Source organism: Sphingomonas panni, from assembly GCF_022664435.1.
Taxonomy (GTDB): domain Bacteria; phylum Pseudomonadota; class Alphaproteobacteria; order Sphingomonadales; family Sphingomonadaceae; genus Sphingomonas; species Sphingomonas panni.
Map to the genome: position 1 here is coordinate 287689 of NZ_JAKREU010000005.1, position 46786 is coordinate 334474.

Annotated in this window: 30 protein-coding genes, 2 tRNA genes and 1 pseudogene (1 of these 33 cut by a window edge); 18 read left to right on the forward strand and 15 right to left on the reverse strand. The window is 65.9% G+C overall.

All coding sequences use genetic code 11. From position 1 onward, the window contains the following. The 4 genes from mrdA to MF609_RS12085 all read left to right on the forward strand — a co-directional run. Positions 1–1552 carry the 3' portion of a penicillin-binding protein 2 gene (gene mrdA / locus MF609_RS12070; RefSeq protein WP_242416561.1) on the forward strand. 485 nt of this gene lie to the left of the window's left edge, so only the last 1552 of its 2037 coding nucleotides appear in the window; its start codon lies beyond the left edge, outside the window; it ends in the stop codon at positions 1550–1552. Further along, positions 1549–2685 carry a rod shape-determining protein RodA gene (gene rodA / locus MF609_RS12075; protein WP_242416562.1) on the forward strand — a complete coding sequence of 379 codons (1137 nt, stop codon included), beginning with the start codon at positions 1549–1551 and terminating at the stop codon, positions 2683–2685. The genes mrdA and rodA overlap by 4 nt, the downstream gene beginning before the upstream one ends. Positions 2686–2797: 112 nt before the next feature. After that, positions 2798–2873: transfer RNA gene (locus MF609_RS12080), tRNA-Lys, on the forward strand. Positions 2874–2887: 14 nt separating this feature from the next. Further along, positions 2888–2963, forward strand: a tRNA-Lys gene (locus MF609_RS12085). Between the two features lie 433 nt (positions 2964–3396). Here the strand turns inward: MF609_RS12085 and MF609_RS12090 are convergent. Further along, positions 3397–4434, reverse strand: a complete 1038-nt coding sequence (locus MF609_RS12090; RefSeq protein ID WP_242416563.1) for a sigma-54-dependent Fis family transcriptional regulator — start codon at positions 4432–4434, stop codon at positions 3397–3399. Between the two features lie 185 nt (positions 4435–4619). On the opposite strand from MF609_RS12090, the gene adh reads away from it, so the two are divergent. The 8 genes and pseudogenes from adh (at position 4620) to MF609_RS12130 (ending at position 13114) form a co-directional block, all read left to right on the forward strand. After that, positions 4620–6131 carry an aldehyde dehydrogenase gene (gene adh / locus MF609_RS12095; protein WP_242416564.1) on the forward strand — a complete coding sequence of 504 codons (1512 nt, stop codon included), beginning with the start codon at positions 4620–4622 and terminating at the stop codon, positions 6129–6131. A 69-nt stretch (positions 6132–6200) separates the two neighbouring features. Continuing rightward, a pseudogene (locus MF609_RS12100) lies at positions 6201–6440 on the forward strand (alcohol dehydrogenase catalytic domain-containing protein); the annotation flags it as partial. Between the two features lie 153 nt (positions 6441–6593). Further along, positions 6594–7103: a DUF1826 domain-containing protein gene (locus MF609_RS12105; protein ID WP_242416565.1), complete on the forward strand. Its 510-nt coding sequence runs from the start codon at positions 6594–6596 to the stop codon at positions 7101–7103. A 104-nt stretch (positions 7104–7207) separates the two neighbouring features. Further along, positions 7208–9319, forward strand: a complete 2112-nt coding sequence (locus MF609_RS12110; protein WP_242416566.1) for a TonB-dependent siderophore receptor — start codon at positions 7208–7210, stop codon at positions 9317–9319. Positions 9320–9417: 98 nt separating this feature from the next. Next, a complete protein-coding gene (locus tag MF609_RS12115; protein ID WP_242416567.1) occupies positions 9418–10494 on the forward strand; it encodes an ABC transporter substrate-binding protein in 1077 nt (358 codons plus the stop codon). Further along, complete coding sequence (locus MF609_RS12120; RefSeq protein WP_242416568.1) at positions 10491–11516, forward strand: FecCD family ABC transporter permease; 1026 nt, start codon at positions 10491–10493, stop codon at positions 11514–11516. Before MF609_RS12115 ends, MF609_RS12120 begins: the two co-directional genes overlap by 4 nt. Then, complete coding sequence (locus tag MF609_RS12125) at positions 11517–12284, forward strand: ABC transporter ATP-binding protein (RefSeq protein WP_242416569.1); 768 nt, start codon at positions 11517–11519, stop codon at positions 12282–12284. Beyond that, the gene (locus MF609_RS12130) at positions 12281–13114 is read left to right on the forward strand and encodes a DUF5829 family protein (protein ID WP_242416570.1); all 834 of its coding nucleotides are present in this window, start codon (positions 12281–12283) and stop codon (positions 13112–13114) included. Before MF609_RS12125 ends, MF609_RS12130 begins: the two co-directional genes overlap by 4 nt. A 398-nt stretch (positions 13115–13512) precedes the next feature. Here the strand turns inward: MF609_RS12130 and MF609_RS12135 are convergent, their stop codons facing one another. From MF609_RS12135 to MF609_RS12145, 3 genes are all read right to left on the reverse strand, one after another. After that, positions 13513–16827: a family 43 glycosylhydrolase gene (locus MF609_RS12135; RefSeq protein WP_242416571.1), complete on the reverse strand. Its 3315-nt coding sequence runs from the start codon at positions 16825–16827 to the stop codon at positions 13513–13515. 243 nt (positions 16828–17070) lie between these two features. Next, positions 17071–20082: a TonB-dependent receptor gene (locus MF609_RS12140; RefSeq protein ID WP_242416572.1), complete on the reverse strand. Its 3012-nt coding sequence runs from the start codon at positions 20080–20082 to the stop codon at positions 17071–17073. A gap of 936 nt (positions 20083–21018) precedes the next feature. Then, a complete protein-coding gene (locus MF609_RS12145) occupies positions 21019–21681 on the reverse strand; it encodes a TetR/AcrR family transcriptional regulator (RefSeq protein ID WP_242416573.1) in 663 nt (220 codons plus the stop codon). 130 nt (positions 21682–21811) lie between these two features. Between MF609_RS12145 and MF609_RS12150 the strand changes: the two genes are divergently transcribed. From MF609_RS12150 to MF609_RS12165, 4 genes are read left to right on the forward strand one after another with little or no spacing between them, the layout of a single operon-like run. After that, a complete protein-coding gene (locus MF609_RS12150; RefSeq protein ID WP_242416574.1) occupies positions 21812–22609 on the forward strand; it encodes an acid phosphatase in 798 nt (265 codons plus the stop codon). A 60-nt stretch (positions 22610–22669) separates the two neighbouring features. Continuing rightward, positions 22670–25150: a TonB-dependent receptor gene (locus MF609_RS12155; protein ID WP_242416575.1), complete on the forward strand. Its 2481-nt coding sequence runs from the start codon at positions 22670–22672 to the stop codon at positions 25148–25150. Continuing rightward, positions 25150–25347, forward strand: coding sequence for a hypothetical protein (locus tag MF609_RS12160; protein WP_242416576.1), 198 nt, complete (start codon positions 25150–25152; stop codon positions 25345–25347). The genes MF609_RS12155 and MF609_RS12160 overlap by 1 nt, the downstream gene beginning before the upstream one ends. Further along, positions 25344–26681 (forward strand): hypothetical protein, encoded by a 1338-nt coding sequence (locus MF609_RS12165; RefSeq protein ID WP_242416577.1) that lies wholly within the window; start codon positions 25344–25346, stop codon positions 26679–26681. The genes MF609_RS12160 and MF609_RS12165 overlap by 4 nt, the downstream gene beginning before the upstream one ends. Positions 26682–26988: 307 nt before the next feature. On the opposite strand, the gene MF609_RS12170 is transcribed toward MF609_RS12165, so the two are convergent. Genes MF609_RS12170 through MF609_RS12185 form a run of 4 tightly spaced genes read right to left on the reverse strand, consistent with a single transcriptional unit; the run spans position 26989 to position 30122 of the window. Continuing rightward, positions 26989–27975 (reverse strand): DUF2891 domain-containing protein, encoded by a 987-nt coding sequence (locus tag MF609_RS12170; RefSeq protein ID WP_242416578.1) that lies wholly within the window; start codon positions 27973–27975, stop codon positions 26989–26991. After that, positions 27972–28937 (reverse strand): DUF979 domain-containing protein, encoded by a 966-nt coding sequence (locus tag MF609_RS12175; RefSeq protein ID WP_242416579.1) that lies wholly within the window; start codon positions 28935–28937, stop codon positions 27972–27974. The genes MF609_RS12170 and MF609_RS12175 overlap by 4 nt, the downstream gene beginning before the upstream one ends. After that, the gene (locus MF609_RS12180; RefSeq protein ID WP_242416580.1) at positions 28934–29599 is read right to left on the reverse strand and encodes a DUF969 domain-containing protein; all 666 of its coding nucleotides are present in this window, start codon (positions 29597–29599) and stop codon (positions 28934–28936) included. The genes MF609_RS12175 and MF609_RS12180 overlap by 4 nt, the downstream gene beginning before the upstream one ends. Positions 29600–29612: 13 nt before the next feature. Next, positions 29613–30122: a winged helix DNA-binding protein gene (locus MF609_RS12185; RefSeq protein ID WP_242416581.1), complete on the reverse strand. Its 510-nt coding sequence runs from the start codon at positions 30120–30122 to the stop codon at positions 29613–29615. A 111-nt stretch (positions 30123–30233) separates the two neighbouring features. On the opposite strand from MF609_RS12185, the gene MF609_RS12190 reads away from it, so the two are divergent. Continuing rightward, entirely contained in the window at positions 30234–33782 is a 3549-nt protein-coding gene (locus MF609_RS12190) for a hydantoinase B/oxoprolinase family protein (RefSeq protein WP_242416582.1), read from the forward strand. Positions 33783–33792: 10 nt separating this feature from the next. On the opposite strand, the gene MF609_RS12195 is transcribed toward MF609_RS12190, so the two are convergent. The 7 genes from MF609_RS12195 to MF609_RS12225 all read right to left on the reverse strand — a co-directional run bounded on the left by MF609_RS12195 (position 33793) and on the right by MF609_RS12225 (position 45044). Then, the gene (locus MF609_RS12195) at positions 33793–34845 is read right to left on the reverse strand and encodes a PLP-dependent cysteine synthase family protein (protein WP_242416583.1); all 1053 of its coding nucleotides are present in this window, start codon (positions 34843–34845) and stop codon (positions 33793–33795) included. Beyond that, positions 34845–36869, reverse strand: a complete 2025-nt coding sequence (locus tag MF609_RS12200) for a M3 family metallopeptidase (RefSeq protein ID WP_242416584.1) — start codon at positions 36867–36869, stop codon at positions 34845–34847. The genes MF609_RS12195 and MF609_RS12200 overlap by 1 nt, the downstream gene beginning before the upstream one ends. Positions 36870–36896: 27 nt before the next feature. Then, positions 36897–37742 (reverse strand): hypothetical protein, encoded by an 846-nt coding sequence (locus tag MF609_RS12205; RefSeq protein WP_242416585.1) that lies wholly within the window; start codon positions 37740–37742, stop codon positions 36897–36899. Continuing rightward, positions 37739–38062, reverse strand: a complete 324-nt coding sequence (locus tag MF609_RS12210) for a thioredoxin family protein (protein ID WP_242416586.1) — start codon at positions 38060–38062, stop codon at positions 37739–37741. Before MF609_RS12210 ends, MF609_RS12205 begins: the two co-directional genes overlap by 4 nt. Before the next feature lie 50 nt (positions 38063–38112). Beyond that, entirely contained in the window at positions 38113–39915 is a 1803-nt protein-coding gene (locus tag MF609_RS12215) for an ABC transporter ATP-binding protein/permease (RefSeq protein WP_242416587.1), read from the reverse strand. 17 nt (positions 39916–39932) lie between these two features. Further along, the gene (locus MF609_RS12220) at positions 39933–42233 is read right to left on the reverse strand and encodes a TonB-dependent siderophore receptor (RefSeq protein WP_242416588.1); all 2301 of its coding nucleotides are present in this window, start codon (positions 42231–42233) and stop codon (positions 39933–39935) included. A 72-nt stretch (positions 42234–42305) separates the two neighbouring features. After that, the gene (locus MF609_RS12225; protein ID WP_242416589.1) at positions 42306–45044 is read right to left on the reverse strand and encodes a M16 family metallopeptidase; all 2739 of its coding nucleotides are present in this window, start codon (positions 45042–45044) and stop codon (positions 42306–42308) included. 95 nt (positions 45045–45139) lie between these two features. On the opposite strand from MF609_RS12225, the gene MF609_RS12230 reads away from it, so the two are divergent. Beyond that, a complete protein-coding gene (locus MF609_RS12230) occupies positions 45140–46564 on the forward strand; it encodes an aminotransferase-like domain-containing protein (RefSeq protein WP_242416590.1) in 1425 nt (474 codons plus the stop codon). Positions 46565–46786: the final 222 nt, after the last annotated feature.

A 46786-nucleotide genomic window follows, 5' to 3' on the forward strand; every position in this document is an offset into this window, starting at 1 on the left:
CTACCCGCCGGGTGCAGCCGTCGCGCATCTCACCGGCTATGTCGGGGCTGCGACCGCCGAGCAGTTCAAGGAGACGCGTGACCCGTTGATGGTTACACCGGGCTTCAAGCTTGGCAAGGATGGTCTCGAAAAAACACTGGAATCCCAGCTGCGCGGCACCGCCGGCGCCAAGCGGGTCGAGGTTACCGCGCGGGGCCAGATTGTTCGCGAACTCGACACCCGTCCCGACAAGCAGGGACGCAATGTCCGCCTGACGATCGATCTGGGCCTTCAGGAATATGCCGCGCGGCGGCTTGGCCCAAACTCCGGGTCGGCGGTCGTGATGGATGCGGTCACTGGCGACGTGTTGGCGATGGTCTCGATGCCCGCCTACGATCCCAACAGCTTCTCGGACGGCATCGGCCGGCTGGAATGGAAAATGCTGTCGGGCGACGACCACATCCCGCTGATGAACAAGACGCTGCAGGGGCTGTATCCGCCGGGGTCGACGGTTAAGCCGATGCACGGGCTGGCCATCCTGAAGGCGGGCATCGACCCGCATCGGCGCGTCAACTGTTCCGGCGTGCTGCAGGTCGGCACGGGGCGTTTCCACTGCCACAAGCGTGGTGGTCACGGGCCGCTCGACATGGTCGGTGCCGTCGCACAGAGCTGCGATATCTATTTCTACACCATGGCCCGCGAACTGGGCTATGACGCCTTCGCGCCGACGGTGCGCGACATGGGACTAGGCCAGAAATTCGAGCTTCCGTTCCAGTCGCAACGTTATGGCACCGTGCCAGACAGCGCGTGGAAACTACGAAAATATAAGCAGAAATGGACGGTGGCGGACTCGGTCAATGCGTCAATCGGGCAAGGCTATGTGCTGACCAATCCGCTGCAACTCGCGGTCATGGCGGCACGGCTGGCGCAAGGGCGTCAGGTCGTCCCGCGCCTGCTGCTCGACACGCCGCACAGCCCGGCACCGTCGATGGGCATCGACCCCGACATGCTGGCGACGGTTCACAAGGCGACCTGGGCCGTGGTCAATGGTGGCGGTACCGCCGGGCGCTCGCGGTTCCAGGGCCTGCCGGAGGGGATACAACTGGCGGGCAAGACCGGCACGGCCCAGGTCCGCCGCATCACCATGGCCGAGCGACGTACCGGCGTGCTGGGCGACAGCGCCGTGCCCTTCCGGATGCGCGACCATTCGCTGTTCATCGGCTATGCGCCCGCCGCTGCGCCGCGCTATGCGGTGTCGGTCGTGCTCGAACATTCCGGCCATATCTACACCGCCGCGCCGATCGCCAGCGACATCCTGTCGTGGCTGTTCGACCGGGACAAGGCTATGGCGCGCCTGGAACCGCTGGAGCGCGAATGGGGCGGCGACGTGAAGACGCGCATGGATGCCCAATGGAGGGCGTTCGAGGCGGAACAGACCGCCCCGGTCACCACCGTCCCGGCAACCCCAGCCGATGTCGAAGGCGCCACCAGCAACGTCGTCGACACCGCCTCGAACCAGAGCGAACCGGATACGGCCGTCGCCCAATCCAACGTAACTGAACGGACCGAATGAAGCGCATAAACCAGACGACCTCGCACGGGCTAGGCTTCGTTCCGGCCCCGCTGGCGAGGCTGCCATGGCGCGTGCTGTTCCTGTTGCTCGCGATCGGCGGGTTCGGGCTGGTGGTGCTGTTCTCCGCCGCCGGGGGCAGCGTCCAGCCCTGGGCATCGCGCCAGGGGTTGGCCTTTGCCATCTTCCTGCTTGCCGCCATCGGCATCTCGCGCATCCGCATGAGCTTCTGGCAGGGGATCGCCCTGCCCGCTTATGCCGTCATCACCGTCATGCTGGTGCTGGTCGAACTGGTCGGCGCGGTGAAGGGCGGGTCGCAGCGCTGGCTCGACCTCGGCTTCATCCGGGTACAGCCATCGGAATTTATGAAGCCCGCCATCGTTCTGGCGCTCGCCCGCTTCTACGACCTGCTACCGGCGGGCGAGATCCGGCGGTTCGGTGCCGTCTGGCCGGCGGCGGCGATGCTCGGCGTGCCGGTGGTCCTCGTGATGCTCCAGCCCGACCTCGGCACCGCGCTGATGATTACCGCCGGCGGGTTGACGGTCATGTTCCTCGCCGGCCTCCCCCTCCGCCTTTTCGTCGGTGGCGCGTTGGGCGTCGCCATCGCCGCCCCCCTCGCCTTCAACTTCCTGCTGCACGAATATCAACGGAACCGCGTGCTGATCTTCCTCAACCCCGAAAGCGATCCGCTGGGCACCGGCTATCACATCAGCCAGTCGAAGATCGCGATCGGATCGGGCGGCATCTTCGGCAAGGGCTTTCTGCACGGCACGCAGAGCCATCTCGACTATCTGCCGGAAGGGCATACCGACTTCGTCTTCGCGACCATGGCGGAGGAATGGGGCCTGCTTGGCGGCATCTTCCTCATCACCGCGTTCATCCTGTTGGTGCGCTGGGGCGTAGGCGTCGGCGTGCGAGCCGATGGGCGCTTCTCCAAGCTGGTCGCCGGCGGCCTTGCCACCACGATCTTCTTCTATGTCGCGATCAATCTCGGCATGGTCATGGGCCTGGCCCCCGTGGTCGGCATCCCCCTGCCGCTGGTCAGCTATGGCGGTTCGGCGCAGATGACGGTGCTGGGCTGCATCGGCATCCTGATGGCGATCGACCGCGAAAATCGCGACCGGGTGCGGTTCTGAGGATATTTTTACGGGATGTGAAAAATAGGGTTTGCGTGCGGCGAAAGGTTCGCTAAAGGCCGCGCTCCAACGGCGGATCGGCCAGCCCGGCCCGCCCCATCGCCCAGGCGACGGACGCATAGCTCAGTTGGTAGAGCAGCTGACTCTTAATCAGCGGGTCCTTGGTTCGAGCCCAAGTGCGTCCACCACCTGTCCAGCGAATGGACGCATAGCTCAGTTGGTAGAGCAGCTGACTCTTAATCAGCGGGTCCTTGGTTCGAGCCCAAGTGCGTCCACCATGCTTTCCACCAACATTGCCGAGACATTGCGAAACTAGCAGTCCGCAGGCGCGGGAAACGGCGTGCTGTCGTTAACGGGCTAGACCTTATCCCGTACGGCCCGGCAGAGGGCTGGGAAGCCCTACGCGTCAGGGAATGCCGTAGCGCTTGCGTCTTGCCAATTCAGCCGAAGATGGAACGTTCCGCCGGAGCGACTGGTGGTCAACGCGACGCTGGGACAAGATGATGCTTGCGATGGCATCGTCCGCCGAAAATTAGAGCATTGTCGAAACTACGGGACTGTCGACTATTCGCCGGCGAGCCAGCAGTTGGTCGAACGATCAGATTGCGACGCACGCCCGACTAAGCGGTCGACATATGTATCAGTCTCGCTGCCTCCATCATGCCGACCTCGGATGCGGATCAAAGAATTGGGCGCATCGGGGCTATGGAATCAGCGCTGGCGAGCGAGATGCCGGTGGACGGTACTGCGGTGAACGCCCAGCTGCCGTGCCGCCGCCGAGACATTGCCGTCATGCGCGGCCAGCGCGGCATCGATCGCCTCGGCCCGGTCGTCGGCCAGCGGACGCGCCGCGACCGGTAGCTCCACGCCGCCCCGCCCCTCGGCGTCCCAGCCGCCGATCAGCGTCGCGCCGTTGGTCAGGCGCAATCGCCCGCGCGCCGTGGGTCCCTGCATATCCACCAGCTCGCCCAGCGCCGTATCGTCCAGCGCCTCCCAGCTGCGCCCGACCAGCGACAGGCCCCGGCGGTTCGCGGCCGCCAGTCGGTCGTCGCGGAACACCAGCACGCCTTCGCGCGCGGTGCCCAGCATCGCCGCATCGTCATGCATCCGCAGAACCCGGCAATCGGCGAAACCGCTGCGGAACAGGCGATGCTCGATCTGGTCGACCGCCAGCCGGATCAGCCCCAGCGCGTGGCCGTGCCCGCTGACTGACGGGCCGGAGATGTCGAGCGCGCCGACGATGGCCCCGCGCGGGTCGAGTATCGGGGTCGCGGCACAGCTCAGCACCGCATGTTCGGCGAAGAAATGTTCGGGGCCATGCACCGCGATCGGCCGACGCTCGGCAATGGCGGTGCCGATCGCGTTGGTACCGGTGCTCGCCTCGGTCCAGGACACGCCGGGGCGCAGCGCCACCTGCGCCGCGCGCGACAGGAAGCCGGTGTCGCCGATACTGTCCAGGATCATGCCATCGGCGTCCGCCAGGATCACGACGCTGCCCGTCTCGCGCGCCTCGCCCGCCAGCATCTCCAGCTCGGGGCGGCACAGGCGGCGAAGCGACTCGCGACGCTGGCGCAGGGCGTTCAACTCGCTTTCGGTCAGCGGCCCGTCACCCCGCGGCCGCGCCTGTGCCAAACCCATATCGGTACAGCGCAGCCAGGAGCGCAGCACCGGCTGGCGCACGCTTTCCAGCGGCAACTGCCCCTCGTCGAAATAGGCTCGCCGCCCCTGCTCTATCCCGGCGCCGTCCATCGCCGCATCCTCTCCTGTTGTCGCAAGTTGCGACACTGGCGCAGCTTTGGCGTCGCGCCGTGCGACACATGCTACGCCTCGGCCCCGGAAAGTCCATCACTTCACCCGCACTTCATTGCGGATCACCTTGTCGCGGGGCCCGCACAGGCAGAGCCTTGGCCCATAACAGACCAAGGAGAGACAGTGTGACGATCCAGGAAGCCATCAAGGCCCGCACCGCGCCGTTCAAACAGCGTTATGCCAACTTCATCGGCGGCCGCTGGGTCGATCCGGTCGACGGACGCTGGTTCGACAACCGATCCCCCATCGACGGACAGGTCATCTGCCAGGTCGCGCGCAGTCAGGCCGCCGACATCGAACTGGCGCTCGACGCGGCGCACAAGGCCAAGGATGGCTGGGGCCGCACCAGCGTCGCAGAGCGCGCACTGATCCTCCACCGCATCGCCGATCGGATGGAGGAACATCTGTCACAACTCGCCACCGCCGAGACCTGGGACAATGGCAAGCCGATCCGCGAGACGACCGCCGCCGACCTGCCGCTGGCGATCGACCATTTCCGCTATTTCGCGGGCTGTATCCGCGCGCAGGAAGGCGGCATCTCCGAGATCGACCACGATACCGTCGCCTATCACTTCCACGAGCCACTGGGCGTGGTGGGGCAGATCATCCCGTGGAACTTCCCGCTGCTAATGGCCTGCTGGAAACTCGCGCCCGCGCTGGCGGCGGGCAATTGCGTGGTGCTGAAACCCGCCGAACAGACCCCCGCCTCGATCATGGTCTTGGCCGAACTGATCGCCGACCTGCTGCCCGAGGGCGTGCTGAACATCGTCAACGGATACGGCGTCGAGGCGGGCAAGCCGCTGGCGCAGAACCCGCGCATCGCCAAGATCGCCTTTACCGGCGAGACGACGACCGGGCAGCTCATCATGTCCTATGCGTCCGAGAACCTGATCCCGGTGACGCTGGAACTGGGCGGCAAGAGCCCCAACATTTTCTTCGGCGACGTGGCGGCCGAGGATGACGATTATCTCGACAAGGCGATCGAGGGCTTCGCCATGTTCGCACTCAACCAGGGCGAGGTCTGCACCTGCCCCAGCCGCGCGCTGGTCCACGAGTCCATCTATGACCGCTTCATGGAAAAGGCGGTCGCGCGGGTCGAGGCGATGATCCAAGGCGATCCGCTCGACCCCGCCACCATGGTCGGCGCGCAAGCCTCGCAGGAGCAGATGGACAAGATCCTCGGCTATCTCGACATCGGCCGCGACGAGGGTGCCAAGGTGCTGACCGGCGGCACCCGCAACCGGCCCGAGGGGCTGGAGGGCTATTACGTCAAGCCGACCGTGCTCAGCGGCCATAACAGGATGCGGGTGTTCCAGGAGGAGATCTTCGGCCCCGTCGTCTCGGTCGCGACCTTCAAGACCGATGAAGAGGCGCTGAGCATCGCCAACGATACGCTCTACGGCCTGGGTGCGGGCGTTTGGACACGCGACGGCACCCGCGCTTACCGGATGGGCCGCGCGATCCAAGCGGGCCGCGTCTGGACCAACTGCTATCATGCCTATCCGGCGCACGCGGCGTTCGGCGGCTATAAGCGCTCGGGCATCGGGCGCGAAACGCACCGGATGATGCTCGATCATTACCAGCAGACCAAGAATCTGCTGGTCAGCTACTCGGCCAAGAAGCTCGGCTTCTTTTGACTTCGATCAAGGCAGGGGTTGGCGGGCGCGCCCATCCCTGCCCCATCAGCATCCGACAGGAGAAATACCATGGCGAAGACGATGAAGGCTGCCGTCGTGCGCGCATTCGGCCAACCCCTGACCATCGATGAAGTCCCTGTGCCCGAGGTCGGCGATGGCCTGATCCAGGTCGCGATCCAAGCGTCCGGCGTGTGCCATACCGACCTGCACGCGGCCGAAGGCGACTGGCCGGTCAAGCCCAACCCGCCCTTCATTCCGGGGCATGAGGGCGTCGGCTATGTCTCGGCGGTCGGCAAGGGCGTGAAGCATACTGGGCAGTAATCTAAGACGGTGGGCGTAAGGGCGAAGCGCGGATCTGCGGATCCATCACTCGACAGAGCGGTCTGATGCCAGTAGCGCCATGTTATGGTATCTCATTACATTTCTCGATCCCCTTATACCGCATCTATCGCCCGATCAGACGTGGCATGGGGAAACGACCTTTCCGGGATTGCCGATCCATGGACGAATCGTGCAGCCTGCCGTCCACTGACCGCTACCATCGCGCGCAGTCCGAGTAACCCCAGCCGGGTCGACGACCTGTCGGGCGAGTTTACCGTCGACACACTGGCTTCCCACCTGTTGAGGCGTATGCGCGCGGCCGGCTATGAAACGCCGGGACTGGACGCGCTTGCGAGCGACATTGCCCGTTTCGCCACGCAATTTGCGCAGGCCATGGATACCGACCGGGTCGCAATCCGACTGGAGATTGTCGAAACCGATGCTTGTCGCCGCTTCCACGCCGATGACGTCACGGCGCGGTTGATCTGCGCCTATGTCGGACCGGGGACGCAGCGGCTCGACGCCGCCGGTACGGTCGCACTGACGGCGGACGCCGATCCCGAGACGCTGACGATCCGCGACCTCGGAATGGGCGACGTGGCGATCTTCCAGGGGCGGCGCTGGGCACCCGACATACCGGCAATCCATTGATCGCCGCCGATCGCCGGCACCGGCATGCAGCGTTTGATGCCCTGCATCGGCCCGGCCGCACCGACGTCGGCCACACACGCCTGAGCATCTTTCCGGGAGACATCATGCGCATCTTCTACCGAGCCGTGCTGTTCGCGGTCGCCTGCGCGCCCAACATCGCGACTGCACAGGATACCGAAGGCGCGCCGCCTGAAGACGACGAAATTCTCGTCCTCGGCACGCGCGAGCAGGGCTATCGTGCAACGGTCGCGCCACAGACGAACAAGTCCACGACGCCGATCAAGGAAACGCCCTTCTCAGTCCAGGTCGTCACCCGGGAACTGATCCGCGACCGCGGCATCACGACCATCGGCGAGGCGCTGCGCTACGTCCCCGGTTTCAGCCCGCAGGTCGGCTTCGGCGCATCCAACGACCGCTTCTATATTCGTGGCTTCATCACGCCCTATAATCTGAAGAACGGCTTGCGCAGATCGGCCTATGCGCCTGACGAGCAGTTGCAGAATGTCCAGCAGGTAGAGGTACTGAAGGGCCCGGCGTCCGCCCTTTATGGGCGGTTCGAGCCCGGCGGCGTCGTCAATTTCGTCACCAAAAAGCCACTGGCTACACCCTTCGCCGAACTCTCCGCACTCTACGGATCCTTCGACCATCTACGCATGACCGCCGACGTCTCGACGCCGGTTACCGACACGTTGGGCTTTCGCATCAACCTCTCTCGCGACACCCGCGACGGCTTCCGCGACTTCGTGTTCGCGCGCGACACCTTCTTCGCGCCGGTGCTGCAATGGAAGCCGTCCGATCGGACCACGATCACGGTCGAGGGCGAGTATGCGCACAAGCAAGGCTATTTCGATCGGGGCTTCGCCAACGATCCCATCTTCCTCCTAGCCCCGCGCGAACGCCAATATGGCGAGCCCGACGCGCGCTACACCAACAAGGGCGGCATCGGCAGCCTGTTCGTCGATCACCGCTTCTCCGACGCCATCTCGGGACGGATCGCCCTCGGCTATTCGGACTTCACCAAGGACAGCTATTATTATTCGTACGGCTTCCCGCCGATCAGCCGTGCCGATCCCGCCCGTCCCCGCGTCAACCGGCGTCCGACTCTCGCCTATGACCGCCAACGCGACCTGACCGCGCAAGCCGAGCTGTACGCCCGATTCACCACCGGCGTCGTCGAGCACAAGGCGCTGGTCGGCGTGGAATATGGCTACGACCATTGGCGGTTCGATGTCCACACGCCGCCGTTCGGCATCAACATCCCCATCGATTTCTTCGCGCCCGCCTATGGCCAGCGGGCGACGCCGAACGTGCTGGTAGCCGACGGCAGTTGGGACAGCGATTCGACCGCGATCTACGGACAGGACGAACTGAAGCTGGGGGACCTGCGCCTGCTGATCGGTGGACGCTACGACCGGAACACGCTGCGGAACCGCGACTTTCTGGGCGGCGGCGGCGCAGAGCCTACGAACCGCGGCGCGTTCAGCCCGCGTGCCGGCCTCACATGGACACCCGTCCCCGCGGTGTCGCTATATGCCAGCTGGTCCCGCTCGTTCCGGGGTCAAGTCGACGTCGGCAGGTTACGCGACGGCGCGCTCCCCCGCCCGCTGATTGGCGAAAGCTGGGAGGCCGGCGCCAAGGGCAGCTTCCTAGGCGGACGCCTGACCCCCACGATCGCGTTGTTCGACATCACCCGTCGCAACGTCGCGGTGTCCGACCCGGACGACTTCGACCTGGTGCTCCAGATCGGCCGATCGCGGTCCAGTGGTGTCGAGATCGAGCTGCCCGCGGTCATCACTCCGCGCTGGCGCGTCATCGCGAATTACACCCATCTCGATGCGACGGTCGAGGAAGACAACTTCGTCACACCGGGCGCGCGGCTGGTGAACGCGCCGCGCCATTCGGCCAGCCTGTGGACGACTTACGACCTTGCCGGTCGCCTGCGCGGCGCGAGCATCGGGTTAGGCGCGCAACACATCGGCGAGCGGGCGGGCAATACCAGCAATTCGATCGTGCTGCCCGCCTATACGCGGGTCGACACCAATATAGCCTATGACTTCGACGCCGGTTTCGGGCCGCTCCGGGCGCAGCTCAACGTGCTGAACCTGTTCGATCGCTTCTACTACGACAGCGGTGGCGCATTCATCCCGCTCTATCCCGGCGCACCGCGAACGGTGACCGCCAGCCTGGCCTATCGTTTCGGCAGCGCACGGTGGTGAGGATGGCGGCTGTCGCGATCGGCTTGGCGGTCGCAGGGTGCGATGCCCTGCCGCCGCCGCCATCGCATGCGCCTCTCACAGGCGGGCGCGAGATCATAATGCCGCACGCCCGCACCTTTCGCGTCGTTGCGCGCGATGGCTACCGCGTCGTCGATCTGAAGGCATCGGTCGTCGGCTGGGGTGGCGCAGCGGTCGGGGAGGAACAGTTCCAGCGGCTGGTGCTGGTGCCCCGTGGCATGCGAGCACCGGCGCTGACCGGCGACTTGGCCGGCGCCACGCTGATCCGCACACCGGTGATGCGTATTGCCAGCAATGCCGTATTCCACGAGGCTATGACCAGGGTACTGGGCGTCAACGACCGGCTGGTGGCGGTCGGCGGGGTCAAGTCGTGGGACGACGCGCTCCGAACCCGGGTGCGCGCCGGCGCAGTGCGGCAGATCGGCTATGGCTGGCACAGTCCGCCGCAGCTCGACGCGCTGGTCGCGGCCCAGCCCGACGTGTTGCTGATGACGATGGGCGATATGCGGTCTTTGGGCGCGAAACTGCGCATTGAATCGCTCGGCATCGCCATCGTGCCCATCTTCCTGGACAATGAGGCCGACTATATGGGCCGCGTCGATTATGTGCGGCTGATCGGCATGCTCGTCGGGCGGGAGGCACAGGCCGATGCCTTCGCCGCCATGGTAACCCGCAACGTCGGCGCGCTGAAGGCCGCCGCCGCCGCCCAGCCGACACGTAGCGTCCTGTCCGCGTGGTTCGCAAGGGGCGACCGCTGGAATCCCACCGTGCGCAATGCGGATGCCAAGCTGCTACGCGACGCGAACGGCCGCAATCTGTTCGAGGAGCCGAACGATCCTGCCCGCGACAGCTTCCAATCGGTGACGACCGAACAGCTGATCGCGCGCGGTCGCGATTCAGACTGCTGGATCCTGCGCGACACCCATTCCGCGCGCTTCACCGACCTGTCCGTCCTGCGCCGCTTCCGCGCGTATCGTGACGGGTGCCTGTTCGCCGCCAATGGTATGACCAAGCCCGATGCCGATGCCTTCGACCTGTACGAGACAGCCGTGATACGCCCGGACCTCGTCCTCGGCGACCTTGTCCGCATGTTGCACCCACGCTTGCGCGACCAGCCGTTCCGCTACATCCGCCCCGACACGACGGTGCCGCGATGACGCGCGTCCTGCTCGGGAATATGGCGCTGATCGTCGCCGTTCTGACGGCGGCGCTGTTCGCGCTGTCCTGGGGTGCGATCGCGATAGAGGTCGATGCCGTGCTGGGCGCGCTGGTTGGTCGCGGCGATCCCGGCATGGTGCAGATCGTCACGGACCTGCGCCTGCCACGCGTCGCCACCGCGATCATCGCGGGCAGTGCGCTCGGCATCGTGGGCGTTCTGATGCAGGCGCTGTTCCGCAACCCGATGGCGGATGCCTGGTCGCTAGGCCTGACCGCCGGCGGCCAGTTGGGCGTGGCCCTGCTGGTCACCGCCGCCGCCTTTGCGGGGCCAAGCGCGATCGCCGCCCTGCGAGCCTTGGAGGGGCTGTCGATCACTGCAGGCGCGATGATCGGCATCGCCGTCTTCGCACTGGCCATGGCCAGCCTTGCGCGCCGTGTCGGCACGGTGACCCTGCTGGTCATCGGGCTCATGCTCGGCTTCACCGTGCAGGGTATCGTCAGCGTCGTCATCCATTTCGCCAATCGCGTCGGCGGACGCGTGTTCTCCGGCTGGAACGACGGCAATTTCGCTAGCGTCACGCCTGTCGATCTGCCGATGCTCGCGGTGCCGGTCGCGATCGGCGTCGCCTTGGCGCTGATCAATGCCAAGCCGCTGACGGCACTTCTACTCGGCGAAACCTATGCGAGGAGCCTCGGCACCGACGTCACCCGCCTGCGTCGCCTGACCTTGGCTGCCGTCGTGCTGCTCGTCGCGCCCGTCACCGCTTTCTGCGGGCCGGTCACCTTCGTCGGGCTGATCGTGCCGCACTTCGCGCGGGCCATCGCCGGCACCGCACGCATCCTGCCGCTGCTGCCGCTGGCGGCCTTGTCCGGCGCGCTGCTGGCGCTCGTGGCGGACCTCGTCGTGCACGCGCCGTGGGAACAACATTTCCTCCACCTCAACGCGGTGCTGGCGCTGGTCGGCGCGCCGGTCGTCATCGCACTGCTAATCTTCTCACCGACCATGCGGGGGCAACGCTAGATGCTGCGATTATCCTCGCTTTCGGTCGGCTATCCCGGCGCGCGCGGATGCGTGCTGAGCAACCTCGACGTCGCGGTCGCGCCGGGGAGCTTCGTCTGCGTGCTCGGTCGCAACGGGGCCGGCAAGTCGACGTTGATGCGCACACTGGCCGCGCTCCAGCCGGCGCTCGGCGGCGGTGCACTGCTCGATGACGAGGATATCGCCGTGATGCGCTCGCAGACCCGCGCCCGCCGTGTCGCCGTGGTCCTGACCGAACGCGCTGCCAGCCCCGGCCTGACCGTCGACGATGTGGTGTCGCTCGGTCGCCAGCCCTTTACCGGCTGGCAGGGCCACCTGTCCGCCGACGACCGCGCGCAGGTGACGGCGGCGCTGGCGATCTCTGGGGCGAGCGCATTTGCCGGCCGCCTGTTCGACGACCTGTCCGATGGTGAGCGCCAGCGCGTGATGATAGCCCGTGCTATCGCGCAGGCACCACGGCTGATGATCCTCGACGAGATCACCGCCTTCCTCGATCTGCCCGGTCGTGTCGAGACGATGGCGCTGCTACGCGAGCAGGCACGAGCGACCGGCGCGATCGTGCTGTTGTCCAGTCATGACCTCGACCTGTCGCTGCAACTCGCCGACAGCGTATGGCTGCTCGATGGAAGCGGCGGGATGGCGGTCGGCAGCGCGGCGGAGCTGATCGCCAGTGGCGGCATCGGTGCCGCCTTCGACACCCCGTCGGTGCGCTTCTCTCCCGCACTCGGTCGTTTCGAGCTGGTCGCATGAAAACGGCACTTGTCGCAGTTCTCTTCCTCGCTGCGTCGGCCGCAGAGGCGCGCCCCGTGCTCAACCACGTCTATGTCGTGCTCGACCAGGCGACGTTCGACGCGATGCGCAACGATCCGCCGGTAACTGCATTGCTGGGACCGAGCGACGCCGGCCTTCCCGATTACGCGCCGGCACGCGCGGACGCCGATCGCATCTTCCTGCGCGGGCGCACCACGTATTTGGAGCTGTTCGCACCGAAGAACCGCTTCGATGAGCCGGTCGGGAAAGTCGGTGTCGCCATTGCGGAAGACCGCCCGCACGATTTCGAACAGATAGCAAAACGGTGGCACATCCATTGCCCAACCAGCTTCTATCGCGCCACAGTCGACTGGACGCGCCGCCAACCGCCGATCCCTTGGTACGACTCGATCCAATGCGATGAAACGGCGGTTCGCAAGGACCTGTCGATCTGGGCAATGGTCTACAAGCCCGCTTTCGGACGATGGCAGACGGGATCGCAAACGACCGCTCGACGCGCGATACTCGAGCCGCGCAGGACAGCGGGTCAAGGTCAGTTCGACGTCACCGGATTGAACCTGTCTATCCCTGCCGCGGATCAAGAGCGGATCGCGCAACAGCTGATTGCAGCCGGACTGAGGCCGGAATATCGCAGCGGCCGGATGGTGCTTCGCGGCGGCGGCTGGTCGATCACTCTTCGATTTGCGACTAGCACCAGCGCGGCCATCACGGCCATCCGAATGCGCGTTCGTGCGCCGCAAAATTCGACACTGCGATTGGGCAAAAGCGTGCTTACGTCTCGATGGCGTAAAGCCGCACTGACATTTTGACCCAGTTGCAGACACTTGACGCCATCGAGCGGCTCAGCGGACCCCGGCATGCATTCATCAGTGCCTATGGCCCGGTATGAACGGAGTTGCAACCGAGAGCGACTGCAAATGGGAGCCGCATCGGCGGGATGTTGCCATCATGTCCCGCCTGCGAAATGCTGAAGACCCATGACGCTCTTCCCACTTTGCACGGGGAAATCTGTCTACGGACTTTCCCCGTGCAGACATAGGTCGAAACGCCGTCGGCCAGTCAATGTTCTGAGGCGCGGGCGGCGGAGGCAGCGTCTACGATACGGCATGATGCTTACGGATAATTCCGAAGTTTAGCTACCGCACAATGTATCGTAGCACGAATCTTTACGCTGCATCAACTACGATACAATCAGGCCTTTATTGGATTATGGCTTTACCAAAACGGTAGCCTGCACCTCGCGGAGCGCAGGCGCGACTTCCTCGTCCGCAGTCATGTCCAGTATCGGCCGCCCATCGGCAGCCCAATGTATCCGCCGCACGCGCGTATCGCGTCCGTTGCCACCTACGGCATCGCCCCATGTGTGATAGACGTATAGCGGATTGCCGTCTTCGTCGGTCGTGAAGGCGCCATGGCCCGGCCCCTGTTCATAGTGCAGATAGTCCTTCACCCCCGAAGGCATGGGCACACTTTTCTGCAACGGCAGAGGATGTTTGCGCCAGTTGGCAATGTTGGTCAGGTCGCTGGCCAGCGAAGCCCGTACCCCGCCCACGACATAGGTCGGACTGACACCGGAACCGGAATAGGTCACATGGACAACGCCGTCGCGAACCATGGCGAAGCCTCCTTCCGCGAGATTTTCTTCGAACGACAAGGTCGGCGCGATGATCGGCCGGGGATCGGATGTCAGCCGGTCAGGCCGGTTCGGATCGACCTTCGCGATCCATGTCAACGGATCGCCCGGCGGACCGTGCGGGGACAGATATCGCTGCGACCACAAATAGTAACCCTGTCCGCCGACGTCGAAATACGACATGTCGAGACTGATGTTGCGATCGAATTCCGGCCTGCCGAGCATCGACCCGTCCGCCTTGCGTATCGCGGTCGGTCGTGACCATGCTTCCGGATCGGCGGGGTCCCCGCCCGGACGCAACTGCATGATGTGCGCCTGTACGGTCGACCAGTCGCCACCCTCGTTCGAACGAGGATCTTTCGGATTGAAGCAGGGCGCGAACAGGATCGACAATCGTCCGCCGATTTCGTGCAGCTCCGGCGCCCAGTAGCACCCGGCGATGGTGCGTCCGTCGGCCGTTTGGTCGCGACGCACATGGCGGTTCAGCAGATCGACTTCGCGCGATCGTCCGCCCTTGTCATTGGACAGCGCCTCGATCGTATCGGCAACTCTGATCGGCAGATGATAGGAACCGACATTGTTATTGTCGGTATCGTCGGTCGCAATGAACAGGTACCGCACGCGTCCATCGCGTTCGAAGCGATAAATGGCCGGATCGGCACGATTATAGGCGAAGATGCGCGGATAGGGACGCTGCCTGACAATACCGCGTATCACATGGCTGCCCGGACGTGCGCTCGCCAGACGTTGCACGTCCTGCGCGTTCCAATCGATGGCCCGAAAGGCAACCGAGCCATCGGAGTATCGCAACTCCGCACGAGCGTCTGCCAGCGCCCCGGTTGCTCCGGCAGTTAGCGTAAACGGCGGCACCCGTACGCCGGTGTTGACCACTTTGTCGTAACGGTTCCGAAGTGCGGCAGCGATCGGTTCGGAAACGGCAACCTCGCTATCGATCGGGATGCTGCCCCGTTGCGGGGGGGCGACGTTGTCGCGCGATACGATCCTCGATCGTAGCGCCCCCGGGGTCGGCTCGAACGCACCGCCTGCCAGTTCGGTACGCGCAAGGTCCGTGACCGTCGTCCGGTACGGCAACCCTGTGCCATCCTTCCAGGTGACGTTGTATCGGCCGGCGGCCGAGTCCCAGACCGCACGCGGACTTGATACCACGTGGTCGCCGTGGAGATCGATTACGCCCAACTCCCTGAACTCGACCGCATCGCGACCAGCGGTCTTGAATATCAGCGCCACACCCGGATCCGCCCTACCGGCCATATCGACGCGGATCGCGATGATACCGAGGCTACCGTCGGCGAAATAGAAAGGGAACGGGTCCGCCACGCCGCGCAAATCCACCCGATCCACGCCGATATAGTCGCCGCGCGCGAACGCCACGCCATAGTCGCCGTTGAGCGGCGTCGCGCGTCCTTCCGGCCCGAGCGCCAGATGCACGCTACGCGCGATTACCGGTTGATTGGCGTCGTCGGCGCTCGTCGGCGTCCGTGCATAGCTGGTCAAGCGTTGCGCGCTCGGACCCAATATCGTCACGCCGAACGCCTTGGTCGCTGCTGCCATGCCGGCTCTGGAGGTCGTCGCGGTCAGCCGCACCGACCGCGGCTCTGCGCCGTCGTTGCGCAACACGCCATCGGTCAGCGGCATGCCATCGACTTGCCAGCGCACGTCATGGCCGGCGAGCATCGGCAACCGCGTCCCGGAAGCGACGATCGGCGGGACGACCAGCGTGTCATCGATCCTCGGGGGCACGGGCTTCGGTTGCGCGCTTACGCCCCACCGCGCGACCAGCGCCGCACGCTCGCGTTTCGTGATGGGAAGGACCGCGCCGTGTCGGGGTGAGCGCGGCAGCCGAAACGCAGACGGATAGGTCCAGCGGATCGGCGGGGTCAGCGAATTGGTACCCAGCGGAATATAGCCGATACCGCCATAGTGATCGACCCATAGATAGTAGCGGAAGCCGCCGACATCCCCGGCATTCGCCTTGAACGCGCTCGGCCCTTCCACTTCGGGGGTCCCTGCCCGCCGTCCGATGCACCGGTCGATCAGCGACCACCCGCCGGCCTTCGGCATCGCGCGTAACGACTGCGATCGCTGGACGAAGATATCTCCAGACGCGCACCCTGCCGCATCGGTACCCTTGGTGAACCGGTAATAATATCCCTGATCCGCCAGGATCGTGGTATCGATCAGTCCTTTGTCGCGTACCATGCCCGGCACGTCGGCAGCCTTCAGCCATGGTTCTGGCGTGGTGAACGTCCGGAAGTCGGACGTCGTGGATCGCAGAATCTGCGGCCCTTCCCCGTCACCGCTCGTTCGCGCACCATCCTTGAACAAGGTGGATGTCCAGTAGACGACATAGGCGTTGATCGCCGGGTCCCAACTGGCCTCTGGAGCCCATGTCATGCCGGCATTCGGAAGATTCACCCGAATGTGTCGTTGCGCCCCCCAATGGACGAGATCGGTCGACTCCCAAACCTCCAGATACTGGCTGCCGCGGTCGGTCGCGCCGTTCCAATCGGTACGCCCCACGGACAAATCGGTGGCCAGCAGGAAGAACCGGTCTCCCTTCGGCGACCGCAGGATGAACGGATCGCGCAGTCCGCGTGTACCGAGCGCGGATTCGAGCACTGGATGCCCGCCGTTCAATTCCTGCCACTGCAGCGCGTTATTGCCTTCCGACACGGCAAACCGGATCTTCTCGCCATCGATGCTGTCGCCAGTGAAGTAGACGAACAGATATGCCTCGTGACGATCGCCGCCGGGCGGCTGGCGCCCTACCTTCGGAGACCGTTCGGCGTTGCGCCCTTGGGCAATCGCGGCCGGGGTCGTGGCGACGATGCCCGACACAACCAGACCCAGCAACGAAGCCAACGTCATCGGTCTACTGGTAAGCGCAGGCATCGTTCACTCTCCGACACAATTTTTGGCGAACTGCATTGGTTTGGGTCAAGCGGATACGGTCGACCGATAGAAGGAGACGGCGGGTGGATTATCTCGCGATGAGCCGGCCTGCTTGCGCAGACGCAGCCGCTTAACCCACCGTCTTTACTAAAAGTAGCGCTTCGGCTTTGACGATGAACAGCCGGTCCGCCCTACAACGGACGGGCCCCTTTCCCGGGGTCAGTCGCCGAAGCGGAAGCGCAAGCTTGCGCCATAATAACGACCTTCGTCCCGGACATCGATCGGCGAGTACCGGCCCTGCTGAAAGTTCACATAGTTCTGGAAAGGGGTCGCCAGGATGTTGCCGATATCGGCGCCGATCGTGAAGTTCTTGTTGATGTCATAGCTAACGCCGGCATCGAGCCGGTCGCGGGCATACGTTCCCGTGCCGGTATATTGGAAGCCGGTCTGCGGATCGGTGTTATAGCCGTTCACCCAGTCCGAACGGCGGTTGTACGAAAGCCGGGCGACCAAACCCGACTTTTCGTAGAAGAACGCCGCGTTGTAGGTCCATTTCGACAGGCCGGGGATCGTCAGATATTCGCCCTCGCCCTTGAACGTGTCCGTCTGGGGATCATAACCGTTCGGATAGCGGTTCCGACCCGTCAGATAGCTGACGTTCCCCGAAATGCCGAAACCACTGAGCGCACCCGGCAGGAAGTCGAAGAAGGTCTGGAAATTGGCTTCCGCACCCTTGATCTGCGCATCGGCGGCGTTGATCGGGTTGCTCAATTGCAGGATGCCGAACTGCGGATCGTTGCGGAACCGCGTAACCTGCGTCGTGAAGCCGAATATGTCGCGCTGGAACACGGCCACGCTGAAAAAGCCGGACTTGGCGAAATACCATTCGAGGCTGGCATCATAGTTGGTCGAGGTGAATGGGCGGAGCGACGGATTACCTGCATTACCCGAATAGTCCGGATAAATGCGGCCGGGAATCCGGCAGCTGGTGGTGTCGTTGGGGTTGTAGTTCGGGGAGGTAGGCGATTGGCAGGCCGAATAGATGACCGGCGAAATATTGAGCGCCGGGTTCAAGTCGCCGAAACCTGGCTTGGTCCGCGTTTTCGTAAAGCCCAGACGGAACTGGAGCTTGGGCGTGAACCGGAACCGGGCACTGATGTTCGGCAGGATATCGACATAATCCTGCTTCTCGGTGCGGCCTTCCAGTGAACGGGTACAGGTGTCGTCGCGCGTATCGGTGGGCGTACCGCCGTCGTTCAGCGTACAGATCGACGAAAGACCGAAGCTGCTGCCACTGGTAATGACGCCGCGTACGCCGAACACGCCGTCGACGTCCATCGACCCGATCGTGAAATTATACTTGCCCTGTACATAGGCCGCGTACGTATCCTCGTCCGCTTCCCAGCCCGAATTTTCCGCCGGCACGACATTCGGGGTAGCCCATTCGACCACGCGATCCTTGTAATTCTGGCTGGTGGGGAACCGGCCTGCCAGTTTGACCAGATTATCGTAGACGAACTGGCGCAATTTGACGCGGTTGTCGTAGATGCCGGAACGCGGCGGTTGCAGATACTGGGTAAAACCCTGTGCGTTCCCACGGAACGGATCGGTCGTCTTCTGCAATTCGCCGATCGGCAACGATGCATAGGGGATCATCGCATCGGACAGATCGGCATAGCGTCCGCCCTGATTCGTCCGTTCAGCATGGCGCGTCGTGGTACGCAAGCCAAATTGCAGCTTGGGGATGAAGCTCCAGTCCGTGTCGAGCGCAAGGTCGGTTCGGGCCTGCAATCCGGACCCCATCACGTCATAGGTTGATTCGTAATAGCCGCGGAACATGTAGTTGGCGGAATTGAACGGGTCCCAGCCCGGGAGGTTGAACGACACCCCGCCATCGCGATTGAAGACAACGTCGACCGTCTTCGCGCCGACCGTTCGGAAATCGAGACTATATTCGTCGTTCTTATACTGGCTCCAGCTATAGGCGATATCGGTGGTCATCGTTGCGCGATCGGTCTGCCAGCGGCCACCGGTCGCGATCTGGTAGGTATTGGTAAACGCCTTGCGCGTGCTGCGCCATCCGATCGGTTCCGAACCCGACGTCTTGGTCAGCGATGCAGCCTGCGGCACGGTCGTGACATCATAGGGCGGGTTCTGGCCGGGCCGCAATTTGATATCGCCATAGGATTGACCATCGAACAGGACGACGTTGCTGAACACCGGCGGCGTGGAATCCGGCCCCCATTGTTCGAGCGGCACATCGAAATTGTCGATCGAAATTTCGCCGCGATAGCCCTGGAAGATGCCCTCGACATATAGTTCGACATCGGGGCTCGGCTTGTACTGCAACGCGAAGTTCGCCGACGGGCGGTAGCGCTTGCCACCGTCGTTGTAGAGACCGACCCGGTTCGGGAAGAAGAACAGTCCGTTCGGCAGGTTCTCGCGAACCTTGCGGCCCTGTTGCAGATAGTCCGAATAATAGGAATCCCGTACAAAACTGTCGTTGTACCGGACGCCGTTATAATATTGCGACTGGGCATAGGTCGCGTTGATCAGGAAACCCATCTCACCGTCGCCGACCTTCCACCGATCGGACAGCAGCACGTTGCCGCCGGGGTCGCGCCCGTTGCTCTGGTCGTTATACGTACCACGGAACCCGCCGGCGATGACGCGGCCGTTGAAATCCAGCGGGCGGCGGGTCCGCACATTGACCAGACCGGCCAGTCCCGGTTCGATCAGGTCTGCGGTTCCCGACTTGTACACTTCGATGCTGGCGATCGCCTGTGCCGGGAAATCCTGCAAGGCAACGCCACGATTCTCGGCGGTGAAGATTTCGCGACCATTATACGCGGTTGCCACGTCGGGGAGGCCACGGATCAGCACGGTACCGGCCTCGTCGCTATACCGTTCGACCTGAACACCCGCGACGCGCGCCAGACTTTCGGCGGCGGTATAGTCCGGCAATTTGCCAATATCGTCCGCTACGATCACATCAATGATCGAATCCGATTCACGCTTGATCGCCTGCGACGTCGCGAGGCTGCGGCGCAGACCGCGTACTAGGATTTCGGCCTGTTCGTCGTCCTTTGTCGTGGCGTCCGGTATCGCGACGCTCGCACCAGCATCGGACCCGGCCGGTTTATCGATCGGCGATGTCTGGGCCGTCGCTGGTCGGACGGCCAGCAAAAAGGGAAAAACCGCAACCGACGCGAGCAACGCAAAGCGACGCATATCCACCCCCATTTTGTATTCTATATGACAAATGGTACGGCTATTTGTCGGACTTTCAAGTCGCTCCTTTCGGGGTGCAACGGCTGATATCGTTAACGGCAATCGATATTTTCGGCGTTGGCCTTTGGTGTAAGATCAAAATATCCACATTGCAGGACATTTTAGAACAACGGAGATGCCGGTGCCGCAGTGCGGAGTTGCCGTGATTGTCGGTATGCAGACCCAATCGAATCGAGATGGTGAACATGCGCTTGGTGTGTGCGCTCGATGTTCATGGCAGGGGCCGCCGCGTAGTCGTGCGTGGCGGCGACAGCGCATGCATGATCTCACTCACGGAAGACCGTGCGACGCTACAGCACCGGCTTCTGGCTAAAGCGTCGGCCACAGCAGGGGCTGGACGGCGTTGATACTGAACGCATGCCGGTAACCGGCTATTGCTTTCGGGGAACGTGTGCGCTTGAGGTCGTGCGTGCTGGAGCGCAAGGCGATACGCGTCACTGCCGGAGCCGAAGTCCTGAAAATCCGGCGCGAGACCGTCGCGCACCCTACCCGGCTTTATCAAACATCGGATGAACCAAGCGGCTTTCCTGATGCGCGAGGTCGACAAGGTCCGCGCCGAGCTTAGTTCGACGGCCCTCGTCTACAACATGAAGCGGGCGATCAACCTCATCGGCGTACAAGCACCGATCCCGGCGGTGGCAGCCTGCGTGACATCGCTATTTCGGCCGGTGCGGAGCGCATTCCTCCGCAGGACGCCACCCCCGCGACAGCACCGCCTCAAACCCGGACAGTCCGGCGCCCGTCATTTTGCTCGGTCGAGGGAAGCAGCCGACAACCACTGCGCCGCGGGTTTCCGCACGGTCTGGAACGTTTTTGGGCAAAGAACCGGCTTTCCCAAACCAGTCGCGTGGACCGGATTAGAAAAGCCCGCCGAATTCAGTTTGTTCCAGTCGCCGCGACGAGCATGTCTTCGTAGCAGGTGTTCGCGTAATCCATCAGCGCGGTTATCGCGGCCGCCGCATGATCTATCGCCTCGGTGAGGGAGTAGGCCGCGCCGGCCTGCCAGTCGCGGACCACAGGTCGGATCATGCCCATGACGCTGCCAGCCATCATGCAACATCGCAGCTCGGGAACCGCGCGGCGCGCCCGAAAGGCCTCGGCGCTTTCCAGCGCCAGGGCGCATAGCCATTCCAGCCGCGACTGACGATCGAACTCGGATGACCGCAGCGATGCCGATCCGGCAAGAAGCCGGGCGAAGCTTCGCATGGAATCCCGATGGTCTTCGCAATAGCGCGCGGTTGCCGATAGCGCCGCCAGAACGGCGGCACGGGGGGGCGTGCCGTCTGCAAGTGCCGCCTCCAGCGCCGCCTCGAAGGCCAAGACCTCATCCGCCGCCGCATAGACGATCAGATCCTTGCGCGGAAAATAGCGGAAGACCGTGCGCTGCGTCACCTCCGCGGCCTCGGCGATGCGGGTGGTAGAAACCGCGTCATAGCCGTCCGCCTCGAACAGACCCATCGCCGTTTCGACGATGCGTTGTCGTAGCGAAGCCTTTGCCCTGGCGCGCACGCCGACCGGTTCGACCATCTGATCCTGCATCTTGTCCTCCTGCGAAGGATCGCGACGATCTTCAAGCACTCCACGCGCGCGATAGTCAATAATCTGTCAGCCACTGACACAAAACCTTCACGGCCTAACTCTAGGGCTGCCGGCGAAGGGGAAAGGCGCGATGAGTCGGTGGGCCGTACGGACGGGATTTGCAGCGTTGGGCGCGGCGGCGGTCGGTCTGGTCTGGCTTGCGACGGCGGCGGTCGGCGGCAGTGCCAATCTGCTGGACAGGGTAGCGACGGCGTTCGGTGCCCGTGTGGGCTATCTGGCAATGGGCGTGCCGGATCTGATCGCCATTCTACCCCAGCCGCCGGAAACGGGATCGCCGCAGGAGCAGGCGGATGATCGCTTCTTTCTGAAGACCCGCGCCCTGGTCGGGACGCCGCGCTGGGACATGGCGACCGCCGATGTCGAGACGAAGGGCTATGCGCGGTTCGACTGCGCGATCGGGATGAATCTGAAGCCGGGCATGGCACCCGCGCTCGATCGCCTGATCGACCGCACCGCGATGGATGCGCTGGTCATGGGGTTGGCCAAGAACAAGTTCGCAAAACCCCGGCCGTTCAAGGCGCATCCCGGCGCGCCGATCTGCGATCATGTCACCACCGACCTGAACACGACCTATGATTACCCGTCCGGCCATGCGACGCGTGGCTACGCGACGGCGCTGATTCTGACCGAATTGCTACCCGAGCGGGCCGACGCGTTGCTCGCCAGAGGCCGCGACTATGCCGAGAGCCGGGCGATCTGTGGCGTGCACAGCCAGAGCGCAGTGCGCGCAGGGATGCTGGCGGGCGCGGCGCTGGTCGCGGTCGAGCATGGCAATGCCAGCTTCCTGGGCGATCTCAGGGCCGCCCGTGCCGAATTGGCAAGCCTTCGCGCCACGCTGCCCCGGCCGGCCGGCTGCCCGACGGGCTGACGCCGCCTCAGCGCCGATTTCACCTTTTTTGTCGAGATTTGAAGCGGGGGAAGTGATCCGATGATGAAGTTCGCAACGACGTTGCTCGCCGCGACCAGCCTGTCCTGGTCCGCCGGTGCCTTGGCTCAGCAAGCGCAGCCGACCCGGCAGGCCGGCAACCCAGATCCGGCAGTCCCATCGACGCCAGTGTCGACGGACGATGCCGATCCTGGCGATATCGTCGTCACCGGCGAGAAATTCGGTCGCACGCTGAAGGATACCGCGACCAGCGTCAGCATCGTGTCGGCCAGGGAGATCGCCGGCTTGGCCGCAGTCAACACCCGTGACATCCTTGACACGCTGTCCAACGTCAACCGGGCGGGGGCGGATGGCCGTTTCGCCATTCGCGGCATCACCTTCGACAATATCACCGGTGCGGGCTATGGCGCGCTCGGCACCGTCTATGTCGATCGTGTCCGGTTGGGCGACAAGGCGACGCGCTTCGGCCCCGACCTATTGTTCGACGTGCACTCGGTCGAGGTATTGCGCGGCGCGCAATCCACACTGCAGGGTCGCAATGCGCTGGCGGGTGCCATCTATATCACTACTAACGATCCAGGCTTTGAATGGGAAAGCGGACTGCGCGCGCGCTATGCCTCGGGGCAGGATTCCGATCTGGCGGCACTGATTGGCGGACCGATCACCGAGAAGCTGGCCTTTCGCCTGACGGTGGAGAAGCACGACCTGGGCGGTTTCGTCTATGATCCCACCTTGGGTCGCAATGCGCAGTTCCAGGACGACCTGCAATTGCGCGGCAAGCTGCTCTGGGAGCCTGCAGCCAATCTGAAGGTTCGTGTTAATGGCAGCTATGCGGATGTCCGCCGCTACGATTCACCGTCCGACACCCGGGTGGCCGGCACGAACGGCTTCCTGCCGCCCAGCCCGTCGACCGCGCTCAATGTCGAACAGGGGATCGCCGGCGTCGCTTCGGGCCGTCGCCGCGTCACCTATGCCAATGTTCAGGGCTTCGATCATGACAAGGTCGGGCTCGGTGGTGTATTCGTCGATTGGAAGGTCAGCCCGGCGCTGACCCTGACCTCGGAAACCAGTGGTCAGGTCGGCACCAACTTCAAGCAGCGCGACGGCGATGGCGGCCACTTCGCCTACTCGCCCCCCGCCACCCGTTTCGCCATCGTCGCGCCAGCCGGATTCACCAGCTATTTTCCGGGCCTCGCCGGCAACACCGCCACGGTCGATCCGATCCAGCAGCAATATCAGCGATTCTGGATGGTCGCGCAGGAACTCCGTGCGAAATACGACGCGGGCGGTCCGCTGCGCGTGCTGGGCGGCGTTTATTACACCCATGAGAGCCGTCGCCAGTTCGACTATTCGCAACTGATCTATCGCAACGTGTCGACTACGGTAGGTGGCCTGTTGCGCGCCCGCGGCCTGCCCGCCGCGACGGCGGGGGCGGTCGCGCGACTCTATCCGTCCGACGTCCCGGTCTATTCGATCCAGACCGCGCCGATCAGCGTCGACAACATCGCCGCCTATGCCGAGGGCGAATATGACCTGACGTCGCGCCTGACCCTGGACATCGGCGCGCGCTACGATCGTGAGTGGAATACCTCCGCCTCGCAGGCCAATGGCGCGGTCATCGGGCTGCCCGGGACGGCGGGGCTGCCCGCCGCGCTGGCGGGCGTGGTGACGACCGTCAATCGCGCGCTCAGCCCGTTTAGCGGCACCATCTCCAGCATCAGCGTGCCGCAGTCGTTCGGCGCCTTCCTGCCCAAGGTCGGCCTGCGATGGAAGATGACCGATGCCTGGACCATCGGCGCGACCGCGCAGCGCGCCTATCGCGCGGGCGGCGTGTCGCTCAACCCGTCACGCCAGCTCGTCACCACCCTGAAACCGGAATTTACCTGGAACTACGAGGTCTATACCCGCGCCGCGCTGTGGGACGGATTGCTGACGCTCGACGCCAACGCCTTCTACACCGACTGGCGCAACCTGCAGACCAGCATCAACTTGTCGAACAATCTGGCGGACCAGATCGGCGTCAATGCCGGACATGCCCGCATCTATGGCTTCGAGGCGTCGGCCAAGCTGCGCCCGGGGGCCGGCCTCGGTTTCGACGCGGGGGTCGGCTATGCGGACACGCGCTTCTTGTCGTTCGACGTGACGCTGCCGCCGGTGGCGCAAGGGCTGGGCATTCCGATCGATACATCCAGCCTGACCGAGCTGGTCGGCAAGCGCTTCGCCTTCGCCCCGCTCTGGTCGGCCAGCGGCACCGCTTTCTGGCAGAACGACCATGGCTTCGTCGCCAGCCTCAACGTCAATTACCGCGCCAGCAGCTATAGCGGCATCACCACCAGCGCGGATTATCGCAACGATCCTCGCACGCTCGTCAATGTCAGTCTGGCACAGACGATTGACCGGCTGACGCTGCGGATGTTCGCGCGCAATCTGTTCGACGTCGATTATGTCACCAGTGCCAATCCGATCCAGCCACTCTACGGCGAGCCGCGGGTGGTCGGGATCGAAGCGGGACTCCGTTTCTGATGGCTGCGGTCGATGATCTCGTCCTGGGTGCCGCGGTCCCGGCCGCGCTGTTCCTGGCGATCGCCATGGCGTTGGCCGTGCTGCTGCGGCGCGGTGCGGGGCGTCCCGGGTGGTTGGGTACCGCAATCGCGGCTCTGGGGGCGATATGTCTGGCTCTCTCCTTCGGGTTTGTCGCGGTGATGGGAGCGATCATATGATCCGGCATTTTCCGAGGCGGATGCTGCTGGCGTTGCTGCTGGTGGTGGCCGGCGCGACCCCGGCGGCGGCATGGGATGGCACGACGCACGAGAAGATCACCAATCTGGCGATCGATCACGTTCGCGACCCTGCGCTAAAAGCCTTTCTGCGAAAGCATCGCGACACCGTCCTGTCCGCGGCGGACTTCCCGGATTGGGGCCATTACCTGAAACCGCATGGCGACGTCCTGCACCTGCGCTGGCCCGGTGTCGTTTGGGATCATATCCGTCGGCAGGGCGCGTCCGCCAATCCGGACCTGATCGCACAGGCGATGGGGGCATGGGCGCACATCGCCGAGGACCGGATGCTCGACGCGACGGTCAAGGCTGCGCGATGCGAGGTCGGTGAATGTACCCGCGACGACATGGAGTTGGGACTGCTGGTGCCGTCCTTTTATCCTTATACCCGCAATTACCGGATCGTACGGCCCGACGCCGATATCGCCGCCATCTATGCCGAGCAGCGGTATTTCGGCGCCCCCCGGTTGAACGCGGGGAGCTATCCCGACACCATTGCCGACGGCCTAGGCTGGCTGGAGGCGGGCCGGCGCAAGCACAAGCTGCTATCGTTCCTGACCGGCGACTGGGCCAGGCGCGCCTTTCCCTGGGCCGCGGCCAATGTGCTGACCGCGCCGGGCGGCGTCCAGTCGCAGGCGGCGGCCGTCGCGCGTGGTTGGGAAGCGGACTGGGCCGCGTTGCACGGGAGGCCGGCTCCCGTCTTCGTCGCGACCATTCCTTCGGATGGGGGGCGCCTCGCCTCGCTCGATCCGCGCTCGGCCTTTGGCCAGATCCTCGTTCTGTCGCGCCGTAACGTCGATTTCACGAAGCTGCCGCCGGTGACGTTGACCGATGCGGCAGGCAAGGCGATCCCGGTGACGTTGATGCCGTACATCCCGGAATCGGGCACGGCAGCGGATTTCGCCTTCATGGTCGTATCGACGCAGCCGTGGGCGAAGGGCAGGCTTTATACCCTGACCGTGCCCGTACCACATGGCAGCGCAGGCGAACCGCTCGTGGTGCGTTTCACAGCGCAGGATGGATCGGTATTCGCAAGGCCGTCGGCAGCGACGCCGCGTCCTTGGCGCTTCGGCCTGTTCCTGTTCGGGATCGTCGGTGGAACGGGCCTCCTCCTGCTCGGCGCGCCCTCGGCCCTGCAACTGTCGAGAAGATCGAACCGTCCGGCTACCGGTGCCCTGGCTACGCGCGTCGTCGGCGCGGTGCTGCTGGCGATCGGTTTCTACCTGCTGATCACCGATGGCGGGAGTGTGATCGCCTTCCTGCGTGTCCATCACTGAACCTCGGTTCATCGTGCCGTGAGGGTTCAGGCGGCTGTGACGGTCCGAGCTTCCTCATCGGGATGGTACTCTGGGAATGGCTTTTACCTCTCAGAACCGACCATCTACCTCGTTCGAGAAACAAGACGTCGGTTTCGGCGATGCCAGCGTCGCGTTCGACGTGCTTGCGCCGATCGCCGGTGAAGCCTTGCCGGCAGCAGCAACAAGGGCGTGATCGCCCGTACGAAGCTGGGTCATCGGTCACTGGCGGGCGGTCTGTTCCGGGTCTACGCCGTAAGCCGCGACCGGCCGCGCCGCCATCGATCGGTCAGTCGACGCCGGTGAGCGCCAGCAGCGCGAAGCTCGCGAGCCAATGTTCGCCCATATAATCGCCGGCAACCTCATCGAGCGCAACCGCGAGATGATTGTCGGCGGCAGCATCCAGTACGCGCCCCGCCGCGCCGCCGACGGCCGGCGCGATGGCCCGCATCGCCCAGGCGCGGCTGAGGTTCAGGCCGTCGAGATGCGCGATCCGGCCATCGCTGCGGTCGCTGACGCGGGCGGGGGTCAACAGCGCGGCAGGCATCCCCTGACCGAGCGTGGGCAGGAATGCCGCAAACCACGTCGCAAAGGCATCGGCCGGCATCACGCGCTGCATCGCCATCGCCTCCATCAGCACCGGCGACAGGAAATCCTCTCCACTCGGCTCCCATGGTTGCGCGTCCCGGTCGGCCCCGAACCAGTGCCCTGCCCGCGCCGTCATCAGGTCCCGGAGGTCCGTATCGCCCACGACCCGTGCATAGCGATCCGCCAGCACCAGCGCGAAACCGGTATTCGCATGGGTGCCGACGCGCACCGGGTAGGTCATCAGCGGCAGATGCGCGCGCCAGCGATCGGCAAAGGCATCGGCCAGCGGCCGGAGTGTCGCGGCGTGCGGGCTGCGGGCGACGATCAGCTCGCTCTGCAGCATCAGCAGCCACGCCCAGCCATAGGGCCGTTCGAACCCGCGCGACATCGGCTGGTCGAGATAGGCGCGCTCGGCCTCCACCTTGTCCGCTGTGAAGGCGTCGGCGAACAGCGTGTCGATGCGGGCGACCTCTGCCAGATCGGGAAACAGCCGCCGGATCCGCGTCAGCAGCCAGTATCCGTGGACGCAGCTATGCCAGTCGAAGCTGCCGTAGAAGATCGGATGCACCACGCGCGGAAGATAGGCGTCGGCATCGCCGGCCATCACATGGTCCGCCTTGTGCGGATATTCGCGGGTCACATGACCGAGTGCGATGCGGGCGAAGGCCGCGGCCTGAACGGGGGTCATCGAACCACTCCTCCGGGAAAGGCGCACAAAGCAAGCACCGCAATGTTAAAGGCAAGCAGCAGGATCGCGGTCGGCCACTGCACGCGGATGACACCGAACCGGTCGCGCAGTTCGAGGATCGCGGCCGGCACCATGTTGAAATTGGCCGCCATCGGCGTCATCAGCGTGCCACAGAAGCCCGACAACATGCCGAGCGCGGCGACGATGGCCGGATCGCCGCCAAATTGTCGGATGACGATCGGCAGACCGATGCCGGCGGTCATGATCGGAAAGGCGGCAAAGGCATTGCCCATCACCATCGTGAACAGCGCCATGCCGATGCAATAGGCGATGGTCGCAAGCAGCGGCGTATCGAGCGCGACGACGTCGACTACCCCGTCCGCCACCACTTTCCCCACGCCCGCCAGTGCGAACACGCCGCCCAGCGCCGCCAGCATCTGCGGCAGGACCATCGCCCATCCGATCGCATCGACCAGCCGCCGCCCCTCCGCCACCGGGGCGGATCGCGGTGCGCGGGTAAGGCGCATTGTCAATAGGAGGGCGACGACCGCGCCGATGGCCAATGCGACGAGCGTCACCTGCTTCGGATCGATCACCGCGACGCCGGCCACGCGCCCCTCGCCGACCAGCAACGTGCCCGCCAGCGTCACCAGCGGGATCGCCAGTGCCGGCACGAACAGCCGGTTGCCGAGGCGCGCCGCCTGTCCCGCTTCGGCGGACGCGTCGCCGGTGACGAGTGGCGACGGACGCAGCCCCCAGGTCGCCAGCCCGACCATGGCGAGGACGAGGCAACCGTTGGTCAGGTCCGGCAACCATGGCCCGGCGCCCAGCAGCACCGCGAACAGGCCCCAGAAGCCCATATTGCGCCACCGCGTCGGCTCCGCCCGGTCCAGAGCATGATGGATCGCGACCGCCGCCGGCAGCGTCGCCGCCGCGATGCCGAGCGCGTCCAGCCCGATCATGGGCGGCGCTTCAGGCGTCGGTCGAGCAGCAGCAGCCGCACGCCATGGACGAGGAACGCCGCAATTGCGGTCGGAATCGCCCACACCGCCACGTCGAGCGGCGCGACCGTCACGCCATCCTGTTCGAGGATCGCACGGATCAGCAGGATCGATCCGATCGCGATGAAGACGTCCTCGCCAAAGAACACGCCGATATTGTCGACTGCAGCAGCATGGGCGCGGATATGGTCGCGCGTGGCGCGATCGAGGGGACGGGCTTCGTCGCGTTCCTCCGCCCCTTCGGCCATCGGGGCGACGATCGGGCGCACCATCTGCGCATGGCCGCCGAGCGAGATCAGGCCGAGCGCCGCCGTGACCTGCCGCAGCGCGAGATAGCCGATCAGCACGCGCCCGGTCGTCGCGCGCCGCAGCCGCTGCACGATGGCGCGCGCCCGGACCCGCAGCCCAGCACGTTCGAGCAACCCGATCGTCGGCAGTACGAGGAACGGGACGGCCAGGAACCGCGCATCGACGAACGCCTTGCCGATCATCGCCACGACCTCGACCGGGCCATGTCCGGCGGCGGCGGCGCTGGCGAGGGCGGCGACGGTCACGACCAGCAACGGATTCACGCGCAGCGCGAAGCCGATGATGATGATCGCGATCCCCGACAGCACCAGCATCGCGCGCCCTTCGCTACAGCGTCGCGGCGGCGCGGGCCGCCTGATTATATTGCCCCGACAGACGCCGCAGCAGGTCCGCCGCCTCCGACAGATGCGCGCCGTCGGGACCGTCGACGACGATGGCGGCTGCCAGCACCCGTTCGCGGATATCGCGATACTGCGCACAGAAATCACGGCCGGCATCGGTCGCGGCCACCAGCTTTTCCTTGCCCGCGCGGTGCGTCGCGATCAGCCCGGCGCGCTCCAGCTTGCGGATGGCATAGGTGACGAGGTGCGTATCCTCGATGTCGAGGACGAGGGTGATGTCGGCGATCCGCTTCGCCCGGTCGCGGTGGCGCACGGTATGGAGGATCAGCACCTCCAGCGGCGACAGCGCCAGCCCCGCCGCCGCCGCGCAGCGCGCGATCCAGCGCTGATAGGCCGCCGCCGCCAGCGTCAGGCTGAACTCCAGTTCGGACAGGGCCGGGGCGGCACCATCGGCCAGATGCGCCGACGACACGATGGCCCGTTTGTCCCCTGCCATATCCCTATCCCCTTTCGAGGACGAAGGGTTGCGCCGACGGGCGAATCTGTCAATCCATGTTCAGCATTTGTCGACAATTTATCGACGATTCGCTTGTGACGGGAGATGGGCATGGCGGGATGGTCATTCTGGATCGATCGGGGCGGCACCTTCACCGATATCGTCGCCCGCGCGCCCGACGGATCGCTGCAGACCGCCAAGCTGCTCAGCGAAAACCCGGAACGCTATGCCGATGCGGCGATCGCCGGCATCCGCCGCATCCTGGACGTGGCGGACGACGCACCGCTGCCGACCGGGCGGATCGCGGCGGTGAAGATGGGGACGACCGTCGCGACCAACGCCCTGCTGGAGCGCAAGGGCGCGCGCACGCTGCTGGTGGTGGATCGCGGCTTTGCCGACCTGCTGGCGATCGGGGACCAGACCCGGCCGAAACTGTTCGATCTGGCGATCCGCCGCCCCGCCCCGCTTTATAAAGACGTGCTCGAGATCGGCGGGCGGATCGATCGCGACGGCGGGCAGGTCGCACCGCTGGACGATGCCGAGACGCTTGCCCTGCTGACCGCCAAGCGCGCCGAGGGGTTCGAGGCGGTGGCGATCGCGCTCACCCATAGCTGGGCGCATGGCACGACCGAGGCGCGGGTCGCTGCACTCGCCACCCAGGCGGGTTTCGCACAGGTCTCGGCCAGCCACGCGGTCAGCCCGTTGATCGGCCTGGTCGCGCGCGGGCGGACGACGGTGGTCGATGCCTATCTGTCGCCGGTGCTGCGCCGCTATGTCGACCAGGTCGCCAGCGCGCTGGGTACGGTCCCGTTGCAGTTCATGCAGTCGAGCGGCGGGCTTGCCGATGCGCGGGCGTTTCAGGGTAAGGATGCGATCCTGTCCGGCCCGGCCGGCGGGGTCGTCGCCGCCGCGCGGACGGCGGAAGCGGCCGGGTTCTACCGGGTCATCGGGTTCGACATGGGCGGGACTTCCACCGACGTCGCGCTCTATGCCGGCCGGTTCGAACGCGTGCTGGACGCCGAGGTCGCGGGCGTCGAGATGCGCGTGCCGATGATGGCGATCGAAACGGTCGCGGCCGGCGGTGGCTCGATCCTGCATTACGACGGGTCGCGGTTCCGCGTCGGCCCCGACAGTGCGGGTGCCGATCCCGGACCCGCCTGTTACCGACGCGGCGGGCCGCTGACGGTGACCGACGCCAATGTGCTGGTCGGCAAGGTCCAGCCCGCCTGTTTCCCGGCGGTGTTCGGCGCAGGGGGCAACGAACCGCTCGATATCGATGCGACCCGGCGGGGCTTTGCCGATCTGGCCACCCGGGTCGGCGTCGACGACCCGCGCAAGGTCGCCGAGGGGTTTTTGGACGTCGCGGTCGCGCAGATGGCGGCGGCGATCAAGCGCGTCGCGCTCGAACAGGGGGAGGACGTCGCCACCTTTGCGCTGCAATGTTTCGGCGGTGCCGGCGGCCAACATGCCTGTCGCGTCGCCGAGGTGCTGGGGATGCGCACCGTGCTGATCCATCCCCTTGCGGGGGTGCTGTCGGCCTATGGCATGGGGCTGGCCGACAAGGTGGCGATCCGCCAGCGCTCGGTCGAGCGGCCGCTGGGCACGGCGCTGGACGAGATCGTCGCCGCGCTGGGCGACGAGGCTGCGGCGGAAGTCGGCGGCGACGCGCGGCGCGTGGCGACGGTCAACCTGCGCTATGCCGGCACCGATACCGCGCTGGCGGTCGATCGGGCAGACGCCGACGCGATGCGATCCGCGTTCGAGGACGCCCATCGTGCGCGGTTCGGCTTCATCAGCCCGGATCGCGCCATCGTCATCGAAAGCGTGGTGGTGGAGGCGATCGTCGCCGGCGAGCCGGTCGCACCCGCCCCGCTTCCGCCCCGCGCCGGTGGCCTGCCCCCGCCCATCGACCATGGTATCGTGTGGACGGGCGGAGCGGAGCATCGCACGCCGGTCCATGACCGTGCCACGCTGCGGCCCGGCGACCGGATCGCCGGACCGGCACTGATCCGGGAGGCGATCGCGACGACGATGGTCGAGCCGGACTGGACGGTCACGGTGGGCGAAGGCGGTGAACTCGTCCTGCGGCACGACGGCATTGGCGCACGCGACGCCCTCGATCCGGCGACGGCCGATCCGGTGCAACTCGAACTGTTCAACACGCGGTTCATGGGAATTGCCGAGCGGATGGGCGTGGTGCTGCGCAATACCGCCAGCAGCGTGAACATGAAGGAACGGCTCGACTTTTCCTGTGCCTTGTTCGACGCGCAGGGGCGGCTGGTCGCCAACGCACCGCATGTGCCGGTGCATCTGGGCGCAATGGGCGAAAGCGTGCGGACCATCATCGCCAGCCGGGGGGCGACGCTGAAGCCCGGCGATGTCGTCGCGCTGAACAATCCGTTCAACGGCGGCACGCACCTGCCCGACGTGACCGTGATCGCGCCGGTCTTCGACCAAGGGGGACACAAGATCCGCTTCTTCGTCGCCAATCGCGGCCATCATGCCGATATCGGCGGCCTGACCCCCGGATCGACCCCGCCGACCTCACGCACGCTGGAGGAGGAAGGCGTGGTGATCGACGACTTCCTGCTGGTCGATGGCGGCGAGCTGCGCGAGGACGCGTTCCGTGCGCTGCTGTCCGATGCGCGCTATCCGGCGCGCAGCCCCGATACCAATGTCGCCGATATCAAGGCGCAACTGGCCGCCAATGCGACCGGCATCGCCGAACTGACCGCGCTGGTCGACGCCAGCGGATGGGACGTCGTCGCGGCGTATATGGGGCACGTCATGGCCCATGCGGAGGAAAGCATCCGCCGTGTGCTGACCTGCCTGTCGGACGGCGCGTTCGACTATGCGATGGACGACGGCACCCCGCTGAAGGTCCGCGTGACGATCGACCGGACGGCGCGCGCGGCGACCATCGACTTCAGCGGCACCGGCGCGGCCAGTAGCGGCAATTTCAACGCGCCGCCCGCCGTCACGCGCGCGGTCGTCCTCTACGCCTTTCGCTGTCTGGTCGGCGAAGACCTGCCGCTCAACGAAGGATGCCTCGCGCCGCTATCGATCATCATTCCCGATGGATCGTTCCTGGCACCGAAGCCGGGCCATGCCGTCGTCGCGGGCAATACCGAGGTCAGCCAGGCGGTCTGCAACGCACTGCTCGGCGCGCTGGGAGCTTGTGCCGCGGCGCAGGGGACCATGAACAATTTCCTGTTCGGCAACAACCGCTATCAATATTACGAGACGATCTGCGGCGGGACCGGTGCCGGCCCTCACTTTGCCGGCACCGCCGCCGTCCACAGCCACATGACGAACACGCGGATCACCGATCCCGAAATCCTCGAACATCGCTATCCGGTCCGGCTTGACCGCTTCGCGATCCGGCGCGGATCGGGCGGGAGCGGCCGGCAATCGGGCGGCGACGGTGTGATCCGGGCGGTAACCGCGCTGGAGCCGATGACCGCCACCATCGTCGCGTCGCGCCGCGCGATCGCCCCGTTCGGGCTGGCAGGCGGCGGCGACGGCAGGGTCGGCACCCAGCGGGTCGAGCGTCACGACGGCAGCGTCCAACCGCTCGCCGGGGTCGATCAGGTAGAGCTGCGGCCCGGCGATCGCTTCGTCATCGAAACGCCGGGCGGTGGAGGCTATGGCGCGCCCTGACGCGCGGCCGTCACAGCAGGTCGGCGCAAGCGTCCCGCTCGGGCCGCCACTCGATCCCGCGCTCGCTCAGCCAGTCGTCGTCATAATAGGTGCAGCCATAGCGCTCACCCCCGTCGCATAGCAGTGTGACGATACTGCCGGCCTTCCTCGCCGCCGTCATCTCGTCCGCCAACGTAAAGCAGGCGGCCAAGTTGGTGCCGGTCGAACCGCCGACCCGCCGCCCCAGTCGCTGCGACAGCGCGCGCATCGCGCCGATCGACGCGGCATCCTCGACAGCGATCATCCGGTCGATGACGATCGGTACGAAGCTCGGCTCGACGCGCGGGCGGCCGATCCCCTCGATACGGCTGGCGCATCCCTCGGGCAACGTCGTGACGGCCGGATCGGCATAGTGACGGTGAAAGACCGAATGGACCGGATCGGCGACGCACAGCCGGGTCGGATGCCGCTGATAGCGCAGATAGCGACCGATCGTCGCCGACGTGCCGCCGGTCCCGGCGCCGCACACGATCCATGTCGGGATCGGATGCTCCTCGCGCGCCATCTGCGCAAAGATCGCCTCGGCGATATTGTTGTTGCCGCGCCAGTCGGTCGCGCGTTCGGCATTGGTGAACTGGTCGAGATAATGGCCGCCGGTTTCGACGGCCAGCCGCTGTGCGACGGCATAGACCGTGCGCGGATCGTCGACCGCATGGATTTCGCCGCCATGAAAGCGGATCGCGTCGATCTTGGGCGCGGCGGTCGCGGCCGGCACCACCGCGATGAAGCGCAGGCCCAGCATCCGCGCGAAATAGGCCTCGCTGACCGCGGTCGAACCGGACGACGCCTCAATCACGCAGGTATCGGGCCCGATCCAGCCATTGCATAGCGCATAGAGGAACAGCGACCGGGCCAGCCGGTGCTTCAGGCTGCCGGTCGGGTGGCTGCTTTCGTCCTTCAGGTACAATGCGACGCCCGGATGACGCGGCAGCGCGACGGGCACGAGATGCGTGTCGGCCGAGCGGTTGTAATCGGCCTCGATCGACCGAACCGCCTCCGCCCGCCATGCGCGGATGTGATCCATCAGACCAGCCCGTGCCGGACGAGCAGCGGCGCAAGATCGGCATCGCGACCGCGAAACGCGCGGAAGCTTTCGGCGGCGGGACGGGTCGCGCCCCGCGACAGCACTTCGGCGCGGAACGCGTCGCCCGTCACTCGATCGACGATACCGGCCTCCGCAAACTTGCCGAAGGCGTCGGCGGCCAGCACCTCCGCCCATAAATAGCTGTAATAGCCCGACGCATAGTTCATTGCGAAGATATGCAGGAAGGCGTGGGGGAAGCGGTGCCATGCCGGCGGATGGATCACCGCAACCTCCGCGCGCACTGCCTCGATCACCGCCACAGGATCGTCGCCCAGCGTACCCAGATGGAGCAGCAGGTCGAACAGCGCGAATTCGATCTGCCGCACCAGCGCCATGCCCGCCTGGAAATGGCGTGCGGCCAGCATCGGGTCGAACAGTTGCGTCGGCAGCGGCGCGCCGGTGACATGATGGCCCGACATGCCGGTCAGCACGTCCCGATCCCAGGCGAAGTCCTCCATCAACTGGCTCGGCAGTTCGATGGCGTCCCATTCCACCCCGGACGTGCCGGCGATGCTGGGCCGGTCGACCTCGGTGAACAGCAGGTGCAGACAGTGCCCGGTTTCGTGCAGCAGCGTCACGACCTCGCGATGCGACAGCAGTGCCGGGGCATCGGCGCTGGCGGGGGAGAAATTGCACGTCAGATAGGCGACCGGCACCCGCACGGCGTTGCCGTCGTCCAACCGCGGCCGAGCAGCCGCCATCCAGGCCCCGCCCCGCTTGCCCGGCCGCGCATGGAGGTCGATGTACAGGCCCGCGAACACGCGGCCATCGGCGTCGACCGCATCGAAATAGCTGCTGTCGGGATGGGCGAGCGCCACGTCGTCGCGCCGGACGAAGCGAATGCCGTAGAGCCGCTCGACCAGGTCGTGCCACCCGGCAAGGACGCGATCGACCGGGAAATACGCCCGCACCTCCGCTTCGTCGATGGCGTGCCGGCGGGTGCGCAACCGGTCGGACGCAAAGCCGACGTCCCAGGGTTGCAGCTCGCCCAGCCCCAGTTCGGTGGCGGCGAAGTTGCGGAGCGTCGCCATTTCCGCTTCGGCGAACGGACGCGCGCGGGCGGCGAGATCGCGCAGGAACGCCAGCACCTCGCCCGCATTCGGGGCCATCTTGGTCGCCAGTGACCATTCGACGGGATCGCCGAACCCCAGCAGCTTCGCCCCTTCGCGGCGCAGAGCGACGATGTGCCCGATCCGCTCGCTATTGTCGAACTGCCCGGCATGGGGGCCCTGGTCGGACGCGCGGGTATTGGCGGCGGTGTAGACCCGCTCGCGCAGTCCCCGATCCTCGGCAAAGGTCAGTACGGCACCGACGCTCGGCTGCTGCAATGTGACCAGCCAGCCGTCCAGTCCGCGCGCACGGGCGGCGGCGGCTAACATGGCCTTGTCGCGGCTCGACAGGCCGGCGAGCGTCGCCTCGTCGGTCACCTGTTCGCTCCACGCCTCCGTCGCGTCCAGGACGGCGCTGGCAAAGGCGTTGGACAGCGCGGCGAGTTCGACCGAGATTTCGGCGAAGCGCGCCCGCGCCTCGGGCGGCAGCGCGACCCCGGCAAGCGCCGCGTTGCGCAGCGCCTGTTTAACCGCCACGCGGTCCGCCGACGGCAGGGTGGCGAATTCGGGAGCGGCGGCGAGCCTTTCATACAGGCCGTGCAGCGCATCGTTCTGCTGGATGCGCATATTGGCTTCGACCAGTTGCGCCTGCCCGGCGGCATGGGCCGCGCGCAGCGCGGGCGTGTCCGCCACCGCCTGTAGATGCGAGACCGCCGACCACAGCGCGTCGACCGCCACGTCGCTCCGCTCCAGCGGCAGCCACGTATCGGCAAAGCCGGTGGGGCCGGTACGGATCAGATGCTCGACGGTCGCATCCCGCTCGGCGATGACCGCGGCGACGGCGGGTCCGACCGCGTCCGGCGTAATGGCGGCGAAGGGCGGCAGCGTGGTCGCGTCCGCAAGGCTATGGGGCATGACGGCTCCTGCAAAAATTCCGGGGGATCAGGCGCTGGCCGCGGCCAGCTGGGTCAGCACCATGTCCGGCACCGATTGCGCGCGCGCGATATGGCGGGCGTTCGACCGCGCCAGCTGCGCCTCGAACGCGGCGGCAAGCGTGGGCGCACGGACACGGAACCGCGCGGGGATATCCACCGGTTCGCCCGCATCGCGCTGCGGCTGGGTTTCGCGGTAGATTTCTTCCAACACGATGTGCGCACGGTCGCGCACCGCTTCACCGAATTCCGGGTCGGGGCGGCGATTGACGTCCCTGATCCAGAGCGAGAACAAGGTGGGAATCACCGAACTGCTGGTCGCCAGCGGCCAGCAGGCGGTGGCACAGGCCGTCAACGCGGTCCGCGCGTCGCTCGCCACCGGTGCCGCCTCGACCGCCTGCTCGATCCGGGCGCGCAAGGCGGTCCAGTCGCGCCGGGCGGGCGGCGTGGCCGATCGTTCCGCGCGGTGAAGCCCGCGGAGTTCCGCGCGAAAGGGGACGGCCAGCCGGTCGGCGTACATGGCGTCGAGCAGTTGCTCGACGATCCGTTCCGGCACCATCGACAGGTCGGCCCCCACCGCCACCATATCGACCCATGCCAGCGCCACATCGGCCGCACGATCGGGATCGGCATAGGCGGTCATCGGATCGAGCAGCCCGGCCAGCGCGAGCGGATAGCCGAACCGCGCGGCATAATCGGCGCTGTCGCCGCCCTGCGTCGATACGCCCAGCGGCGTCCCCCCCTGCCCGTCCCATGCGGTCGCGCCGAAGCGCAAGGTTCCGTTCGCCGCATGGGTCTCCAGCCGGTCGCGCAGGGCCGACTTGACCGAACCGTCCCCTCCGAACGCGATGGTCACAGATGATCCTCGATCCAGGCGGTCAACTGCGCCCGCGAGCGGAGGCCGACGATCCGGTCGACCTCCGCCCCGTCGCGGTACAGCGCCAGCGTCGGCACCGATCGTACCGCGAAGCGCGCACCGAGCGTCGTGTCGGCCGCGACATCGGCCTTGCAGATGCGGACCTCGCCGTCGAAATCCTGCGCCAGATCGTCGAGGATCGGGGCGAGCGCCGCGCAGGGCGCACAGCCGGGCGACCACAGGTCGAACAGGGTCGTCCCATGCTGCGCGGTGACGTCCGCGAAATCCATGCCGGTGACGTCGGTAACCTTGCGAGCCATTGCTGTCATGATCCTTTGCGGCGCTATCCAAGCGCCGTCCGGGCGCGGACTCAGCCGCGCCCCCTGGGGTTCTCGATGGTCGCGGCGTGGGCCTGACCATCGGCGAAGGTGAGGATGTGGGTGTGATGCGCCAGCAGCGTTTCGTCATGGATGACGCTGATGATCGTCGCCTGCGGCAATTCGCGGGCTACGCTGTCGTAGAAATGCCGGGCATTGTCGGCGTCGAGCGCGCTGGTCGCCTCGTCGAGGACCACGACATCGGGACGATGAAGCAGGACTCGCGCCAGCGCGATGCGCTGCTGCTCGCCGGGCGACAGTTCCTCCTGCCACAGCCGCAGGGCATGAATTTCGTCGGCGAGCGTTTCCAGCCGCACGCGGCGGAGCAGCGCCTGAATCACACGGTCGTCATGCGCCTCCGGCCGATCGGGGAAGCAGACCGCCGCCTTCAGCGTGCCGAGCGGAAGGTAGAGCCGCTGCGGCACGAACATCGCCCGGCTGTCGTTCGCCAGCGTGATCCGCCCATGGCCGTCGGGCCACAGACCGGCGAGTGCGCGAACCAGGGTCGACTTGCCGGTGCCCGAAGCGCCGCGCAGCGCCCAGCGCTCGCCTGCACGGACCGACCAGTCGCCGACCGTCACCATCGGTTCGCCATGCGGCCGGTGGAGCGCCAGCGCTTCGGTCGCCAGGACGACACCGGGTGCCGTACCCGCGCCGACCGCGATTCCCGCCGGCCGTGCCTCGTCCAGGGCGTCGTCCAGCCCCTTGATACGATTGAAATAGCTGACCTGCTGACCGATCAGCTGATAGCTTTTGACGAAATAGCCGAGCTGCATTCCCAGCTGGGCGAAGGCGTCGCGTCCGGCCATCAACTGGCCGAAGGACATGCCCCCGGCGAAATAGGTCGGCACCATCAGGAACAGCGGCACCACCGTGCCCAATCGGTCATAGACGCTGCCCGCCGCCGTCAGGCCGAGCGAACTGTAGATCACCGAGCGGAAATTCAGGCGCACCGCGTCGAACGACTGTTCCATCGCCTGCCGTTCGGTCGCGACCGCGCCGGCCAGCCCGATCTGCGCGGCGTTGCGGCGGACGTGGATCAGCCCGGCGCGGAAATCCGCCTCGCGGTGCTGCTGGCGCATCATCGCGCGGACGAAGGGCTGGCCGATCTTGGCGGTCAGGTACGACCCGATCAGCGCATAGGCCACCGCATACCACACGGTGCTGCCGGGAATGGAGACCGCCGTGCCGCCCAGCGAGAACCGGATCGGCGGCGCGGTTTCCAGCAGGATCATCGCGAAGGTGACACCCGATGCGATCGACCCGATCAGCCGCAGCACGATGTGCAGCGCGCCGATCGACATGCCGACGGCGGCGGTGATGTTGTTCAGGTCGTCGGCGATACGCTGGTCGGGATTGTCGATGATCCGCAGCCGTTCGATCTCGGCATAGCGATTGCGCGTCATCCAGCGGTCGAGATAGTCGCGGGTCAGGAACGTCCGCCACCGGATCGACAACAGGCCGTCGATCAGGTTTTCGGCAAGGATCATCGCGACCTGCATCGCCATGATCGCAAGGAACACGAGCATCAGCGGCACCAGCTGCCCGGAATCGCGCTGCTCGATCGCGTCGAAGAACTGCCGCTGCCACTGATTGGTGCGCAGCAGGATGAAGGCGGTGCCAAACTGGAAGAACAGCAGCGTTATCAGCGCGAACCACGCGAACTTCCAGTCGGACGACCGCCAATAGCCGCTGACCAGCCGCCAGGCGTCGGCCCACCGGGCGGTGGCGGCCTGGGATGGAGCAAGGCCCGTCTCGCGACGGACCTCCCCGCTTTGCGTCGGTTGCGGCATCATTGGCGGTCAATCCCCGATCAGAAGAAGCGATAGCCGACGGTAAACCGCCACGTGCGCGGCTCGCCAAGCGGAACATAGCTGGTCGCGCGGGTCGGGTTGTAGTTTTCGCGGTCGAACAGGTTGCGGACACCGATGTTGATGTCGAGCCGCCCGACCGACAGGAACCCGTTCAGATTTGCCTGAAGCGCCGCCGGGATCGTGTAGAGGCCAACACTATCGATGTACGAACTCGACCGCCCGGTAAGCCCGGCACCCAGTCCCGCCTTCGTACCCTCGCCGATACGATGCAGGTAGGAGGCATAGAGATTGTAGATGTCGCGCGGTTGGGCGGCGACGACGAAGCCGATGTTCGCCGTCTTCGTGAGAAAGCGATAATCGGTGCGGGTGAACGCGCCTGATACGGTCAGCCCGGGCAGCGGTTCACCGCTGACGTTCAGGTCGATCCCGCGTCCCAATTGCCCGGGAACGGCGACCCGGAACTGACGGTTCACCGGATCGCGATCGAACAGCACGTTCTGGCGAATGCTGAACCATGACGCGTTGATGAGCATCCGCTTGTTGAAGAGGTCCCATTTCACGCCGGTTTCGGCGTTGCGGGTTTCGATATCGGGCAGCCGGTTCCCCAGCCGCTCGAACTCGAACGTCGGCTGATATCCATAGGCCAGCGTGCCGAAGACCGAGAGATTGTCGGTGATGTCAACCACCGCCCCGTAATTCGGCGTCGTCGCGCCAAGGTCCGATGAAGAGGTGCTGGGCCTGCGCCCGGTAATGACGCCCTTCGTCTTCAACTGGTTGTGCCGAATGCCTGCCGACAGGTGGATCGGACCGAAGCCGACGAGATACTGCCCGTAATAGCCGGTCTGGATCGAATTGATGGTGCCCGTCTCGTTACCGAACTTTACCGCCAGCGCGGGAAGCCTGGCACCGGTCAGGAAATTATACGGGAACATCGACCCATCATCGGCATACAGCCCCTTGACGGCAGTGTCGGTGCGCGTGATCCCGGCGACCAGCTTGTGGGTGATGCCCGCGGTTTCGAGCGCGATGCGGGCATAGCTGTCGATGGCATCGCTCTTCGAGGTCTGCCGCACGCCGCTCGTCGACAGCAGCAGCAGCCCATTGTTGTTGAGTACGGCGAACGGCGAATATTGCGCCAGTGCGAAGCTGGTATCCTGATGCTGCACACGGGCGACGACCGACAGCCATTCGGTCAGCTTCTGCGTAAGCTCGCCGTTGAACTGGGTGTTGACGGTCTGCACCCCCTGGTCCGCATCGCCGACCAGACGACGCCCCTGGGGCAACTGGAACGGCTGCTTCGTCGTGGTGTTGAACAGCGTATAGGGCACCATGCCGAACAGCTGGTTGCTGAGCGTCGCCGACACGATGATGTCGGTCACCGCGTTCTTGTAGCGCAGCGAGGGCGCGAACAGATAATCCTCGTCACCGCGATAGCCGCCGAAGTTGCGGTTGGCGGTCGCCGCCGTGGCGATGATGCGGGCGCTGAAGCGATCGTCCTTCGAAATCGCGCGATTGGCGTCGATCGTCCCGCGGATCAGCCCGAACGACCCGGTATCGGCCGTCACGTACAGCCGCTCTTCGGCATTCGGCTTCTTGGTGACGATGTTGATCGTGCCGCCCAGATTGTCGCCGCCCAGCAGGATCGCATCGGGGCCTTTCAGCACCTCGATCCGTTCGATATTGGCCAGCGACTGGGTGGTACCCGCCGCGAAGTTGGAATTGGAGGCGGACGGCAGGCCGTTGACCGCGCCCTGCGCCACGAAGCCACGGACCGAATAGCCGACGCCGCCCTGCACGGTCGCGGTGTTTACCACCAGCCCGCCGGCATTGGCCAGCGCCTCCGTCATCGTCTGCGCCTGTTGCTGCTGCAGCAGCTTGGCGGAGATTACCTGGGTGTTGCGCGCCTGGTCGCGCAGCGACTGGCCTAGCCGCGACGAACTGGTCGCGCCGCGCACCAATATGTTCAGTTCCGCTTCGTTCGGACGCGCGGTGACGACGATGTCGTTGACGATGCTGATGACGCCCGCGTCATCGACGCTGACCGCGACCGGCAGGCCACGGGTGGCCTGCGCCACCGCTTCGCGTTCCGATTGCGCGTTCATGACCGGGCGCGCGGTGATGCCCCGCACCGCGTCCGGGTCGATGTTCATCGGTGCGCCCCATTCGGCCGCGATCCGCTGCAACGCTTCGCTGAGCGGCAGCGCGGGCTGCGAATGACTCTTTGCCTGTGCCTGTGCGACCCCCGGTGCGCAGGCGGCGAGCGCCAGCAGACTCGCAGCGACGACGTGACGTGAACGCATGGTTTTCCCTTCCCCTTTTGTGATGTCCGTGCCCTGCCCGGCCGCCTTTTTGACGTACCGGCACGGACGATTTCAGCGATCCGGCCTGACCACCACCGGTGTGCCGAGCTTCAGATTCGCGAACTGATCGCGGATGGCCTGCCAGTCGCCGACCAGCACCCAATGGACCTTGTCCGGGTCGGCCAGCTGTCCGGCGGCGGCGCGGAGCTGCTCCAGCGTCAGCGCGCCCAGCCGGGTCGGCTGCCGCACGAGATCGTCATGGGGCAGCCCGTCCGACCGCGCGTCGGCCATCGCCTGCAGTATCTCGCCATCGCCCTCCAGCTGCGCCGCATTCTGATTGGCGGCGGCGGAGGCGACCCGGTCGAGTTCCGCCTGCTGCGGCAGGCGGTCGCCGGTCAGCCCACGCATTTCCCGGATCAGTTCGGCGACCGAATCCCCGCTGTGATCGCGTTCAACCGAACCGGCTAGGATCCAGCGCCGTTCACCGCGCGTGTCGTACAGCCCCGACCCGATGCCATAGGTCCAGCCCTTGTCCACGCGCAGGTTGCTGGCGATCCGGGCGGTCGAGTTGCCGCCATAGATTTCGTTCGCCGCCCATCCCGCCGTTGCCGCAACACTGTCGGGACGATCGGTCGGCGGCAGGACCCTGCCCGCCATGATGAAGGTCTGCGTCGCGCCGGGCTTGTCGATGACGGTCAGCGACGGCGTGGCCGTACCACGCGCTGGCGGGATGACCGCCGCCGGTGCGGCCGGTCCCGTCGCCCGCCAACCCGCCAGCGCCTGTTCCAGCATCGGCTTCAGCGTCGCCATGGTCGTGTCGGCCGCGACGTACAGCGTCGCGCGGTCGGGGCGGACATGGCCGCGCATCCATTCGTTGAGCTTCGCCGGGTCGATCGCGTTCAATGCCGCGATATCCGCATCCGGCGACCGCGCCAGCGCATAGGGGTGACCCGCGCCGTACATCGCATCGTACAGCGCGCGTTCCGCCAGCCGGTGACCGTTGGACTTCTGCGCGGACAGCAGGTCGACGCCCGCCCGTTTCAGCCCGGCGACGCTATCGGCGGTCACGGCGGGCCGCGTCAGCACGTCGCCCAGCAGCGCGATACCCGCCGCCCGCTTGCCGGCGTCCCAACCGGCCAGGAAATCGGCATGGTCGTTGTCGACGGTCTGGCGAAGCCAGCCGCCCAGCGCCTCCGCCCGTTCGGCGCGGGCGCGCTGGTCCGGCGTCGTGCCCTTCCCCGTCAGCAGATCGAACGCGATCGGCGCGATCAGGCGTGACGGCCCCGCCAGCCCGGCATCGTCGAACCGCAGCCGCACGACATCGGTCATCGCGCCCGGCCGGGGGACCAGCACGACCTTCAACCCGTTCGACAGTTGCGCCTGTTCCACTGCCGGAAATACGATCGGTGCCAGCGCGCCCATCGGCGGCGGCCCCTGCGTCAGGGCGTAACCGCCGGTCGTTGAACGCAATTGCGGCCGGGGCTGCGCGATCAGGCGATAGCCGGGGCCGCCATAGACCGGCGCCACCGCCTTGCGCACGCTGTCCGGCGTGGCGCTGCGCAGTTCGCGCAGATAGGTTTCGGCATAGTTCGGATCGGCCGTCTGCCCGGCGGTGCGCGCCTGCAGGAACGCCTTGCCCGCGGTACTGGTCTGCAGCCCCATCAGATACTGGATGCGCGCCGCCCGGGCCGCTTCCAGTTCGGCCGGCGTCGGCCCCCGTGCGACATAGTCGGCCAGGACCGCATCGATCTCCGCCTCGGCCCGCGCCATCTGGTCCGCCGGGATGCCGTCGACGACGAAGCCCATCCGGCTCGACAGACGCCCTTCGTCGAACGTGACGAAGGCGGCGGTGGCGATACCCAGTTCCTCGATCAGCCGGCGGTTCAGGCGCGATCGCGTGCCGGCCGCCATGATCTGCGCGGTCAGGTCGAACGACGCGATCTCCGGCGACCCCTGTGGCGGGGCGATATAGGTGGCATAGATTCGTCCCTTGGGCACCGCGCGATAGACTTCGCGCCGCACCGGGCCGGATAGCGGGATGCTGCGCGTCAGCAGCCGGTCGAGCGGCAGGCGCGGGGCAAGGCCGCCGAAGTATTTTTCCACCAGCGACCGGACCGCTTCGCCGGTGACGTCGCCCGCCAGGATCAGCGTGACGTTGGAGGGGCCGTAATAGGTGTCGAACCATTGCCGCGCCGTATCGACGGTCACCGCGTTCAGATCGGCTTCCTCGCCGATCGTGCTATGGTGATAAGGGTGATCGGCGGGATAGAGGTCGGCAAAGGTGATCGCGTCGGTCGTGCCATCGGGCTGCGCGGCACGCTGCCGCTTTTCGTTCAGCACGACGCCGACCTCGCGCTTGATCCGCTCGGCGGTCAGCGCGCCGCCGATATAGCCCATCCGGTCGGCTTCGAGGAACAGCACCCGCTCCAGCGCGGCGCTCGGGAAGGTTTCGTAGAAGCGGGTGACGTCCTGGTTGGTGGCCGCGTTGAAGTCCGATGCGCCGAGGTCGCGCAGCGAGTTGAACGAATGCTGGTTCCAATGCTCGCTGCCGTCGAGCATCAGATGCTCGAACAGATGGGCATAGCCGTGCTGCCCCGGCTTCTCGTCCTTCGACCCGACATTGTAGACCAGCGTCGCGGTAACGAGCGGCACGCGCCGGTTGGTCTGGACGACGACCTTCAGCCCGTTGGCCAGCGTGAATCGCGTCACCGGATCGGTGATAGCCGGCCGTGCCGCCGGCGCAGCCTTCGCCGCCGGCTTCGTCGCAGGCGGTCGCTGGGCCGATGCAGGGGCCGCGATCATTCCACCCATGGAGGCGGCGATCAGCGCAACAAACGGAAAGGATGTAGCCATCCGCCGACATTACCGGTTGCTTGCGAATTTGCTTCAGGCCAAAGTCACAAAAGATGACCAGCCTGTCCTACCTGAACGACAAGGACAATTTCGACGCGACGACCGACCCGGCCGCCACGGAGAGCAGCCAGGTCGAACGGATCGTCCGCGCCATCGCCGGCGGCATCGCCGAGGGGAAGCTGATCGCCGATCAGCGACTGCCCTCGATCCGCGCGATGGCGGCCGAACATCGCGTCAGCCGGGACACCGTACAGCGCGGCTATGACAAACTGGTTGCGGGCGGGCATCTTTATGCACGCCGGGGTGCCGGCTTCTATGTCGCGGCGGTGCCGATGCCGCCGGTCCGCGACACGACGCCCCGCCCGACGGTCGACCTGGAACCGTTCCAGCTCATCCATACCAGCCTGCCGCCCGATCGTTGCCCCGGCAGCGGCGTGCTGTTGCACGATGACGGCTCGGTCGACGAGCTGCACCGCATCGTGAAGGGCGTGGTCGCGAGTGGCCAGCGGCTGGGCGGCTATGGCGATCCGGCCGGCTATCTGCCGCTGCGCCAGCAGCTGCAGAACAAGCTGCGCATCGAGGGGATCGACGCGCCGCTCCCCTCGATCCTGACCGTACCCGGCTGCGTGGCGGGACTGACCCTCGTCGTGCGTTCCTTCATCCGGCCGCGCTCGCTCGTGCTGGTCGAGGACCCGGCGTCGTTCATCCACACGACCGTGCTGTTGGCGCAGGGTGCGGAAATCATGCGCGTGCCGCGGGAGGCCGACGGCCCCGACCTCGACGTCCTGCGGCTGTTGTGCGAGCGTTACCGTCCGGCGATGTTTCTGATGACGTCCGTGCTGCACAATCCGACCGGCAGCTCGCTCTCGCTGCCCAAGGCCCGCAAACTGATCGAGATCGCGGCCGAATTCGACATGATGGTCGTCGACGATGCGAGCTATGCCGATCTGTCGCACCCCGCCGGCGCGCGGCCGGTCGTGCCGCTGGCGGTCCTCGACCAGCTGGATCATGTGATCCATGTCGGCGGATCGTCGCATATCCTCGCCCCCGATGTCGGGACCGGCTATGTCGTCGCGCACGAGCGGCGGATGGAATTGCTGCGGCTTTTCCGCCCGGCCCAGGGTCTCGGCAACATGCTGATCCAGGAACGCGTCCTCTACCGCCTGCTCAGCAACGGCCTGTATCGTCGGCGGTGCGAGCGGATCCGCGCCATGCTGGCCCAGCGCGCCACCGCTATCCGCCACGCCCTGGCCGAGGCGGGCTGCACCGTCGCCCCGGCAGGGGGCGGCCTGTTCCTCTGGGCCGATCTGGGGCAGGACAAGAGCGGAGTCGACGTGGCGCGGCGAATGCTGAAACACGGTTTCCTGACCGCACCGGGATCGCATTTCTCACCGCCCAAGACCGACAATTCGCATATGCGCTTCAACGTCACCACCACGACCCCGGCCGCACTCGCGGCCCTCGCCGCCTGCCTGTAGCGTCATCGCCATCATAGCCATCAATCGCCCGAATGAACTCTGATAGTTCGCTCCGTCCAACACGCGGGATATGCCGCGAGCGGGGCGTAAGGTTGGTAAGCGTGGTGTGGAGGCCGCAGATCATGCTGCTTGCGCAATTGGCTGATCTGCCGGCGGCATCCAGTTCCAGGGCATGAGTTCGTCCCATCGGCTGGCAGGCCAGTCTGCCGCGACTTTGGCGAT

What these genes read in the sequence shown, in the direction of transcription:
- rodA (WP_242416562.1), top strand. Translation starts at nt 1,549, where the DNA reads ATGAAGCGCATAAACCAGACGACCTCGCACGGGCTAGGCTTCGTTCCG.
- MF609_RS12090 (WP_242416563.1), bottom strand. Translation starts at nt 4,434, where the DNA reads ATGGACGGCGCCGGGATAGAGCAGGGGCGGCGAGCCTATTTCGACGAG.
- MF609_RS12110 (WP_242416566.1), top strand. Translation starts at nt 7,208, where the DNA reads ATGCGCATCTTCTACCGAGCCGTGCTGTTCGCGGTCGCCTGCGCGCCC.
- MF609_RS12115 (WP_242416567.1), top strand. Translation starts at nt 9,418, where the DNA reads ATGCCGCACGCCCGCACCTTTCGCGTCGTTGCGCGCGATGGCTACCGC.
- MF609_RS12120 (WP_242416568.1), top strand. Translation starts at nt 10,491, where the DNA reads ATGACGCGCGTCCTGCTCGGGAATATGGCGCTGATCGTCGCCGTTCTG.
- MF609_RS12125 (WP_242416569.1), top strand. Translation starts at nt 11,517, where the DNA reads ATGCTGCGATTATCCTCGCTTTCGGTCGGCTATCCCGGCGCGCGCGGA.
- MF609_RS12130 (WP_242416570.1), top strand. Translation starts at nt 12,281, where the DNA reads ATGAAAACGGCACTTGTCGCAGTTCTCTTCCTCGCTGCGTCGGCCGCA.
- MF609_RS12135 (WP_242416571.1), bottom strand. Translation starts at nt 16,827, where the DNA reads ATGACGTTGGCTTCGTTGCTGGGTCTGGTTGTGTCGGGCATCGTCGCC.
- MF609_RS12140 (WP_242416572.1), bottom strand. Translation starts at nt 20,082, where the DNA reads ATGCGTCGCTTTGCGTTGCTCGCGTCGGTTGCGGTTTTTCCCTTTTTG.
- MF609_RS12145 (WP_242416573.1), bottom strand. Translation starts at nt 21,681, where the DNA reads ATGCAGGATCAGATGGTCGAACCGGTCGGCGTGCGCGCCAGGGCAAAG.
- MF609_RS12150 (WP_242416574.1), top strand. Translation starts at nt 21,812, where the DNA reads ATGAGTCGGTGGGCCGTACGGACGGGATTTGCAGCGTTGGGCGCGGCG.
- MF609_RS12155 (WP_242416575.1), top strand. Translation starts at nt 22,670, where the DNA reads ATGATGAAGTTCGCAACGACGTTGCTCGCCGCGACCAGCCTGTCCTGG.
- MF609_RS12160 (WP_242416576.1), top strand. Translation starts at nt 25,150, where the DNA reads ATGGCTGCGGTCGATGATCTCGTCCTGGGTGCCGCGGTCCCGGCCGCG.
- MF609_RS12165 (WP_242416577.1), top strand. Translation starts at nt 25,344, where the DNA reads ATGATCCGGCATTTTCCGAGGCGGATGCTGCTGGCGTTGCTGCTGGTG.
- MF609_RS12170 (WP_242416578.1), bottom strand. Translation starts at nt 27,975, where the DNA reads ATGACCCCCGTTCAGGCCGCGGCCTTCGCCCGCATCGCACTCGGTCAT.
- MF609_RS12175 (WP_242416579.1), bottom strand. Translation starts at nt 28,937, where the DNA reads ATGATCGGGCTGGACGCGCTCGGCATCGCGGCGGCGACGCTGCCGGCG.
- MF609_RS12180 (WP_242416580.1), bottom strand. Translation starts at nt 29,599, where the DNA reads ATGCTGGTGCTGTCGGGGATCGCGATCATCATCATCGGCTTCGCGCTG.
- MF609_RS12185 (WP_242416581.1), bottom strand. Translation starts at nt 30,122, where the DNA reads ATGGCAGGGGACAAACGGGCCATCGTGTCGTCGGCGCATCTGGCCGAT.
- MF609_RS12190 (WP_242416582.1), top strand. Translation starts at nt 30,234, where the DNA reads ATGGCGGGATGGTCATTCTGGATCGATCGGGGCGGCACCTTCACCGAT.
- MF609_RS12195 (WP_242416583.1), bottom strand. Translation starts at nt 34,845, where the DNA reads ATGGATCACATCCGCGCATGGCGGGCGGAGGCGGTTCGGTCGATCGAG.
- MF609_RS12200 (WP_242416584.1), bottom strand. Translation starts at nt 36,869, where the DNA reads ATGCCCCATAGCCTTGCGGACGCGACCACGCTGCCGCCCTTCGCCGCC.
- MF609_RS12210 (WP_242416586.1), bottom strand. Translation starts at nt 38,062, where the DNA reads ATGGCTCGCAAGGTTACCGACGTCACCGGCATGGATTTCGCGGACGTC.
- MF609_RS12215 (WP_242416587.1), bottom strand. Translation starts at nt 39,915, where the DNA reads ATGATGCCGCAACCGACGCAAAGCGGGGAGGTCCGTCGCGAGACGGGC.
- MF609_RS12220 (WP_242416588.1), bottom strand. Translation starts at nt 42,233, where the DNA reads ATGCGTTCACGTCACGTCGTCGCTGCGAGTCTGCTGGCGCTCGCCGCC.
- MF609_RS12225 (WP_242416589.1), bottom strand. Translation starts at nt 45,044, where the DNA reads ATGGGTGGAATGATCGCGGCCCCTGCATCGGCCCAGCGACCGCCTGCG.
- MF609_RS12230 (WP_242416590.1), top strand. Translation starts at nt 45,140, where the DNA reads ATGACCAGCCTGTCCTACCTGAACGACAAGGACAATTTCGACGCGACG.